The following is a 57,671-nucleotide window of genomic DNA, read 5'->3' as shown; positions in this document are numbered from 1 at the left end:
GGTCCGGGTGAGCGAGGACGACGAGACGCTCGAACTCTCGATTGCCAACGACGGCTGCCCGGTCGACCCGCCGACGAACACTCGCGGGACGGGGCTGCGACATCTTCGCGCGCGCTGCGAGGCGAGGGGGGCGGTGCTGGAGGCAGGCAGCCCGGAGCCCGGGACGTTCCGCGTGCTTGCGCGCTTCCCCGTCTACTCGGACCGGTCAGGAGAGCTGACGTGAGAACGTTGCGCATTCTCATTGCCGAGGACATCGACCTGGTCGCGGAAGCGTTCGAGGTGCTGCTCGGCATCGAGCCGGACTTCGAGATTGTCGGACGAGTGACACGCGGCGACCTTGTCGTCGAGGCGGCCCTGCGGGTGCGGCCCGACGTCGCGCTGCTTGACGTCGACATGCCCGGCCGCACTGGGATCGAGGCCACGGCGGATCTGCGGTCGGCCGGGGTCGACTGCGCGATCCTCCTGCTCACTGCCCTCCCCGGCCACGGTCACGTGCCGAAAGCGCTCAGGGCTGGCGCGGACGGCTATGTAGTCAAGTCGACGACCGGCTCACGCCTCACCGAGGCGATCCGAGCGGTCGCCGCTGGCGGCACGGCGATCGACCCGCAACTCGCGGCAGAAGCGCTGCGCGCGGGAGCCAATCCGCTCACCGAGCGCGAGATCGAGCTGCTTCGGCACGTTGCCGCGGGCCGGCGGACGGCGGCTATCGCGATAGCGATGCACCTCACTCAGGGCACCGTGCGCAACTACCTCTCGAACGCCATGACAAAACTGCACGCGACGACCCGCTCCGAGGCCGTCTCCTCAGCACGAACCGCCGGCTGGCTCTGAGCCACCAGCCCTGCGCTCACGCCTTTTCGCCGCGGGCGCGAGCGGCCATGAACCCCCAGTCGGCACCCGGAAAAACCTGATCGTTCTCCTCGCCCATCGACGGCAGCGGCCGGGAAGCGCTCGGAGCAGACCCGAGAAGGAACTCGCCGACCGACGACTCCTCGAGGTAGTCGAGCCCGAACGCCCGGACCGAAGCCTCGCTGTCGCCGCTGCCCAGACCACACGCCCCGATCGACATCGCTGAGGCAACCAGATACATCGTCTGATACAGCACGCCCACGTGCTTGAGCGAGACGGCGTAGGCAATCGAGCGATATTTCCACTGCAACCGCTGGAACCGCGAGGTGATGGTGAGGAGCACGTCCGGATGCACATCGCCGCCGGCGGAGAGCGAGGCGGCCGCGAGCAGCGCGTCGCGATCAGCGTCGGCGGTGTCGAGCCGACGAAGGCGGTGCACGTCGGGCTCGTAGTGGTAGCTGCCGGGCTCAAGACCTGCGACACGACGCACGGTGAGATACAGCTCGAGTTCGTAGGCAGCGCCTCCGGTGGGGTAGGGGCGGTGAGAAGCCTGGTAGAGCAGGCCCGGCAGAAACGCGCGCGCTGCGGAACAGGAACTCGCCGAGCTCGTCGAGGGTCAGCGGCTGCTCGCCGAACGTCCGGCAGGAGTGTCGCGTCTCCATCGCCATAAGGAGCGACGGATCGCGCTCGAGGACGTCGTCGAAGGACGGCGCGGGCAACTCGACGAGCTGCCCCGCATGGCACTCCCGGACGGCCGACCGGGGCTCGATGCGGCCACGGTGCGGGAAAATTCCGCCGAATGGCTCCGCCGTGCGGCCGAACCGGGACCGGGAGTGAAAGAGCAGGTCGTGGAAGTCCCACTGGCGCAGTACCGGGTCACTATCGCTGGGGAACTCCCCGGATTCGCGCTCCGCCACCTCGAGGACGCGCACGCCCAACATCAACTCCAGAATCTCGCGCACGGTATGGGCCGGCAGGACGGAGGCAAGCCGCCGCTCGAGAGTCTCGACCCGAGAGGCCTGCGCGGTCGCGGCGAGGAGGAGACCCAGACTGTCATCGAGAACGATGATCCGAGCCCCCGCAACCGGCGACTCCACGAGCAGCTCGTCGTTCTGGCGATGGCTGTATGCGAAGCGGCTCGAACGGACGAGGTCACCCGGCTCGAGCGCCACCGGTGCACTCGGCGGCTCGCCCGCCCGCAGGGGCTCGGCGAGCGCTAGAGTCCGGTTCTCGAGTCGGACGGCCGTGAGGACGCATCCGCGGACGGTCTGCGGCAGACGGGCGAACTCGCCGGCGAGTGACTCCTCGTCGAGGATCGAGGTGGCGCCGGACTCGAGGTCGGCGAGGGCTTGGGAGAGAGCCGAGGAGAGCCCCGAGACGCGGGCGACCGGGGTGCCGTGGACGCTCACCGTGAGGCGGCCATCGCCCGCGACGGCGAATGCGACTCCGGGTCGCAGGCCGAGGGACGGTGCGCGGCCACGCACCGGCGCCGCGGGCTCGCTCTGCGTGCGGTCTGCGAGGGGGCCCATCAGATGAAGATTCCGATCGGGTTCAGCTCGTCCTCGGGAGTGGGCGAGTCGAGCCATCCCATCCGCACGGGAACGTCGTACAGCCGTCCCGGCGCATATCGCGGCCAGAAGTGGCGAAGGCCCGGGACGATCACCCGCACCACGGGCAAGCCAATGTCAACGCGGGTCTGGTCCAGCACGAGCATCTCCATTCCGGCCGCCTCGACGATGCGCTGGGCTGTCCGCACGTCGGCCGCGAGATCGCCGGTCGAGCGGTCCTCGTAGTCACCCGAGCGGACGGGCTCGAGGGAGTCGTCCGGCGCGAGGAACGGATTGTCGTCGATCGTGGCGGTCTTCCAGAACTGCACCTGCGCCACGTCATCGAAGCGGTAGTGACCGCTGCCATCCGACGGCATGTCGGCCACCGGCGAGAGGAACTGGTTCATCTCGCTCAACGCGCGTCCCACGGCGATGCCCAGATCGAAGTGGCTGCCGAGGGCGAAGAGGATGTCCTGCGCCGGCTTGTCCGTGCGCCGGCTGACGGCGACGACCGTGGGGATGCCGAGGTCGGTTGTGATGTCGAGTACCCAGGCTTCGCGTCCGAGCCGGCTGTACTGCTCCTGCCACACGGAGATATATGGATCATCGAAGCTGTCGAGGTCGATTCGGCGCTTGCGGAGGCGGTTGTACCACCAGATCGCCGTCGCATCACGCTCCACCAGCTCCATGAAGCCCTGCAACACAGCGTCTTCGAGCGACGAGCCGGCCGCGCAGCCATTGGAGTTCGACGAGGCGTTGAAAGGGCTCGCGGCGGGCTGGTGGGCGCTCGTTTTCGGTTGATAGGCGTAGAACAGCGCGGAGGTGGGAGCGAGGATGTGGCGCTCGCGGGTCAGCGAATACACCGGCGTCCACTCGATTTGTGCATCCGGATCGAGCTGATCGCCCACCCAATGGAAGTGCGAGGGGCGGGCGTTCCAGTCGTCGCGCTCGCGGAACTGCGCCTCGCTGAAGTTGTGCAGCGCGTCCGGATGTAGAGCTCGATCGGGGCCCAGCTCGCTCCAGCGGGCGAGGACCCGCGGCTCGTCTCCGTGGAAGAGGCCGGAGTAGCGTTCGATGGCCTCGCCCAGGGCGCTCGCCTCGGCCTGCGCACGGGACTTGCCTTTGCCGCAGCTGAGACTGCGCAGCCCCGCCCGGAGATCGGCCAGACCCCGCAGAGGGATGGCGAAGTTCTGACCGGCCGTGTAGACGAAGAGGTCTTCGCCGTGTCGCGGCATCTCGGTGAGGTGGCTGACCGGTCCGGTGATCGGACTCACGACGTGCCGATAGCGGGCGATGAAGTCCTCTGGGCTCATTGCGCGATGGCCCCCATCACCCGTGGTCACCGCGGGTCGCGACTCCAGCCGCACGGGCGCGGCCATCCTGTCGGTTTGGAGGGCGCTGTCTCCGCAGACGGCGCACTGCGGGCGCGGGTCAAGTCGGTGACGAACAGAGCGCAGGGTGCCCAGATCCAGAGTCGTGACGTCGCCGGCGCGGCGGGCGTCCTCCTGCGAGACCTCGGTCGGTCGAGCCAGCCGGACGGCCACCGCGTGCGCCGCGAGCGCGAGGGCCGCCGCTGTTCCGGAGACGAGCCCGAGAGCTGTGGGCACCGGATCCCCGCGCAGCACCCCGCGCTGACGGCAGTAGGACTGGGAGAGATTCTTGCTGTGCAGGCGCACGTGCAGGCACTCGAAGCACGCCGTCTCACCCGGAGTGACCATCGGGCCGAACCACGCCGACTCGCCGTATGGGCGCACCGGCATCCACGGCAGATCCCGTCGGAGGGCCTCGCGATTGATGGACCGGAGTTCGGCACGCTGGTAATCGTCGGTGATGACCAGGAGGAAGCTGGCCGACTCCGGTACCTCTCGCAGCTCGCGGTGCCGCTTGTAGTGCAGGCCCGCCCCCCGAAGGGCGGCGTCGATGTCGAGCTCGGTGGCACGACCGAGGGCGAGGACGTCGAGCGTCGCCGCATCCAGACGCCGGACTGCATCGTCGGCGTCGAAGCCCAGCTGCTCGAAGTAGCCGGCGCGCGCGGTGTCGATGGCCGGATCCGCCTCAATGACGTGGCCGGAGTTCAGCAGAGCCTCCACGGCGCGGCTCGCCGCACGCGCGCCGAGCACTGTGCCGAGACGGTCCACGACCTGGGCGCGGCTCAGTGTGCCATCGAGGAGGGGAAGCGCGGCAGAGACGGCCGTGCCGTGCAGTCGCGTGCTGGCGCCGCGCTCCGAGGTGATGAAAACGCCGTCACCGGGGACAGAGGTGATGCTCTCGTCGCGGCGGAAACGCAGGACGGGGTCAGTCATGGTCGGACTCCTTGCGGGGTGAGAAGGGAGCAGGGTTCGAGATCGTGGCGGGGGGCCGACTCGACGAGCGAGGCGAGACGCTGAGGGTCGCGGGTGGCGATGGAGTGCAGGCGACCATCGCTGGTCCTTCCTGGAGAGTGAGACGCCCTGCTCCGCTCGCCGTCTCGACGTGCGGCACAGCGCCCGACCCGGTGGCGCGGGTCTGCTGCTCCGGCGACCGCGGCGACCGGCGAGCGCATCCCGCCGCCAGTCGAGAACTCCGCCTGCGCGCAGGAGGACCGCCCTACCGAGCACGGTCGCGGCAGCAGCGAACATCCCGAGGCCGGATCGACGACAGAGACGGAGCGCTTCGTCACGCGATCGACGACGACGTGGTGATCGGCTCGCAGGGCGATCATCGGCAGGGCAGGCGGGTCACGAGGGCTCCGCGGTCACTGATCGAGCGGTGGGCGCGTGCCTCGAGCCCCTGTTCGGCGGCGGCGCGGAGAAGTCCGGCCGCGCTGGTGCCATCGCGATCCGTGCCGGAGGCGGCGACCAGCTCACCGAGCGGGACGACGCGACCGTGGGCCGCGAGCACGGAGGAAAGACAGGCTGGACCACCACCCGCCTCCTGCGACTGAGGGACGAACGGTGCCCTCATACGGCAACTCCCGCGGCCGCACCTATCCGCACCGGCAGCGCGGTCGGCGTATGGATACTCGGGAGGGTCGCCCAGGTGAGGTCGTCGAACGCGGCGCTCACGCCGAGAGCGGCCAATCGCACGACGACCGCCGCCACCTGCTGCCGCGCCAGAGCCGCACCCAGACAACGGTGCAGGCCGTGACCGAAGGAGAGCGCGGGCGCGCGCTCGCCGGGGAGGAAAGCGAGCGGATCGGGGAAACGCCGCGGGTCGAGTCCGGCCGACGCCTGACAGAGCACGACACGGTCGCCGGGAGAAAGCCGAATGCCCGCGACCTCCGCCTCCGAGCGCACTGCGCGAATGGAGTAGGGCAGCGGCGGGTCCACACGGAGCACCTCGTCGACAAACGGGCCCGCACGCCGGGGGTCGCGCGCGATCTTGGCTGCCCAATCGGGGAATTCGAGCAGGGTCAGGGCCGCCGTGGCGACCGCCGCTGCCACGGTGTCGATGCCGGTCATGTAGAGCAGGACGAGGAGGCCGAGGGCCTCGCGCGCCGTCGCATCCCCAGCCGCGACGGCCACGTGCAGGGAGGCTCCGACCGAGTGCACCGGGAGTGTCGATGCGCTCAGGATGTCCCGGAGCAGCGTGCACACCTGGCTGAAACCTCCCTCGTCGATGGGCGGCGCGGAGGCGGCTCCCTCACCGAGATAGGTGGTGGTGAGGCGAGCGAGCATCGCGTGACTCGCGCGATCAAGCGCATCCCAGAGCGGTCGTGGGGCACCGATCAGAGTCGCAATGACTCGGGTCGGAAGGGGACCGGCGACGGCCGAGACGAGGTCGACCGTGTCACCCGTCGCGGCCGCGTCAACGAGTTCGGCCGCGAGGCCCTCGATCTGCGCACCGAGGGACCGCACGTTCCTCGGGCTGAAATGGGCAAGGAGGATGCTGCGCAGCCGGGCGTGCGCCGCCGGCTCACGAAAGGGAAGGGCCTCGCTGAAGAGATCGACGAAGGACGGTACGGCGTCGCGCACGGCCTCCGGGAACTGCGGAATCGGCATCTGTACCGCGTCGGAGGCAAGAATCGCCCGGATCTCGTCCGGGCCGTAGACAGCGACGAGTCGACCGCGCCGCAGCAGGAGGCCATCGCTGGCTGCCTCCGCGAAGAGAGAGCGGAGGCAGCGACCGCGGGGGCCGCCGGGACCCAGATGGGCAAGCAGTCGGGCCTCTCGATCCGGGGTCATGACGTGCCCTTCTCCGTGCGCAAATGGTGAGCCGATCCACGACCGCGGCGACCCCGTCACAGGGGGTCTCTGTCCCGGCGACGTGCGGGCAGGCGGACGAGCTCGGGGGTGCGGTATCTGCCAGCTTCCACAACCCCCGAGCACCCGCCGATCAGCTAGCGGAGCCGTAGGTGCCGAAGCTCGCCGGGCAGCCCGCGGTGCCGAAGGTGCCGAAGCATCCAGCGCCCGCCGCTGCCTCGAGGTCTTCAGTGCTCACCAGGGTCTCGATCTCGATGTCGTTTAGCGCGATGTTGTCGGGCATGGCTGGTCCTTTCTCGGGTGTGTCGACGCGCAGTCGACAGAGAGGGGTGGCGCCCGGAACGGAGAGAGATTCCCCTGTGTCGGGCCGAGCGAACGTTCCGCCGCCCGTCGTCCGGACACTCACGACGGTAGAAGCCGCCGGTCGTGAGCAGCACAGCTCTCTGTCACCGGCTTCCCAGCAGCGCTGTCAGCGAAAGCGGATGACGGACGTCATGCGCTGAATGCCCCGCGGCGATCAGTCGACGCCCAGCGAGCCGCGAGCCCCATTCGCTAGGTCTCAGGGATCGCCGCGGCACGCGTGCTCGTCGTCGAGAACTCGGCAAGACTCCCCCGCAGCCCACCGCCCGGATAGCCGCGGCGGAGGATCCCGCGACGACGCAGGATCGGCACGAGCTCGTCCAGCATCCGGTGCAACGTGGTCGGATGGAAGTCGCCCGAGAAGGCGAGCCCGTCGTTGTCCGCGTCCTCCCCCAGCTCCTGGATGAAGTCCGCGACCTCCTCCGCGGTGCCCACGAAGCCGCTCCGGTCGGCGATCAGACCGAGCCGGGCCTTCGCGGTGAGGAGTTCGCGCAGCGGAGCATCCGGGCCGGCCTTTCCGTAGAGGCCCGCGATGCTTCCGCGCGACACGTGCTCGCCGAAGACCGACGGGTCTACCGGCCGGTCGAGATCGAGCGCGGTGAGATCGGTCTCGAGATCGCTTGACTGGCCTGCGGCAATGGTCAGCAGCGACTCCTCGTCGGGATGCGCGGAGGAGGCGACGACGCGCTCCGCCTCCTCCCGGCTCGCGACCACGACGGGCTTCATCACAAACAGCACGGTGAGTTCGTCCGGGTTTCGTCCGTGAGCGGCGGCCGCGGCGCGCGCCCGCTCGCGGTAGGCACGGACGGCGGCGGTGTCGAGCGGGGCTAGGGCCAACTGCACATCGGACTGCGCTCCGGCGAAGTCGATACCGCGGGGCGACCCTCCCGGTGACACGATCACCGGCTCCCCGGAGTCGAAGGGCCGCGCGTTCAGCGGTCCGTCGAAGGAGTAGTGGCGGCCACGATGCTGGACGGGGCGCAGGCGGTCGCCGTCAGCGAAACGGCCTGTCGCCTCGTCCTGGACAAGGGCGCCGTCGTCCCAGCTGCGCCAGAGTTCGCGGATCGAGTTCAGCCACTCGTGAGCGCGGTCGTAGGCGCCATCGTGCGGAAGTGGGTCGAGGCCGAAGTGGCGACTGCTCCCCACGTCGGTGACGACGTTCAGCCCGAGCCGGCCCTCGCCGAGATGCTGAAGTGTGGCGAACTGCCGGGCGGCCTGATAGGGGCTGTACGCCATCGGGTTCACGGTGGGAGCGACTCCGAGGTGCCGCGTGGCGTCGAACAGCGAGGGCGCGAGCAGGAGCGGGTCGTGCTTGGGCCCGCCGTACGCACGACGCACCCGCAGGTCGAGGGTGCTCGCGGAGCCGAGTGAGAGCGCGTCCTCGACGATCACGAGGTCGAATCCTGCCTGCTCGAGCTCCTGGGCACCCCGGCGGTAGAGGTCGGACGTCGTCCAGGAGCGGTCCCACTCCCAGGCGGGCTGCCCCCACGCCTGCGGGCCGAAGCCGCGCGAGAGGAACCAGGCGAAGTGCTGCGGGACGCTCACGACGCCTCCGCCAGGACTCGTGGGAGGGTCACGGCGTCGAGGCCATGAGCCAGATCGGCCAGCAAATCCTGCACGTCCTCGATGCCGATGGAGAGACGGAGCAGCCCCGGCCCTATTCCGGCGGCGGCCAGTTGCTCCGCGGGGCGTCCGGTGTGCGTGGTGCTCGCCGGGTGCAGCACCAGTGAGCGGACATCGCCGAGGTGGGTCATCCGCGTGAACACAGCGAGGGCGTCCGAGAAGCGGCGCGCCGCCTCCTCGCCCCCACGGAGCGTGAAGGAGAAGACCGAGCCCTGCCCGAGCGGCAGGATCCGCCGCGCCAGCGCGTGAGACGGGCTGGAGGCGAGTCCGCTGTAGTCGACGCTGGCGACCTCAGGTCGCCGCTCCAGCCAGCGGGCGATGCGCAGGGCACTGCGCGACTGGTGCCGGACTCGGAGCGAGAGTGTCTCGAGGCCCTGCTCGAGCAGGAAGGAGGTGAGCGGTGAGACGGTCGGACCCATCCGGGCGGCGACCACGTCGCGGGCATAGCGCAGGAACGCGCGAGCGGAATCAGGACCGTCTGCGGCAAGGTGCGGGAAGGCCTCGGGGCGGGCTGTCCAGTCGAATCGGCCGGCGTCGACGACGACTCCGGCAATGACGGCGCCATGCCCGGCGAGGAACTTACTCGCCGAATGCACGACCACGTCGGCGCCGTGCTCGATCGGTCGCAGCAGATACGGAGTGGCGAACGTGTTGTCGACGACCAACGGAACCCCGGCTCGGTGCGCGACATCGGCGACGAGACCGATGTCGACCAGGTCGTTGCGCGGATTCGGGATCGGCTCGATGAGCACGGCCCTGGTGCGCTCGGTGATCGCAGCCGCCCAAGCGGAGGAATCACCCGCGTCGGCGACGAATGTCGTCGTGATGCCCAGGCGCGCGAGATTCTCGAGCAAGAGGTTCCGGGTGCCCTCGTAGAGGCTCGCCGCGGCGACGACGTGATCGCCAGTGGAGACGAGTGCCAGCAGCGCGACGGTGATCGCGGCCTGCCCGCTCCCGACGACGAGCGCCTCCACGCCGCCCTCGAGCGCAGCGAGACGCCGCTCCACAGCGTCCGTCGTCGGATTGCCTACCCGGGTGTACGTGTAACCGTCCGCTCCGGCAAACCGCTCACGACCCTCCTCGAACGAGTCGAAGCCGAAGCCAGCGGTGAGGTAAATCGGCGTGCGCCGCGCGTGCAGAGCATCCTCGACCCCCGCCGCGTGCAGCTGCCGGGTTGCGAAGCCCCACTCCTTCGCACTGCCCGCCACGTCCGCCATCGGATCCGCCTCCTCACCACCGACCACCGGCAGTGCAGCCAGAGTGACACGGCAATCACTACGGCGACGCGGTGTTACCCGCTGTGACATCCCGGGCGCTGCCAGGGTCCGGCCCGGCTCACCAGCCCATCGTGCCGGGTGCCCCTTTGAAGGGACCAACCACACGGGAGGTAATCCAGCCGCCATAGAAGTCGCCCGGCTGCGGCTGCACAGCCTCACCGTCGACGCTGCACGAGTCCATCCGCCCGGGATATAACGCAACCCTGTCGCGGAGCGCTTCATAGCCGTGCGCCGGCTCCGGGTAGGTCCAGCCCGCGCCCTCGGCCACCGCTCCCGCAGCACCCCGCACGGTCAGGTAGGCGGCGGCCCCCTTGAACTCGCAATAACTGCGGCCCGGCGCGGGTTCGAGAGCGCCCGGCGCGAACGACGCGACGGGCAGGTAATAGACAGGAGGGTGGCTCGTCTCGAGCACGCGGACGGCCTCGCGCGTCTCGGCGACGACGGCGCCGCCCAGCCGGACGACGACGTGCTCTGAGGTGGTCTCGACCCTCGGTGGTCGTGGGTAGTCCCAGACGGATTCCTGGCCCTCGGTGGGCGGCACACGCTTCATCCCGATCACGCTACGCGTTGGGTGACGGGTGGCCGTCCCCTCCCAGGCGATGCTCTGACCGGCGCCTGGACACCCGTTGATCGACGCCCAGGAGACGCGGGCTCGCCTCGGTCGCGTAACGTCGTCCTTGCGCCGGAATCCCGAGACCGCGCGCAGAAGGATTCCAGCAGTGCTCACCGAATGCATCCACGGCCTCGACATCGCGCTCTGCGATGTCTGCTCCCCCGCCAAGCTCCCCGAGCCCGTCGGCCGCGCCATGCGCGCCCCCGCGCGGGTGCCCGGCACCTCCCGCGCGGCGACCGCCCGTGCTGCGGCTCGCGGCACCGCACAAGAGAAGCCCCTGCCGAAGGTCGACATCGCGGCGCAGCGGATCTACCACGTCACGCACCTCAGCAATCTCGAGGCGATCGTCACCGCCGGCGCAATCCTCGCCGACGAGATGCTCGCCGAGCGCCCGACGGTCGACGTGAGCGCCGACACCACCCGCGAGCACCGTCGAGCCGTGCAAGTGAAAGACGGCAGGAGCGTCGCGGGCTTCGTCCCCTTCTTCCTCTCCCCCGACGCCGCGCTCTGGGCCGATCTTCGCGGTGACCGCGTCGCCCCGCATTGGTCGCCGAGCGCTCAGGAGACGACGGCGTCGCAGTTCGTCGTCCTCGTCGGCTCCCTCGCCTCCGCCTCCGTCCTGAGCGATGGCGACGCCTCGCACGTCCTCACCCGCTTCAGCGAGGGCGACGCCCTCGTGCGCACGTTCGCACGCCTCCTCGTCGACGAGCCGGCGCTGCGCAGTGCCGAGGCTCTCGTGCCCGAGCGCTTCCCCCTCGACGGCATCGCGACCGTCGGCGTCGCCTCCGTCGCCGCCCGGAACCGGGTCAAGGCGCTCTTCGAGGGCATCGATGCCTCGCCTCGGGTTGCGGTGTACCCGCCGTGGTTCCACCCGGTCACCGAGCAGGAGTGACCCGGCGCTAGTCGGCGTCCATCAGGTCGAGGCGTTCAGCGAGGTAGCGGCGGAGCGGCATCAGGCCCTGATCGCCGAGGCGAGGCGCCCAGCGCACCATCACCTCGGAACCGCGCACTGCCAGCGGCTCCTCGCCGGCTTCGAGGGCGGCTACGTCCGTTCCGAGGCGACGCCAGCCGTAGTTGACGATCTCGCCCTCGCGGAACGGACCATCGAACGCGGCGCGGCGAATCTCGCGCCGCTCCTCCTGCGACTCCGACTGGTTGTTGGCGTGCAGCGGAGCAACCGCTCGCGTCACGGAGCCGGTCGCAAAAACCTCGCCCTCGCGACCGAGCAGCACGACGCCGAGGCGCCAGGCGCGGGTGACCGGGACCATCACGGGCTTTCGACGAAAACCCAGGATCGTGCGCGGCGTGCGCAGCTCAGCGAGTGCCTGATCGGCGACTCCGCGGGCATCGAGTTCGGCGGACACATCGTGCAGGAGAGCCGCGAGATCCGCTGCGGCCTGCGCGGCACCGGATCCGGACATCGTTCCTCCTCGGCTCGTTCCGCCAGCCTACGGGTGCCGTCGGCACCGGTCTCTCCGCCCCGCACCGCTACGATCACCAGACAACACCGAGGAGGACGAGCGATGCGCGTCATCATGATGGGCCCGCCCGGCGTGGGCAAGGGCACTCAGGCAGCGGTTCTGGCCAGTGAGCTGGGCGTGCCGGCAATCTCCACAGGAGAACTCTTTCGAGCGCACGTCGCCGATGGCAGTGAGCTGGGCCGGCGCCTGCGCGCGCTCGTCGAGGCTGGCGAATACGTTCCGGACGAGCTGACGAATGCCCTGGTCGCCGAGCGCATCGACGAACCGGATGCTCGCGACGGCTTCATCCTCGACGGCTATCCGCGCACACTCGCCCAGGTTGACGCCCTCGCACAGATGCTCGACGAGCGCGGCACAGGGCTCTCGCGTGTCGTGCTGTTGACGGCCGACCCGGACGTCGTGCTCGCCCGGCTGCACGCGCGCGCGGCCGAGCAGGGCCGCGCAGACGACGACCCGGAGGTGGTGCGGAATCGGATCGAGGTCTACGAGCGCGAGACGGCTCCGCTCGCCGATGTCTACGACGAGCAGGGCCTCCTCGCTCGGATCGACGGCTCGGCCGCGCAGGAGGACGTGGCCGCACGGATCATCGCGGCGTGCCGACCCGACTGAGCCGACCCGCCGCGACGAATGGTCAGATCGCCGAGGCGAGGACCTCGTCGAGCGTGGCCGAGGCCTCCTCGTCCGTGCCCTTCAGGGCGAGCGAGAGTTCAGACACCAGGATCTGACGAGCCTTGAGCAGCATCCGCTTCTCGCCGGCCGAGACGCCACCCGCCTGCTCACGACGCCACAGGTCGCGGACGACCTCGCTGACGCGGTAGACGCTGCCACTCGCCATCTTCTCCTGGTTGGCCTTGAAGCGGCGCGACCAGTTGCTGGCCTCCTCCGCGACATCGCTGCGCAGGACGTCATAGACGGCCTGAACCCCGGCGTCATCGATGATCTCGCGCACGCCCACGAGTTCGGCGTTCTCGACGGGGAGGGTGATCGTGAGCTCGCTGGTGTGCACGTTCATGGTCATGAACGTCTTCTCGACGCCCTTGACCGATCGCTTCTCGAGCCCGGTGATCGTCACCGCTCCGTGGTGCGGGTAGACCAGGGTCTCGCCGACCTCGAATGTCATCATGTCGTGCCTTTCATTGTGGGGCGTGGTGGGAGTGGAGAGGTGGGGAGGCGCAGCGGAGCCGCGACGAGCCATATCGGCAGGAGGGAGACGAGGTGCTCGACCAGCTCCTCGTCGGTGCCATCAAGAGAGCCGGCAAGCCAGGCGCCGACGACGGCCAGCACGCCACCGGCGGCGAAAGTGGCGGTGAGCTCGGCGTCGATGTGTGCCGAAATCTCGGCCCGGGCGAGCACCGCGCGATGCAGGGCGAGGGCCGCGTCGAAGACGGCGTCGTCAGAGGCGACCCGGGCGGAGGCGCGAGAGCGCAGGCGAGCGTGGAACGCGTGGCGGTCGACCAGGCGCTCGATGAGGCGGGAGTATCCACGGCGCAGCGCCTGCGCGCCGGTATGGTCGCCGCCATCGCCCGCGGCGACATCGGCGACCACGAGATCTTCGCGAAGCAGCGCGGAGGCGACCGCGGCCGCATCGTCGAAGTGCGCGTAAAAGGAGCTGCGGCTGATTCCTGCCTCGCGGACGATGTCGCTCACGGCGATGCCCTCGGCCCGCTCTCCTCCGCTCTGCATGACGAGGCGCTCGACCGCGTCGAAGACTCGGGTGCGCGTGCGCCGAGTGCGCGGGTCGGCGGAACCCGGATGTGCCAGGCCTGGAGCAGAAGAATGGTCCGCCGCGTGCACGGAGGCGAGGCGAACGGAAGACATTGTCACTATCATACCACTTCCCGGACAGGTGTTCGAAAAATCAGCTCAGGAGGCGCCGGCTGGCGCGCGATGCGGTCGAGAGCGGCTTGCTCCCTCGGTGAGACGCGGCCGAAGTACCGCTTCAGGACGACAAAGAGCAGGCGGTTCGCGGTGATCGCCGGCCACCACGGCCGGCGCAGCCCGAGGAGGAGGCGGACCTCCGGAGCGAGCGACGCGACCGCCCCCGCGAACAAGAGCGGGCACACCACACCAGCCTCCCCCGGCAGGCGGATGCCACGGAGGAACCCGACGATCTCACGCACTCGCGCGTCCGGCTTGAGCTCGCCCGCGAATCCCACAAGCTGCTCGCGCAGTTCGGCAACGCTCTCGGGTGGATGCTCGACCCCCAGCAGGCGGCCGGAGGCGGCCCACTCGCGGACGTAGGCGTCCGGCCCGCCCAGGATGGGGCCGCCCCATATCTCGTGCGCCCCGAGAAACGCGTCGGTGAAGGCATCGTGCACCCAGAGCAGCAGTCGCGGGTCCTGGGCGGAGTAGTCGCGCTCGCGACCCCCGGCGTCCTCGTAGGAGCCGACGATCCGCCCGTGCACCCCGCACCCGTTGACGATGGGCTTCATCGATCAGCTCCGCGCCGAAGGTCGTGCGGTCGAGTCGATCATCCGCGTCCTGCGTGAGCAGGGCGTGCAGGTCGCCGCACGTACCTACCGAGCCTGGAAACAAGGCCGCGTCGCCGCGAGGACGATCAGCGACGCGCTCGTCGTCGATGCGGTCCGCGACGCGGGCTGGACCGAGGTCACTGACCCGATCACCGGCGAGGTGCGGCGGAAGATGACCCCGGAGGGCCTTGACGGGCGATCGACGCCCTAGCCCGCGGCCCGCGCAGCGCAGCATGGCCTGGGCGGTAGCGATCTTGGAATCGGACCCAACCAACCGGAGCGGTGGCCTCACTTCGGGAGCGCGGAGCCAAACCTTATTGATCTAAGTGAAAAAACGGGCGAGCATCAAACCTACGCGGATGCAGCCCGTTCTTCGAGGGGCGAGCACCAGGCATCGCGTCTATCTGGGGGGAACATGAGGTCATCAAGAAGGCTGTCGACGACGGGGCTACTTGCCGTCGCAGCGCTCGTAGCCGGAGGGACGCTGTTCTCAGATTCAGCCGCATCCGCAGAGGAAGCTGCCAACTCGCCTCTCGCAGCCATCGCGGCGGTCGCGCCCGAGGTTGTCGCACGGGCAGAACCGTCTCACGTAGCGAACACCACTGACGGAAATCGCCTGTCCTTGCCCGCAGGCTCAGTTCTGGCCCCCACCGACGCGAGCGACGGAGTCTTCATCACCGTCGGAGACACTAGTGCGACGGTGACGCTGCCCGCGTCCGAGACCGCCGTCGCTTCGAGCAGCAATGACGCCGGTGTCATTTACGACAACGGAGACAGCTCGTCCACTGTCGTGTTGGCAAATTCGGACAGCTCGGTCACCTTCGTGTCCGTCCTCGACGGATCTCAGGCCCCATCACGCTACAGCTACACCTACAGCAACACCGGCGTACTGAGACAGGCCAATGACGGCGGAGTGACCATCTGGGAAGGCGAAACTATGGTCGGGTACTTCCTAAACCCATGGGCCACCGACGCACGCGGCACCGCTGTCCCGACTCACTACGAAGTCACCGGCAACACGCTGACTCAGGTCGTGGATCACACCAGCGGGTCGTTCGAGTACCCCATCATCGCGGACCCTACTCAGAGCCTCGGCGGCAACTCCTTCTACTCGAACATCACGCTGATCATCGACATGGCTACGGCGAAGAACATCGTCTCTGTCACACCGGCTCCGAACATCGTCTGGAGTCGCTTGCCGCGCAGCACCGGCATCCCGCCCTACGACGCTCTCGTGCCTTCGAGTTACGAGGGCAACAAGTTCCACGACCAGCTCGTCTGCCACTGGGCTAACGCCGGTTACGCCAAGGTGCCGTGGAACCTCGACTCTTGGCGGCACGACGTAGGCTATGCGGCAACCGTTGCAGCCCTCTGCAACCCAAACTAAGGAGAAACAGTGAAGCTGATTGCCGCCATAGCACTAATTTTTCTTGGGGCTGCGCTCGTGGTCTTCGGCGCAGGGCACGAGCTTCAAGCCGGAATCGCCGCGGACCGAGACCAGACCGCTGGCGTGCTGAACCCGGTGATGATCGTGGCGATCGCCGCGGGAGTAGTCGGCGTACTCTCCGGTTTGTTTCTGCTCTACAAGAACTACGAAAGCTGGCGGAATTCGCGCGACGCATAAACCGTGCCAGGCCAGAGGGCGGACTCGCGACAGAAACGGACCGCACCTGCTCGATCCGCTCCCCTGACGATCGCGGACCTCTTACGGTGGTGCTCATGAATGACGCCACAATGGACATCGTCACGGGTATCGCTGTGCCGGCGGCCTCGATCCTCATTTCGACGTGGGTGGCGATTCGGTTAGCGAGGTCGGAACGGAAAGCCGCGGCAGCGGCACGAGTTGAAGAACGGATCGATGCGGCGTTCGCCCGAGCGCTCACTGCTCTCGCCACCCTGAACACGATCAACCTCCGCGCGGAGTCGATCGCAAAACCGATGCGGGAACTTCGTGTCGCCCTCACGCTGCTCGACGCAGCGACGCCGCCGGCCGACAACGATCTTCTGGCGGAGTGGTTCGAGGCCGAACGACTCGCGGGCACCGCACAGGGCGAGGAGTCGAGGCGACTGCTCGACTTGGTTCCGCAACACCTGCAGCCCGACGCGGACGTGGAGAAAGTCGTAGCCGCAGGCGCTCCGGTGAACACCTGGGCCCGAGACTTCGCGAACAATCTGCGTCTCTGGCGCCGGAGGGGCGCCTCCGATGCAGAGCTGCGGAGTCTCATCGACTCTGCGAAAGCGCGGCTGACCGGCGCGAGCTCGGCCTAGATCACACCGTCGCTGGTTGTGTACCGCCGTGGACACGTCCAGGCCCCGGCGGAACGGCGGGCGCATGGCGAAGCCCCGGACCAAGCTCGCGCGTGCCACGCTGATTTCCAACGGCATGGTGTGAGGTGCCCCATTCTTTCTGGACCACCGCGGAATTGGTAGGATTACCGCGTTGACCGAAAGGATTATCGGGATGTGCAGTTCCCGTGGGAAGTGCTCCCCGGAGTTCCGCGCGGAGGCCGTGCGCGAAGTCATCGATAAGTCGCGACCTGTCGCCGATGTTGCCCGGGAGCTCGGACTCGTCCCGCAGAGTCTCACGAATTGGGTGGCAGCACATCGCTGCGCGGATAGCGATAGCGAAGAAGAGCTGACGATACAAGACCGCGCGCGGATCAAATAGCTTGAACGTCGGGCACGTGAACTCGAGGAGGAGAACCTTTTCCTGGGAAAAGCGTCCGTGTTCTTCGCGAAGAAGTCCCGCTGACTACCAAGTTGGAACTGATTCGACGCGAAGAACGCGACCTCACCCCCACGACATCGACCCGCGAAATGTGTCGAATGATCGGCGTGAACCGATCCGGTGACGACGAATGGCGCGACCGGAAAACCTCGAGAACAGCGAAATGGCGAACGGAGATCACCTCTCTCATCCAGACAGCGTTCGACGCGTCAGACGGCACCTACGGCTACCGCCGCATCGCCGCACAGCTGACGCGCTGGGGCCAACCCGCGGCCCACGAAACCGTCCGCCGGCTCATGCGCGCCGCAGGCCTGCAGCCCTGCCAACCCAAGCCCTGGCGGCCCACGACAACGATCCCGCGCGATCCGGCCGACATCCCCGACCTCGTGAAGCGTGACTTCACGGCACAACGACCCGATTGCACGTGGGTCGGTGATATCACCTCTATCCGCACCTGGGAAGGCTGGGTGTACCTCGCGACCATTCTCGACTGCTCTTCGAAGAAAGTCGTCGGATATGCCCTCGCAGACCACATGCGAACCGAACTGGTCACCGAAGCACTCGACATGGCTGCGCGCAATCAACCCGACAGGCTCAGCGACACCATCTTCCACAGCGATCACGGATCCGTCGACACCTCGGCCGAATTCGCACAAGTCGCGAAAAAGCTCAACATCCGTCAGTTGATTGGTCGAACCGGCGTCTGCTAGGACAACGCGTGCGCCGAATCCTTCAACGGCACCCTCAAGAACGAACAATGCAACCGGACCCACTATCCAACGAAAAAGAAAGCGATCCGCGACGTGGCACGATACATTGAATTGGCCTACAATTAACAACGACTTCACTCGGCACTCGACTACCGAACACCGAACGAAGCCGAACAAGCGTGGCGCGACATGAATCTCGCCACAGAGACAACTATTCACATGGTCCAGAAAACGTTGGGCGGCTCACTTCGCGATCGCCGGCGAGCAGATGTACGGGGCGTTCACCGGTGAGTGGTTCAACCTGCTCGGGTGGGTGTGCTGATCGTCGTCGTGGCCGTGGGCCTGACGGTGGTCGGTGTGATAGAGAACGGGAACATCCGGGCGGGGGAGAATTACAAGCCGCGTCCACGCGGCTGACTCTCGGCAGGCTGCGGGCCTACCCCGTCACCCAGCGCGCGGCACCACCCGCCGCCGCCGTGTCGCCGAAGCTCGTCGTCAGCACCCAGCGGACCGTGTTGTCGAGGCGTCCCATCGGGTCCTCGCGGTAGCGGGAGTAGTCGTGCACGCCCGCCATCGCTCCGGTATGCAAGGTCTGCATTAGCAGCGCTCGCACTCCTGCGATCATCGTGGGGAGCCCGCCGTTGACCGCCCAGACCGCGCTGCCAGGACCGAAAAGACCGGCGTCGTCGCCGGTCTCGAGCGCCACAATTTAGTCGGCGCGGGGTCGGGGGCGGCGGCTCATCCGCTCAATGTGCGCCCGGATGCTGGCCCCGCTGGCACGCTCCTGCGAGGTCGCGATCACTCCGCGAGCAGCTCGCGCACGTCGTCCGCCGTCAGCGCCCGAGCGAAGAGCTCGCCCTCGTCGAGCACCGCGGTGCTGAGTCGCCCCTTGCGCTCCTGGAGGCGCACGATCTTCTCCTCGATCGTGTCCTTTGCAACCAGCCGGTAGACGTTGACCCGACGCTGTTGACCGATCCGATGTGCTCGATCGACGGCCTGCGCCTCGGCGGCGGGATTCCACCAGGGGTCGAGGACGAAGACGTGGTCGGCCTCGGTGAGGGTCAAGCCGGTGCCACCCGCCTTGAGACTGATCAGGAAGACCGGCGCCGCCCCCGAGCGAAACTCCTCGATCACCCCGACCCGATCGCGAGTGGAGCCATCGAGCTGAACGAAGGGGATACCGCGCCGCCGCAGCCGCTCCCCCGCCCGCGCGAGATAGGACGTGAAGGTGCTGAACACGAGCGCTCGGCGCCCCTCCGCGAGGACATCGTCCAGCTGTTCCACCAGCACGTCGAGCTTGGCGGAGGGCACGTGCCGGTATGCGGGATCGACCAGCGAAGCGTCGAGCGCGAGCAGGCGCAGGAGTGTGAGCGAGCGGAACACTGTGAACCGCTGGCGGTCGAGATCGTCGACAAGCCCGAGGAGCTTGCGCCGCTCGCGCTGGAGGTAGCTGTCGTAGAGCACGCGGTGGGCGGGAGTAAGCACGACCTCGATCGTCTGCTCCTGCTTCTCGGGCAGTTCCGGGGCGACCGCCTCCTTTGTGCGGCGGAGGAGGAAGGGGCGGATCCGGCGGCGGAGGCGTTCGAGGCGGCGGCGCGCGCCCTCTGTGTGGGGAAGCGTCCGCCCGCCCGAGAGGTCGGGCGAGGCGATGCCGATCGGCGCCTCGGCGTGCAGGATCGGGCGGGTGTACTCCTCGCGGAAGCGTCGGAGCGGAGGCAGCAACCCGGGGGCGACCAGCGCGAGCACGGCCCACAGTTCGTCGAGCGAGTTTTCGAGCGGAGTGCCGGTGAGGGCGATCGTGACGGGTGCGCCGATGCCGCGGGCGGCACGGTGGGTCTGCGAGGCGGGATTCTTGACGAACTGAGCTTCGTCGAGGACCAGCGCCGACCACTCCCGCGCCGCCCAGTGCTCCCCGCCGAGCCGCAGGACCGCATAGCTGGTGAGCACGACATCGGTGTGGGCGGGAATCGCGGCGATCGACTCCTCCCGCGCGCTGCCGACGACGTGCACACGAAGGCCCGGAGCGAAGCGCTCGGCCTCCGTGCGCCAGCCGGGCACGACCGACGTAGGGGCGACCACGAGAAATGGTGCGCTGTTCGTGCCGGTGCGGCGCGCCTCCTCGAGAGTGTGCAGCATCATCGCGAGCGCCTGCACGGTCTTGCCGAGCCCCATATCGTCGGCCAGGATTCCGCCGAGCCCGGAACTCACACGGTGCACCAGCCAGGAGTAGCCCTCGCGCTGGTAGGGACGAAGCCGAACACTCAATCCCTCGGGCGGCGCCACGTCCGACGGGGAGCCGGCAGCCAGGGCGGAGGCGAGCACGTCCCGCCAGGCAGCGGAGGCGATGCTCTCGTCGGCCAGCTCCTCCAGTTCGTCCCAGAGGGCACTCTGGTGCCGGCCGAGGCGCGGCCCCGTCTCCCACTCGTCGAGCTCGTCGGCGCGGGTCAGCAGCTCGCGGAGCCGGTCGAGACCGGGGTGCGCGAGCGAGAGATAGGAGTGGTCAACCAGTCGGATCCGGTCGCCGCCCGCGGCCAGAGCGCGAAAGAGCGGGAGAAACGGCACGGTCGCGTCACCGATCGTCACGACGACGCCGAGGTCGAACCAGTCGGCGCTGTCGGTGTCGACGGCGGTGATGGTGAGCGTGAGCGGCCCGTTCAGAAGGCGGTAGTCGGGAGCGACACCCTCCCGCTCGATGCGCACACCGCCGACGACCTCGATGGCGGGGAGCTGCTCGACCACGAACAGCGCAGCCTCCGCGCCCCGCAGCACAGTGGTCGTACCTGGCTCGGGCGCCAGCGTCGCCCCCGCCTCGGCCAGGACCGACTGCACCCGGCGCAGAACCGCACGCTCGAACGCCACATCGGCCGTGCCGTCGAGTTCACTCGCGCGGTCCGGCATCCGCCGCCAGTGCCAGCCGACCCGGACGACGCGCCGAGGCTCGAAAGACACTGTGCACACGAGGCGGGGCGGCTCCGGCTTATCGAGAACCAGTTCGACCGCCTCCTCCCGCAGCGCAATCCGACTCCGGAGGGCGGGCAGATGCTCGCGGAGAAACTCGGGCACATCCTCGGCGGGCACCACACTCGCCTCCGCATGATCGAGCAACCGCAGCTCCTCGTCGTCGAAGGGCAGAGGCGCCGGCGCGAGGCGGAGAGACGACGGATCGCCGCCCACGACCAGGTACAGACCGTGACGCGCGACCGGCCGCGCCGACTCGAGCGGATGTTCCACCCCGTCGATGCGAAGGACGGGCCGCAGGTGCAGGGCTCCTGAGTCGTCGGACACGCTGACCCCCACCTGCGCGGAACCGCCGAGCCGGATGACGCCCTTCTCGGGCGCGAGCAGCCGGATGCCCGCGTCCTGCGCCTGCTCGAGGAGCCGCCAGAGCAGCGGGCTCTCATAGTCGTCGAGGTGGATCCACTCGGGATCCTGCCCCAGGTGCACCGTGCGGGTCGCGCGGTGGAGGGCGGCGAACTCGGCGAACCAGCGCTGGTGCCCCTGATCGAGAGAGAGCCGGTGGGTCTGGAAATTCAGCGACTTCCACGTGAGGGTCGTGCGATTCCAGGCTCCTCCCCTGCCCTGGACCACGGGGCGGGTCGCGAGACGGTACTCTCGACGCTCCTCGGGGTCGTAGCGCGGAGCCGTGACCCGCTCGCTCGCCGGCGCACGCCACGGATCGTCGGCACGACGCACGAGCCTCCGCAGCTCGAACTGCAAGCCGATCGGCGTGCGCACGGTCGACCTCAGCACGGGGGCCGCGCCGTCGTCGACCGAGCCGCTCAGCTCGCCGACGCGGGCGCGCCAAGAGGATGGGGAGGGCGACTCGGAGGGCATCGCCCCATGCTGTCACGCACCTCCGACACGCTTCTCCAGGCACCCGCCCACACGGCCGCGGCGGGCAGAATCGGAGGATGAGCAGCAGCGACTCCGCGCCCACCGTCCTCACCCTCGGCAGCGACAGCCTTCGTGTCGCGCTGACCACCGCCGGAGCCGAGATGACGTCGCTCCGCGATGCTGAGGGCCGCGAGTACCTGTGGCAAGCGGGGCCCGAGTGGCGCAGGCACGCGCCGGTGCTCTTCCCGATCATCGGACGTCTGCCCGGCGATACCCTGCATCACGACGGGGTCGATCACCGGATGGGGCAGCACGGCTTCGCGCGCGACCGTGTCTTCGACCTCGCGGGCGTCTCGGGCGATGAGGCCGTCTTCCGGCTCCGCAGCGATGACGCGACCCGTGCGGTCTTCCCCTTCGACTGGGCACTGCTGATCGCCTACGCGGTGACCGGATCGACGCTACGAATCACCCAGACGGTCGAGAATCGCGGTGCGACCGCACTCGGCGTCTCGGTCGGCAACCACCCGGCGTTCGCCCTGCCGATTCCGGGCGGCCGCGGCGAGCACCGCATCCGCTTCGCCCAGCCCGAGCCGGAGGGGTACCGCCGCGCCCCCGAGAATCTGCTGGTTGCTCAGCGGCACCCGGCACCGCTCACGAACGGCGTGCTGACGGTCAACGACGCGCATTTCAAAGAGGGAGTGATGATCTTCGACGAGCCGCGACGGCGCTCCCTCCGCCTCGAAGCGGACGGAGCGATCCGCTCGATCGAGGTCGACACCGGCGACTTCGACGTGGTCGGGGTCTGGAAGCCGGTGGGCGCACCCTTCGTCTGTCTCGAGCCATGGAGGAGCATCCCCACCCCGGAGGGCTGGGACGGCGACATCATCGACAAGCCGCGCCAGCTCGTCCTCGCCCCCGGAGAGCAGCGGGCGCTGTCCTTCACCATCTCGCTCGTCTAAACGCTCTCGCGGGACCCGGTCAGAAACGACTCGTCACGACGGGCTGCCCCTCTCGTGCCGAAGCAACCGCTCGCGACGACTCGACGGGTCCCTCGCGTCCGTCACCTCGAACAGACGAGACGACGAAGGGCCTGGTCGCGCGTGCGACCAGGCCCTCCAGAGTGCTGGACTCAGTGGTCCCAGTTCTCGACGCGGTCGGTCGAGCTGGACGAGCCGACGATGTGCACCCGCATGTCGTTGGTGGTGCCGGCACGCCCGGGAGGCGACCCGGAAACGACGACGACGATCTCGCCGGGCTCGGCCAGGCCCTCGCGCAGCAACACTGCGTCGACCTGCGCGAACATCGCGTCGGTGTGGTTCACCCGCGGCGTGACGAACGACTGCACACCCCAGTTCAGCGCCATCCGACGCCGGACGGCGGGCTCCGGCGTGAACCCGATGATCGGGATGCCGTGGCGCAGGCGCGTCATCCGGCGCACTGAGTCGCCGGACTCCGTGAAGACGCAGAGAAACTTTGCCTCGACGAACTCGGCAACCTCGGCGGCGGCCAGGGTGACCGATCCGCCCTGGGTGCGGGGCTTGGATCCGAGCGGAGGGATCCGCTCCAGGCCGTGCTCCTCCGTCGACTCGACGATGCGCGCCATGGTCTGCACGGTGACGACGGGCCACGCGCCGACGCTGGTCTCGCCCGAAAGCATGACCGCGTCCGCGCCGTCGAGGATGGCGTTTGCGACATCCGAGGCCTCGGCGCGGGTGGGGCGCGGGCTCTCGATCATCGACTCGAGCATCTGCGTGGCGACGATGACCGGCTTCGCCCAGCGGCGCGCGAGTTCGACGGCACGCTTCTGCACGATTGGCACGGCCTCCAGGGGAAGCTCGACGCCCAGGTCACCGCGGGCGACCATGATGCCGTCGAAGACGTCGATGATCTCTTGCAGATTGTCGACCGCCTGCGGCTTCTCGATCTTGGCGATCACGGGAGCCTTGCGACCCTCCTCCGCCATGATCTCGTGCACGCGGACGATGTCGCTGGCGTTGCGCACGAAGGAGAGCGCGATGATGTCGGCGCCGAGGCGGATCGCCCAGCGCAGGTCGTCCTCGTCCTTCTGCGAGAGCGCGGGAACATTGACGGCGACGCCGGGCAGGTTGATGCCCTTGTTATTCGAGACGTTGCCGGGCACGACGACCTCGGTGACGACGCGCGGGCCATCAACGGCGGTCACGCGGACCGCGACCTTGCCGTCGTCGATCAAGAGCATGTCGCCCGGGTTCACGTCGTCCGGCAGGCCCTTGAAGGTGGTGCCGGAGAGTTCCTTGGTGCCGAGGACTTCTTCCGTGGTGATCGTGAAGACGTCACCCTCAGCGAGGGCGTACGGGCCGCCCTCGAACTTGCCCAGGCGGATCTTCGGACCCTGCAGGTCGACCAGGACCGCGACCGCGCGACCGGCGTCGTCCGCCGCCTTGCGGACGATGCGGTAGACGGCCTCGTGGACGTCATAGCTGCCGTGACTGAGGTTCATGCGAGCCACGTCCACGCCGGCGTCGATGATCGCACGAATGGTCTCGTACGACGATGTTGCCGGGCCGAGGGTGGCGACGATTTTCGCTCGTCTCATTGAGGGGGTGCTCCGTTGTTCTGCGCCCGGAGGCGCGTGGTTAGCGGGGAGGGTGAGCTGATTTCTGGCGGGGCGAGACTATCGCGTCCGCAGGGCTAGAGCGTGAAGCCGCGGTCGTTCGGGCGGACCGGCGCGGGCAGTTGCGTAGTGCCTTCGAGATAGCGATCGACCTCGGCCGCGACCGAGCGGCCCTCCGCGATCGCCCAGACGATGAGGGATTGCCCGCGACCGGCGTCGCCGGCCACGAAAACTCCGGGGGCGCTCGTCTCGAAGGCCTCTCCTCGCGCGACGTTTCCACGTTCGGTGAAGGGGACCTCGAGTTGGCGACCGAGATGATCCGACTCCGGGCCGGTGAAGCCCAGGGCGAGCAGGACCAAGTCCGCCGGGATCTCGCGCTCGGTGCCGGCCCTGGGGACCCGGCGTCCGTCGAGGTACTCGGTCTCGGCCACGCGCACGGCGCGGACCTCGCCACCCTCGTTCGCGAGGAACTCGACGGTCGAGGCGAGGAACATCCGCTCGCCGCCCTCCTCGTGCGCGCTCGAGACTTCGAAGACCGTGGGGTCCATCGGCCACGGCTGACTCTCCGGGCGCTCCGACGGCGGCTGCTGACCGATCGCCAGGTTCGTCACCGAGGCGGCCTTCTGCCGATGGGCGGTGCCGATGCAGTCGGCCCCCGTGTCGCCTCCGCCAAGAACCACGACGTGCTTACCCTCGGCGGAGATCTGCTCGAAGACCCGATCGCCCGCAATCGCGTGGTTGGACTGCACGAGGTACTCCATCGCGAAGTGCACTCCGTCGAGGTCGCGGCCCGGGATGGCGAGGTCGCGCGGAACGAGCGCGCCCGTGGCGATCACGACCGCGTCATAGCGGGCGCGGAGGTCGTTCCAGGTGATGTCAGCGCCGATGTCGACGCCAGCGCGGAAGCGGGTGCCCTCGGCCTTCATCTGATTCAGACGCAGCTCAAGGTGCTTCTTCTCCATCTTGAAGTCGGGGATGCCATAGCGCAGGAGTCCGCCGATGCGGTCGTCTCGCTCGTAGACCGCGACGGTGTGCCCGGCGCGGGTGAGCTGCTGTGCGGTGGCGAGGCCTGCGGGGCCGGAGCCGACGATTGCGACAGTCTTGCCGGTGAGGCGCTCGGGCGGGTGCGGCTGCACCCAGTCGTTGCCGAAAGCCTGATCAATGATCGAAACCTCGATCTGCTTGATCGTGACGGCCGGCTGGTTGATGCCGAGCACGCAGGACGACTCACACGGCGCCGGACACAGCCGACCCGTGAACTCCGGAAAGTTGTTGGTCGCGTGCAAGCGCTCGATCGCCTGTCGGCCCTCGCCGCGCCACATCAGGTCGTTCCACTCCGGGATGAGGTTCCCGAGCGGACAGCCCTTATGGCAGAACGGGATGCCGCAGTCCATGCAGCGGCCCGCCTGGCGGCGCAGCACGGCGGAGTCGCCCTGCTCGTAGACCTCTTTCCAGTCCATCAGGCGCACAGACACGGGACGCCGCTTGGGCAACTCCCGGTCCTGCACTTTCAGGAATCCCTTGGGATCAGCCACCGGTTACCTCCAGAATCCGTCCCCACACGACATCGCCGTCGGGATCGAGCCCCTCTTCGGCAGCGGATGCGCGCGTCGCGAGCACCGCGGCGAAGTCGCGGGGCAGTACCTTGACGAAACGCGAGACGGTCCCGTCGAAGTCGTCGAGCATCCCCTGGGCCAGGGTCGACTCAGTCTCGGCGACGTGCCGCTGAAGCAGGTCGCGCAGAATCTCCGCATCGGCGCTGCCGAGCTCGGACAGGGTGAGTTCGCCCGAAGCGAGGGCGTCGCGGTTCACCAGCTCTCGCCGCAGTCCGTGGATGTAGGCGGTGCCGCCGGACATGCCGGCGCCGAGGTTGCGCCCGGTCTCGCCGAGAATGACCGCGAGGCCGCCCGTCATGTACTCGAGCGCGTGGTCGCCCACCCCCTCGACCACCGCGGTTGCACCGGAGTTGCGGACCAGAAAGCGCTCGCCGACCATTCCGCGGATAAACATCGTGCCCTGGGTCGCCCCGTAGCCGATGACGTTGCCCGCGATCACGTTGGCGGAGGCGTCGAAGGTGCTTCGACGGTCCGGCCGAACAATGATCTGGCCGCCCGAGAGCCCCTTGCCGACGTAGTCGTTCGAGTCGCCCTCAAGGCGCAGCGTAATACCGGCCGGGAGGAACGCTCCGAGCGACTGACCAGCGGAGCCGCGCAGCGAGACGACGATGGAGTCGGCCGGCAGACCGTTCTCGCCGTAGCGGACGGTGACCTCGTGGCCGAGCATCGTGCCCACCGCGCGCTCGGTGTTTTTGATCACACGCTCAATAGCGACCGTGCCGCGGTGATCGAGCACGTTCGCCGCGAGACGGATCAGCTCGTTGTCGAAGTGCTGCTCGAGCTCGTGCTCCTGCGCGCGGCCGTGTCGACGCGGCTCCTCCGCCGTGAAGACGGGGCCCACCAGGATCGGCGTGAGGTCGAGCCCGCTCGCCTTCCAGTGCTCGATCGCCTGGTCGACGTCGAGCAGCTCGCGGTGCCCGACGATCTCGTCGATGCTCCGGAAGCCGAGCTGCGCGAGGTATTCGCGCACCTCCTGGGCGATGAACTCAAAGAAGTTCACGACGAACTCGGGCTTCCCCGTGAAGCGCTTGCGCAGCTCCGGATTCTGCGTCGCGACGCCGACCGGGCAGGTGTCGAGGTGGCAGACCCGCATCATGATGCAGCCTTCGACGATCAGCGGAGCCGTCGCGAAGCCGAACTCCTCGGCCCCGAGCAGAGCGCCGATGACGACGTCGCGGCCGGTCTTCATTTGGCCGTCGACCTGCACCACCACGCGGTCGCGCATACCGTTGAGCATCAGCGTCTGCTGGGTCTCGGCCAGGCCGAGTTCCCACGGGGTGCCCGCGTGCTTGAGCGAGTTGACCGGGCTGGCGCCGGTGCCGCCGTCGTGCCCCGAGACGAGGATGACGTCGGCGAGGGCCTTCGCGGTGCCGGCGGCGACCGCTCCGATGCCCGATTGGCTGACCAGCTTCGCGTGGATGCGCGCCGAGGGGTTCGCCCGTTTGAGATCGAAGATCAGCTGCTTGAGATCCTCGATCGAGTAGATGTCGTGGTGCGGGGGCGGCGAGATCAGGCCGACGCCGGCGGTCGCGTGCCGGGTGCGCGCGATCCACGGGTAGACCTTGGTCGGTGGCAGCTGACCGCCCTCGCCGGGCTTGGCGCCCTGGGCGAGCTTGATCTGGATGTCGTCGGCGTGAGTCAGGTACATGCTCGTGACGCCGAATCGGCCTGAGGCGACCTGCTTGATCGCGGAGCGACGCTCGGGGTCGAGCAGGCGCTCCGTGTCCTCGCCGCCCTCGCCGGTGTTCGATTTGGCTCCCAGGCGGTTCATTGCGATGGCGAGTGTCTCGTGTGCCTCGGGCGAGATGGAGCCGTAGCTCATCGCTCCCGTCGAGAAGCGCTTGACGATCGCTTCCACCGGCTCGACCTCGTCAATCGGGATCGGGGTGCGCCCCGCGGTGTCGAGCCGGAACATCCCGCGGAGGGTCATCAGCGAGCCGGACTGGTCATCGACCATCTTCGTGTACTCGCGGAACACGTCGTAGCGGCGGTTGCGGGTGGAGTGCTGCAGGCGGAACACGGTGTCCGGGTTGAACAGGTGCGGGGCACCGTCGCGGCGCCACTGGTACTCGCCGCCGACCGCGAGGCGCTCGTGCGCGACGACCGCGCCGTCCTCGGGGTAGGCCGCGCGGTGTCGGGCAGCGTTTTCCTCCGCCACCACGTCGATCCCGATGCCGCCGAGCTTCGAGACGGTCCCTGTAAAGTACTGGTCCACGAAGGCCTGGCTGAGCCCGACGGCCTCGAACGTCTGCGCGCCGGCATAGCTCGACACGGTCGAGATGCCCATCTTGGACATGATCTTCAGCACGCCCTTGCCGAGCGCCTTGATGACGTTCTTGACGGCCTTCTCGGGCGAGAGATCCGAAATCATGCCGCTACTCACCAGCTGCTCGCAGGTCTCCATTGCGAGATACGGGTTGACCGCGGAGGCGCCGTAGCCGATGAGCGTGGCGACGTGGTGCACCTCGCGGACGTCGCCGGCCTCGACCACGAGCCCCACGCGCATCCGATTCTCGGTGCGGATGAGGTGGTGATGCACGGCCGCGAGCATCAGCAGCGACGGGATCGGGGCGAGGTCCTTGGTGGAGTCGCGGTCCGAGAGCACGAGGAACTGCGCCCCGGCGGCGATCGCCTCGTCGGCCTCGTCACACATCGCGTCGATCCGATCCTGCATGGCGCGCGGACCCGCATCGACGCGGTAGAGGCCGCGGATGGTCGTCGTGATGTGGCTGAGCGGACGCGGCGCAATGTGCTGGATCTTGGCCAGCTCGTCATTGTCGATCACCGGGAAGTCGAGGACCACTTGGCGCGCGTGCTCGGCTCCGGCGCTCAGCAGGTTGCGCGACGGCCCAAGCCCCAGGCGGAGCGACGTGACGACCTCCTCCCGGATCGAGTCCAGCGGCGGGTTGGTCACCTGCGCGAAAGCCTGGGTGAAGTAGTCGAAGAGCAGGCGCGGGCGCTTCGAGAGCACCGCGACCGGGGTGTCCGAGCCCATCGCACCGAGCGGCTCCGCCCCGGCCCGCGCCATCGGCAGCAGCAGAAGGCGGACCTCCTCCTCGGTGTAGCCGAAGGTGCGCTGGCGGCGGTTGACTGAGGCGGGCGTGTGCACGATGTGCTCGCGCTCGGGCAGGTCCTTAAGGTTGATCCGGCCCTTCTCGAGCCACTCCTCGAAGGGGCCGGAGGCGGCGAGCTGCCCCTTGATCTCTTCGTCCTCGACGATGCGTCCCTGCTCGGTGTCGACCAGGAACATCCGACCGGGCTGGAGGCGGCCCTTGCGGACCACTGTCGCCGGGTCGATGTCGAGCACGCCGATCTCGCTAGCCAGCACGACGAGTCCGTCGTCGGTGACGACGTAGCGGCCGGGGCGGAGACCATTGCGGTCGAGGGTCGCGCCAACCAGCTCGCCGTCTGTGAAGACGATCGCCGCCGGGCCGTCCCACGGTTCCATCAACATCGAGTGGTACTCGTAGAACGCGCGGCGCTTCGGGTCGAGGGCGGCGTCCTGGTTCTCCCACGCCTCGGGCACCATCATCATCACGGCGTGCGGGAGCGGGCGGCCTGCGAGGTTCAGCAGCTCGACGGTCTCGTCGAACGAGGCGGAGTCGCTCCGGCCGGGCGAGACGATCGGGAACAGCGGCGACAAGTCGCCCAGCTCGCGGCTCTTCAACTGCGACTGGCGGGCGCGCATCCAGTTGCGGTTGCCCTGCACCGTGTTGATTTCGCCGTTGTGCGCGATCATTCGGAACGGCTGCGCGAGCGGCCACGACGGGAACGTGTTCGTGGAGTAGCGCGAGTGCACTAGCGCCAGCTTCGAGGCGAAGCGTTCGTCCGAGAGGTCGGGGTAGAAAGGCTCGAGCTGGAGCGTCGTGACCATGCCCTTATAGACGAGGGTGCGGCTCGAGAGGGACATGAAGTACACCTCGAGTTCGCGTTCGACTCGCTTGCGCAGGCGGAAGGTCAGGCGGTCCAGACGAACGGAGGCGAGAGGAACGCCGCTCTCGTCAGTCAGGTCGCTCGTGATGAACAGCTGCTCGATCGCGGGCATCGCCGCGCGGGCGAGCGTGCCGATCTCGTCCGGCTGCACCGGGACGGAGCGCCAGCCGAGCACCGAGAGGTTTTCCTCCCGGGCGATCTCGGCGATCGTCGCCTTGACCCGCTCGCGCTCGAAGACATCCACGGGCAGGAAGGCGTTGCCGACCGCGTACTGGCCACGCGGCGGCAGCTCGAACGGAGCGACCTCGCGCAGGAATTCATCGGGGATCTGGGTGATGATGCCCGCACCGTCGCCCGTGCCCGCGTCAGAGCCGACGGCTCCGCGGTGCTCGAGGTTGCGCAGCGCGTTCAGAGCGGCGTCGATGATGTCGTGGCCGGCGGTGCCGCGCATGGTGGCGACCATCGCGAGACCGCACGCGTCCTTCTCAGCGGCCGGGTCGTACATTCCCTGCGCCGTCGGTGCGCTGAGGAAGGGCACGACGGGGACCTGGGGCGAGGGCTGGGCGGAGGCCATGGAAACCGTCCTCACGGGGGTGATGGCTGATCGGGACGTCGCTGGCCCGCGGTGGTGGAGAAGAAGGGGCGACCCCCGATCGGGAGGGCCGCGGGTCTGCCTCAGCGCGAGCGTCGCGCGCCATCGGCGGTGCCTGCGCGACAACCTGCCCGCGACAGCGCTCGTGGCTGCGCCGCAGGAGAGCGGTCGTGCGGGTCTCGGGCAAGTGGGCGGCGGTTGCGGAGGCTCCGCGACCTCCGTCAGGTGCGGGAGACCGGCGGCTTCTCGGCGTCGATGCCGGAAGCAGGGGTGGTGGTGTCGGAGTCGGACTCGACGTCCTCGAATTCTATCTCAGCGGGAGCGGGCGTCCACTCGCGACCTGGCCGGTACGCCGACGGTTCGGCACCCGGGTGCTCGCGCTTCTGGATCACGACGATCAGGAGGCCGATCACCACCGCCAGCAGAGCAGCCCACACGTTCGTGCGGATGCCCAGGAAGAACTCGCTCGGGTCGATCCGGATCGACTCGAACCAGACGCGGCCGATGCCGTACCAGATGAGGTAGGCGGCGAAGACGGTCCCCCACTGCAGCGAGAGGCGACGCTCCAGCAGCAGAATGACGGCGATGCCGACGACGTTCCAGACGATCTCGTAGAGGAACGTCGGGTGAAAGAGCGTGCCCACCGCCAGCCCGACGGGGAAGGCGGGGTTGGTCGGCTCGATCTCGAGGCCCCAGGGCAGCGTGGTCGGCAGACCGAACAGCTCGTGGTTGAACCAGTTGCCGAGACGGCCGAGCGCCTGCGCGGCAAGCATGCCGGGCGCGAGGGCGTCGGCGAAGGTCCAGAAGCGGACACCCGTCCAGCGGCAGCCGATGAAGGCCCCGACCGCGCCGCCGATCAGGCCACCGAAGATCGCGTTGCCGCCGTTCCAGATGCGGATGACCTCCCACGGGTCGGCGCCGGCAGAGAAATAATCGCCGGGGTGAGTGAGCACGTGGTACGCCCGGGCGCCGACGATACCGAGCGGCACCGCCCAGATGATGATGTCGAGCACGACCCACGGCTCGGCGCCGCGGCGCTTCAGACGCTGGTTGGTCATGATCGTCGCCACGATGATCCCCGCGAGGATGCACAGTGCGTAAGTGTGGATCGCGAGCGTCCAGTTGCCGATCGTGAGGTCGTACTGACTCCACGCGTCGGGGGGGCTCGGGATGCTCAGCGGTACGGACACCGGTACTCGACCTTTCGACGGAGGGGGGTCCCCGGACACAGCTGAACCGTGCCCCGGCGGGCATCCCGATTGTAGCGGGAGGCGCTCAGCGCTCCGACCGGGTGCCCTCGGCGAGACTGCGAGCCGTCTCAGCGACGGCCTCGACGCCTCCGGAAGCGAGAGCGCGCACCAGAGCGGAACCGACGATTGCGCCGTCAGCGTAGGCGAGGATCTCGGCGACCTGCTCGCCGGTCGAGATGCCGAGACCGACGCACGCGCTCTCGGAGCCGGCGACGCGGAGCCGCTCGACGAGTGTGCGCGCGGCCGAGTCGACGTCGGTGCGCGCTCCCGTGATGCCCATCGTGGAGACGGCGTAGACGAATCCGCGGCTCTGCTCGACCGCTTGCCGCAGACGCGCGTCGGTCGAGGACGGTGCCGCGAGGAACACGCGATCGAGCCCCAGCCGCTCCGAGACCGCAAGCCACTCGGCGCCCTCGTCCGGGATGAGGTCGGGGGTGATGAGGCCGGAACCGCCCGCGTCGGCGAGGTCGGTCGCGAAACGCTCGACCCCGTATTGCAGCACGGGGTTGTAGTAGGTCATCACCAGAACTGGCACATCGACGCGCGCCCGGATCTCGCGGACCGCCTCGAAGCCGTGGCGCAGGCGGAAGCCACCGGCGATGGCGGCCTGGGTCGCCTCCTGGATCACTGGCCCGTCCATCACGGGATCGGAATAGGGCAGGCCCAACTCGATCGCGTCGACACCGTTCTCGGCCATCGCTACCGCGGCATCGATGCTCGTGGGCAGGTCAGGGAAGCCGACGGGCAGGTAGCCGATCAGCGCACCGGCCGCCTCCTGGTTTCGGCGCCGGACGGTCTCGGCGACACTCGGCCCCCGACCGCTCACGACTGCACCGCTCCCTGGTCCATCAGGCCGAAGTAGTGCGCGGCCGTGGTCATGTCTTTGTCGCCGCGACCGGAGAGGTTGACGAGAATGGTCGCCTGAGGCCCCAGCTCACGGCCGAGTTCGAGTGTGCCGGCGAGCGCGTGTGCGGACTCGATGGCCGGGATGATGCCTTCCGTACGGCTGAGCAGCATGAGCGCGTCCATCGCGGCGGAGTCGGTGACGGCGCGGTAGTCGGCACGCCCGATGCTGGCGAGCCAGGCATGCTCGGGGCCGATACCGGGGTAATCCAGGCCGGCCGAAATCGAATGAGACTCGATGGTCTGGCCGTCCTCGTCCTGGAGGAGGAAGCTGCGCGCGCCGTGCAAGACGCCGGGGCGGCCCTTGCTGATGGTCGCCGCGTGGCGCGGAGTGTCGATGCCGTCGCCGCCGGCCTCGAAGCCGACGAGGCGGACCTCGGGGTCGTCGAGGAACGCGTGGAAGATGCCCATCGCGTTCGAGCCGCCGCCGACGCACGCGGTGACGGCCGTGGGCAGGGCGCCGGTGAGCTCGAGGACCTGCTCGCGCGCCTCCTCGCCGATGATCTTTTGGAAGTCGCGCACGAGCGCCGGGAACGGGTGCGGGCCCGCGACCGTGCCGAAGATGTAGTTCGTCGTGCCGACGTTGGTGACCCAGTCGCGCATCGCGTCGTTGATCGCGTCCTTGAGGGTGCGTGAGCCGGTGGTGACGGGGATGACCTCGGCGCCGAGCAGACGCATCCGGGCGACGTTGAGGGCCTGACGCTCGGTGTCGACCTCGCCCATGTAGACAACGCAGTCGAGGCCGAAGAGGGCGGCGGCCGTCGCGGTCGCGACTCCGTGCTGGCCGGCTCCGGTCTCGGCGATGACCCGCGTTTTGCCGATCCGCTTCGTAAGCAGCGCCTGGCCGAGCACGTTGTTGATCTTGTGCGAGCCAGTGTGGTTGAGGTCTTCGCGCTTGAGGATGATCCGCGCGCCGCCGGCGTGCTCCGCGAAGCGCGGCACCTCAGTAATGATCGAGGGACGGCCGGTGTAGCTGCGGTGCAACTCCATCAGCTCGGCCGCGAACTCGGGGTCGACCTTGCTGCGCTCGTACTCGGCGCTCAACTCATCAAGCGCCTCGACGAGGGACTCGGGGACGTAGCGTCCGCCGAACTCGCCGAAATAGGGGCCGAGTTCATCCCGGAGTGCCATGGAGTACCGCCTTACGGGGGGTCAGATAGCCAGGAAACTGGCGAGAGTGGAGACCGGGTCGCCACCGGTGACGAGGGCTTCGCCCACGAGGACGACGTCGGCGCCCGAGCGGCGGTAGTGCGCAACGTCGTCGGCCGTCTTAACCGCCGACTCGGCCACCTTCACCGCACCGGCAGGGATCCGCTCGGAGAGCCGTCCGAAGAGGTCGCGGTCGAGTTCGAAGGTCGTGAGGTTCCGCGCATTCACACCGATGAGTCGCGCACCGAGGTCAACGGCACGCTCGAGTTCGTCGGCCGAGTGGGTCTCGACGAGCGGAGTCATCCCCAGCTCGAGCACGAGGGCGTGCAGCTCGGTGAGCAGGGGCTGCTCGAGCGCGGCGACAATCAGCAGGACGAGGTCGGCCCCGGCGGCGCGCGCCTCGAACACCTGGTAAGGCTCGGCGATGAAGTCCTTCCGCAGGACCGGGATCGAGACTCGCTCCCGGACCGCCTCCAGGTCGGCGAGCGATCCCTTGAAGCGGCGCTCCTCGGTGAGGACGCTGATCGCGCTCGCTCCGCCGCGCTCGTACAGCGCCGCCAGCTCGGCGGGGTCAGGGATATCGGCGAGGGCTCCACGAGAGGGGCTCGCCCGCTTGACCTCGGCGATGATCTTCACGCGCTCGGCGGGAGCGAGGGCAGCCAGCGCGTCAAGCGCGGGCTTGCGGGCGAGAGCTCGGGCCTCCACGACCTCGAGCGGGGCGCTCTCGCGGCGTCGAGCCGCGTCAGCCAGGGCACCGGCAGTCAGATCAGTGAGCATGTCAGACCCGCGCCTTCGGGTTGGCCTTCGCGCCATCGACGCCGTAACCCGCCTTGGCAAGGCCCATTCCTACGAGCAGGCCCACCACGACAAGGCCGGCGGAGAGCCACACGACCAGGGGCACGTCGAACCAGAACGCAATCGTGCCGATCGTGAAGCCGACCAGCATGATGACGACGGCCGTCCACGCTGCGGGCGAGTGGCCGTGGTTGTCGTCGTCGTGCTCGCTGCTCATGGTTCTCCTCCTGGGGGTGCATCGGAACGAGAGCAGTTTAGCCCGCAGCCTCCTGGGGCCCGGCACCACGGCGCTCCGTCGGGGGCGCGATGCCGACGCGTTCGCAACCGAGGTCACAGGGCGGCGAAGGGCCCGCAGGGACGACTCCCGACGCTGTCCACCTCGATTGCGAACGCCAACTCGGCGTCAGCGCGCGGAGGTCGGGTCGTCGCCGCGGGAAAGTTCGTCCCAGGAGATGACCGGGTCGATATCGCCGTCCTCGGTCGAGACTGTCGACGCGCCGTGGCCGTAGCCGTCAGCGGGCTCGAAGCGGGACGCGCCCTTCCTCGCGGAGCCCGGCCAACGACGCACCGTGACCAGTATTCCGACGCCGAGCAGGGCCGTGACTGCGCCGCAGAGCAGCGCGACGACCGGCCAAGCGGTCCAACTCGAGGAGGCGACGAGCGCCGCGACCGAGTGCTCGCCCGCTATCGCCGTCGCATCGGTGACCAGCGAGGCTCCCGCCCGCACCGGATCGGCCAGCGCCGTCGATGCGGCGAGGACCACGGAGCCACCGAGCACCACCTGCAGCACTCCGAGCACGACACGGAAGGCGGGCCCGGCGATGGCCAGAGCAGCCGCGAGAGCCAGGCCGGCGAGGGCGAGGGCCGAGAGCGCGGGAGCGGCGACCGTCCCGGCCACGTCGATCCGCTGGCCGTCGCCCTCGGGCGCCGCGAGAACGAGCGAGAACCACGGCTGGGTCGACGCAGTGAGTTCGAGCGCGGCCAGGAGCACGACCCCGAGGATCGCGGAGTACTTCAGGCGGCGCCCGCTCACTCGTGGACGCCGAGCGTGACTGGCGCGAGCGGATCCACGTCGAAGCAGGAGTGCTCGCCCGTGTGGCAGGCGGCGCCGATCTGCTCCACCTGCACGAGCAGAGTGTCGGCGTCACAGTCGAGCGCGGCTGCACGCACGTACTGCGCGTGGCCGGAGGTGTCGCCCTTCCGCCAGTACTCCTGCCGGGAGCGGGACCAGAAGGTGACCCGGCCCTCGGTGAGAGTGCGTCGGAGAGCCTCGCGGTCCATCCAGCCCAGCATCAGCACCTCGCCGGAGTCGTGCTGCTGGATGATCGCGGGGAGCAGCCCGGCGGCATCGAAGCTCGCACGGTCAAGGACGGCGGCGAGGTCGGCGGGGGTCATCGGACCTCGATCCCGGAGTCGCCAAGCGCTCGCTTGACGTCGCCGATGCTGAGTTCGCGGTTGTGGAAGACGGACGCGGCGAGCACGGCGTCGGCGCCCGCCTCGATCGCGGGGGCAAAGTGCCGGGCGGCGCCGGCGCCTCCGGAGGCGATCACCGGAACGCTACTCAGCTCGCGCACCGCAGCGATCAGCTCCAGGTCGAAGCCCTGCTTGGTGCCATCGGCGTCGATGGAGTTGACCAACAGCTCCCCCGCGCCACGCTCGATCGCCTCGGTCGCCCAGGCGAGGGCGTCGAGGGTGGTCTCGTGGCGACCGCCGTGGGTGGTGACGACAAAGCCGGAGGCCGCGGCGTCGCTCCGCTTGACGTCGAGCGAGAGCACGAGCACCTGCGCGCCGAAGACGTCGGCGATCTCGCCGAGGAGTTCGGGGCGGGCGATCGCGGCCGAGTTGACGCCCACTTTGTCGGCGCCGTGGGCGAGTAGGCGCGAGACATCCTCGGTGCTGCGGACGCCTCCGCCGACCGTGAGCGGGATGAAGACCTGCTCGGCGGTCGCTCGGACCACCTCGTAGGTGGTGGATCGGTCATCCACGGTGGCCGTGACGTCCAGGAAGGTCAACTCGTCGGCGCCCTGCTCGAAGTACAGACGGGCGAGTTCGACGGGGTCGCCGGCATCGCGCAGATTCTGGAAGTTGACGCCCTTGACGACGCGGCCGGCGGCGACGTCGAGGCAGGGGATGACGCGGACGGCGAGACTCATCGCTCCTCCTCGTTACAGGCGTGCGGCGTGGATCGAGGTGACCAGGATCGCGCGAGCGCCGAGGTCGTAGAGGCGGTCCATCACCTGGTTCATGTCGGTGCGCGGAACCATGACGCGCACGGCGACCCATTCTGGATCATGCAGCGGCGAGACGGTCGGCGACTCGAAGCCGGGAGCGAGCGCGGTGGCGCGCTCGAGCAGGGCGACCGGGCAGTCGTAATCGAGCAGCACGTACTGGCGTGCAACGAGCACACCCTGGAGGCGGCGCAGCAGCACCGGAATACCCTCTGGCTCCCCTGCGGCCGAGACGAGCACGGCGGTGGAGTCGAGGATGACCGGGCCGAAAATCTCCAGCCCCGCCTTGCGGAGCGTGGTGCCCGTCTCGACGACGTCGGCGATCACGTCCGCGACGCCGAGCTGGATTGCGGACTCGACCGCGCCGTCGAGGCGGATCAGCGTCACCTCGACGCCGTGCTCGCGGAGGAAGCGTCCGACGAGGCCGGGGTAACTGGTGGCGACACGGAGACCGTGTATCTGCGTGAGTTCGGTGTAGCGGCCTGCCGGACCGGCGAAGCGGAACGTCGAGTTCGCGAAGCCGAGGCTGGCGATCTCGCGCGCCTCGGAGCCGGAATCAATGAGGAGGTCGCGACCCGTCACTCCGACATCGAGGGCGCCGGAGCCGACGTAGGTCGCGATGTCGCGTGGCCGCAGATAGAAGAACTCGACGCCGTTGCGCTCGTCGACGACGTGCAGCTCCTTCGGGTCGCGGCGGCCGGAGTAGCCCGCCTCGGCGAGCATCTGGCCGGCAGTCTCCGACAGGGAGCCCTTGTTGGGGACGGCGACGCGCAGAAGTGCGCTGGCGAGGGTGGTGGTCACAGGACGTCCTTCAGGACTCGACGGTGGTTCGAGGGGCGGCACGGCTCCGCGGAAAGAATGTGGACGCGACGGCGCGGATCGGCGGCGCAGCCCGACGAGCGGGGCAGGACTCACAGATGTCGGTACACGTCGGCCGTCGTCAGGCCCTTGGCGAGCATGAGTACCTGGAGGTGATAGAGCAGCTGCGAGATCTCCTCGGCGGTGCGCTCGTCGCCCTCGTACTCGGCGGCCATCCACACTTCTGCGGCCTCCTCGACGATCTTCTTGCCGATGACGTGCACGCCAGCGTCGAGTTCGCGGACGGTGCCTGATCCTTCGGGACGGCTGGCGGCCTTCTCGCCCAGCTCGGCGAAGAGGTCGTCGAAAGTTTTCACCCTGGAAGTGTATACGGCGGCGAGAACGGCCCAACGCGGGGCACCGCTTGGCGGGGCTGTGTGCGATTCGCAGGAGTGTGTGCCATTCGCAGGCGTAAGTGCGATTCGCAGGAGTGTGTGCCATTCGCAGGGGATGCAGCCGCGGAAAGGCGTTTCGGCTTGTGGAACGGGGAGGACAGCGCGGATCCCCTGCACATCGCACGTGTGCCGACGAGCGGAGGCGTCAGTGCCGGTGCTCGGTCGCGGTGTCGCGCAGGGCTGCGATCGCCGCCTCCGGGTCGTCGGCGCCGAAGACTGCGGAGCCGGCGACGAAGGTGTCGGCCCCCGCCTCCGCCGCGATCTCGATCGTGCCCGGGGCAATGCCTCCGTCGACCTGCAGCCACACGTCGAGTCCGGTGCGGTCGACGATATGGCGGAGCGTGCGCAGTTTGGGCATCGTCTCCGCCAGAAACGACTGCCCGCCGAAGCCCGGCTCGACGGTCATGACGAGGACCTGATCGAACTCGGGCAGCAGATCGAGGTACTCATCCACCATCGTCCCGGGCTTGAGCGCCAAGCCCGCGCGTGCGCCGATCTCGCGAAGACGTCGAGCGAGGGCGACGGCGTCGTGCGCGGCCTCGGCGTGGAAAGTGACCGAGAAGGCGCCGGTCTCGGCGTAGTCGGGGGCCCATCGGTCCGGGTCCTCAATCATCAGATGCACGTCGAGCGGGCGGGGCGAGACGTCCTGGAGGCGCTGCACCATCGTCAGCCCGAAGGTCAGGTTCGGCACGAAATGGTTGTCCATGACGTCGACGTGCACCAGATCCGCCCCGGCGATACGTTGCAGCTCGGCCTCAAAATTCACGAAGTCGGCGGCCAGAATACTGGGACTGATCCGTGCACGCATGCCTCCACCCTAAACGCCCACCCCCGCCCTCCTCCCCGCCGCGAGATGCCTCTTGAGTACGTGACGCCCCGAAGAACATGCACCCCACAGGCATCTCGCGCGGCGCAGTCAGCGGAGGCGGAGGAGCTGGATGAACATCGCGTCGGTGCCATGGCGGTGCGGCCAGAGCTGCACATGAAGCGTGCCGTCCGGGAGCGGGAGCGGAGCGGACGTCACGCCCCGCAGCACCGCGGGGGTGTCGACGAGTTCGAGCGCGTGCCGCTCCTGGGCGAGCGCCAACACTCGTCGCGTCTCCCCCAGGTGCGGCGAGCAGGTGACATACGCAAGGAGTCCGCCGGGCGCCAGCGCCCTGATGGCGGAGTCGAGCAGCTCGCCCTGAAGCGTCGCGAGCTGCTCGACGTCGGAGGCGGCCTTGCGCCACCGCGCCTCCGGTCGACGCCGCAATGCCCCGAGGCCGGTGCAGGGCGCGTCGAGCAGGATGCGGTCGAAGGCGCCCGGCTGCTCGTCGCCGAGCGTGCGTCCGTCGCCGGTGCGCACCTCGACGGAGGGATCGACGGCCACCAGGGCCCTCCGCACCAGACCTGCGCGCCCCGGCACAACCTCGTTGGCGAGCAGCGTCGCTCCCTGAGTACGTGCCTCCGCCGCGAGCAGCGCCGCCTTGCCGCCCGGACCGGCACACAGGTCGAGCCAGCGCTCGCCGGCCTGCGCCGGGCGGGCCCGCGAGAGCGTGAGAGCGGCGAGCTGCGAGCCCTCGTCCTGCACGCGGACACGACCCTCGTGCACGGCGGGGACCGCCTCAGGGTCGCCGCCCGATCCGGTCATGCCGAGTGGAGAGAAACGGTCCGGTTCGGCGTTGGGGACGTCGTCCGCCGAGGCGAGCCCGGGCAGCGCCACCAGGTTCACCCGGGGCGCGGCGTTGTCGGAGTCGAGAAGCGCCTCGAGCTCGTCCGCCGCTCCCTCCGCGGCGAGGGCCCGGCGCAGCGCGCGCACGATCCAGACGGGATGCGAGCTGAGCGCGGCGATCCGGTCATCCCCCGAAGTCGCGGCAACCGAAACCCGCTCGCGCCACTCCTCAGCGCTCGAGCGGGAGACCGTCCGCAGCACTGCGTTCGCGAACGCAACAGCACCGCGGGAGGAACCCGCCGCAACCAGCGCGACGCTCTCGTTCACGGCCGCGTGCGGAGCCACCCGGGTCGCTAGGAGCTGGTGCACGCCCAGGCGCAGCGCGTCGAGCACCGAAGCGTCGATACTCTCAACCGCGCGTGCCGAGGCGAGGGCGATCACCCGGTCGTAGTAGCCGGACATGCGCAGCGTGCCGTAGCAGAGCTCGGTCGCGAGAGCGGCGTCCGCCGGCGAGAGGTCGGCCGCACGAATGCGGGCGGGCAGCACCAAATTCGCGTACGCGTCCGATCCGCTCACCGCGAGCAGCACGTCGTAGGCGACGTGCCGGGCGGGAGCGGCGTCGCGACGCGCACTCACGAGAGCACCGTGCTCTCGCGCAGGCCTCGCGCCCAGTCGACTCCGGGCATCGGCATCTTCCCGGCGGGCTGGACGGTGACGAGTTCCACGACGCCGTCACCCGTGCCGACCAGCGCACGCCGGGAGTCGAGCCGGACGGCCCCCGGTTCGAGCCTGCCCTCGGCGGCGCGGAGGGCAAGCACCTTGAGACGCACGTCCCCGATGGCGGTCGAGGCGCCGGGTTCGGGCGTCACGCCGCGGACCAGAGCGAGGACCTGCGCGGTGGGCAGGCTCCAATCGACCCGGCCGTCAGTGACATCGAGCTTGGGAGCGAATGTGACCTCGCCTGTCTGCGGCGCCGCGACCGCGCTGCCCTCCGCCAGAGCCTCGACCACGCCGAGGGTGAGGTCGGCTCCCCCGCGGGCGAGCACCTCGAGCAGCTCCCCCGCCGTCCGCTCCCCCGCCTCCTCTGCCAGCTCGGCGTAGACGTCGCCGGCATCGAGTTCGGCAACGAGCTGGAACACACTCGCGCCGATCCGCGTCTCACCGGCCATGAGGGCGCGCTGCACCGGAGCGGCCCCGCGCCAGCGCGGCAGAAGCGAGAAGTGCAGGTTGATCCAGCCGAGCCGCGGCACCGCCAGCAGCCGAGCGCGGACGAGGCCACCGTAGGCGACGATCACGCCGAGGTCCGGCGCGAGTTCCGCGATCCGATCGGTCGTCTCCTCGTCGAGGCGGTTCGCGCGAAGGATCGGGATCCCTAACTCCTGAGCGGCAACGGCCACCGACGAAGGGGTCAGCACGCGCTTGCGGCCGGCCGGGGCGTCGGCCCGCGTAATCACGGCGACGACCTCGTGCGCGGACGCGGCGAGGGCACGGAGGGTCGGGACGGCTGCGGCGGGGGTGCCGGCGAAGACGAGGCGCACGGGGTTCTCCAGGAGCGTCAGAGGATGTCGGGATCGTCGAGGCGGACCCGCAGCTTCGGGGCCGGCCGGAAGCGGCCAGGCGTGGTAGGCGGTCGGCGACGCCGCGTCGCATTGCGGATGACGGCGGACCGGAGGCGCGCGGCCACCTCCGCACCGCGAGCGTAGTCGAAGCGCACGATGGCCCGAACCGAGCCGTCCTCGAGGCCGACCGGGCCAAGCACCTCGTGGCGGTCGCTCTCGTCGAGCGCCTCGAGTGCCTCCTCCACGGCGTGCGCGTCACCCGTCACCGTCGCGAGTCGAACAGCGGGCGGAAAACGCAGGGACCGCCGCTCGTACAGCTCCGCACGGAGGTACTCCGCCTGCCGCCAGGTTGCGAGCGCGGTGGCGAGTCGGCCGCCGACTCCGACCAGCAGCACGGGAGCGCCGGGGCGGGCGAGCGCGGCAGCGTTCGACCACGTGCGCAGCGCGTCGTCGGCCACCCGCAGGCTCTCGCGCGCCAGCATCCGCTCGCCATCGAGCAGAAGGATTGCGTGGTATCCGCCCTCGGCTCGCGGCTCCGCGCCGCGGGTCGCGACCACGAGCGCTGGCTCGTCCGGGAGGGTCAGTACCGGTCGCTGGCCGTCGGCGACGATGACTTTGACGCCCGGGAAAGCCCGGCCCAGCTCCTCCGCGGTGCGACCGGCGCCGAGCGAGACGAGGCGCAGGTTCGTGCCCTCGCAGACCGAGCAGGTCCACTCGGCCGCGATCAACCCGCACCAGCCACAGCTTGGGCGCCCGCCCTCAGCGTGCACGGCGAGCGGACCCTGACAGCGGTTGCAGCGTGCGACCGTGCGGCAGCGGGCGCACGCGACGACCGGCGCGTAGCCGGGACGCGCGACCTGCACCAGCACGGGACCGGAGTCGAGCCCCTTCCGCGCTTCGCGCCAGGCCGACGAGGGGATACGCGCGCCGGCGTCATGCTCGTCGGCCGCCCACTGCTGTGCTGTCGGTACCACGTGCGGGCGCCGAGCGGGCCGAGGCTCGACCTCGGCAACGAAGCCGATCTCGACCAGCCGTTCGACCTCGACCGTGCGCGTATTGCCGAGCACAACCAACCCCGCTCCGCTCTGCTCCTGCCGCACGAGGGCGACGTCTCGAGCATGCGCATACGGCGCTAGCGGCTCGGCGAACAGCGGGTCCCCGTCGTCCCAGAGTGCGATCAGACCGAGGACGGCAGAGGGCGCGTAGAGCACCGAGCGGTTGCCGACAACGATCCGGGGGCCGGGATCCAGGCAGCGCACGAAAGCGGCGTAGCGCTCGGCGCCCTTCTGCCGCGCATCGAGCCGCACCACCGCCTCCGCCGGAACGAGGGCGGCGAGGGCGAGTTCGAGCTGCTCCTGGTCGCGGTAATCGGGAACCGCGAGGATCACATCGCGCCCGGCCGCGAGAGCGTCGCGCGCGAGCTCGGCCAGCGTGACGGCCCAGCCGCCCACCCAGGCTTGGGAAGGCAGCTGCACCGGTGTCGGGATGGCCCCGACAGCCAGGCGCGCCCCGTCCACGAGGCCCGCGAAGGCGTCGGCGGCGTACCCCGTCACTCCGCTCGCCTCGAGCGTAGGAGTCGTGGGCGCGGGAGTCGTGGGCGCCGGACCTGCCGCGAGGCGCGCCTTTTCGACCCGCACATGCCGACGCGGGACGGCGAGGCGCAGCACATCGCTCGCTCCGCCTGCGGCGCGGTCGGCGACCCGCCGCGCGAGCGCCCAGACCTCGGGCGTCAGCACGACAAGCGGCGAGACCAGCTCCTCAATCTCGCTGAGCGCGCCGACATGCTCCGACCCCGCTCCCGTCTCGACGACGATGGCGTCGGCGATCCGCCCGCCGGTCCGCAGTGGGACGCGCACGCGGACGCCGGGCCGCACCTCGGCGCGCATCCGCTCCGGCACCGCGTAGTCGAGGAGCCGGTCGAGCTGCGGGAGCGGCGAGTCCAGGAGCACCCGCGCGACACCGTTGCTCGGGACTGTCGCCATGGCCGCCGCTTCGGAGCCCGCTACGAGAGGCCCGCGGCGGAGCGCAGGTCGTCGACGCGGTCGAGACGCTCCCAGGTGAAGTCGGGAAGCTCGCGGCCGAAGTGGCCGTAGGCCGCGGTCTGCGCATAGATCGGGCGGAGCAGGTCGAGCGCGTGGATGATCGCGGCCGGGCGCAGGTCAAAGACCGAGCGGATCGCCGCGGTGATCGTCTCGTCCGAGACAGTGCCGGTGCCGAAGGTCTCGACGTAGAGGCCGACGGGCGCGGCCTTGCCGATCGCGTAGGCAACCTGCACTTCCATTCGGGAGGCAAGACCCGCGGCGACCGCGTTCTTCGCGACCCAGCGCATCGCATAGGCCGCCGAGCGGTCCACCTTCGACGGATCCTTACCCGAGAATGCGCCGCCACCGTGACGGGATGCCCCTCCGTAGGTGTCGACGATGATCTTGCGGCCGGTGAGCCCGGCATCGCCCTGAGGGCCGCCGATCTCGAAGCGGCCGGTCGGGTTGATCAGCAGGCGCACCGCGGAGGAGTCGAGGTCGACGGTCTCGAGGACGGGGCGGATGACGTGTGCCTCGATGTCCGCGTGGATGGTCTCGGTGCTGACGTGCTCGGCGTGCTGGGTTGAGAGCACGACGGTGTCGATGGTCGAGGGGGTGGTGCCGTCGTAGCCAATGGTGACCTGGGTCTTCCCATCCGGCCGGAGGTAGTCGAGCTCGCCCGACTTGCGCACGGCCGCGAGCCGCTCGGCCAGGCGGTGCGAAAGCCAGCTGGGCAGCGGCATGTACTCGGGGGTCTCGTCGGTCGCGTAGCCGAACATTAGACCCTGGTCGCCTGCGCCCTGGCGGTCGAAAGCGTCCTCCCCCGCCTCGGACGAGCGAACCTCGAGCGCCGTATCGACACCCGCGGCGATCTCGGGCGATTGCTGGCCGATCGAGACCGAGACGCCGCACGAGCGGCCGTCGAAACCCTTGTCGGAGGAGTCGTAGCCGATCTCGACGATCGTCTCGCGGACAATCCTTGGAATCTCGACATAGCCGGTGGTCGAGACCTCACCGGCCACATGCACGAGCCCGGTGGTGACCAGCGTCTCGACCGCGACCCGGCTGTGCGGGTCCTCGCGCAACAGGGCGTCGAGGATGCGGTCCGAGATCTGGTCGCAGATCTTGTCCGGGTGGCCCTCGGTGACCGACTCGGAGGTGAACAGGCGGAGGGGACCGGAGATCATGCTTCTCTTCTCATCCCGGCACCGTGCGGGCCGGGGTCGTTCGTGCCGGGGTCGGCGGGACGGGCAGGCGCTCGGCGTCTCGGCGAGCGGGTCGGAGAGGCCTAGCGCGCGACCACGTCGAGGACGCGATCAGCCACCGAGGCCTTGCTGCCGGAAGCCTCGCTCACTATATCGCCGGCTCGATCGAGCACCACGACGGTATTGCTGTCGCTCTGGAAACCCTCGGCCCAGCCGACCCTGTTGACGACGAGCAGGTCGCAACCCTTCCGCGCAATCTTGGCGCGGCCGAGCTCCAGCATCGCTTCGCGATCGGGCTCGGTCTCGGCGGCAAAGCCGACGACGAGCTGTCCCTGTCGCTTGACGGCGGCGATTTCGGCGAGGATGTCTGGATTCTTGATGAGTTCGAGGGTTAGCCGGTCGCCCTGCTCTTCCTTGGTGATCTTCGCGTCGGCGACCGCGGCGGGCCGGTAGTCGGCGACGGCTGCGGCCATGATGACGATGTCGGCGTCCGCAGCCGCAGCGAGGGCCGCCTCCCGCAGCTCGAGCGCCGTGCCCACCTGCTGCACCGACATGCCCTGCGGAGTCTCGATGTCAAGGTTGGCCGCGAGGAGGGTGACCCGCGCCCCGCGTGCGGCCGCGGCTAGCGCCAGCGCGACGCCCTGGCGCCCGCTGGAGCGGTTGCCGACGAAGCGCACCGGGTCCAGCGGCTCGCGGGTGCCACCGGCGGTCACGAGCACCCGCAGGCCGTCGAGGTCACGGCGCGCGCCTGCCGCGCGCGCCTGGATGGCAAGCGCCTCCGCGACGATCGTCTCCGGCTCCTCCATCCGTCCGGGCCCCGAGTCGGCACCGGTGAGGCGGCCGACCGCCGGGCCGATCACGTGCACCCCGCGCGAGCGGAGGGTTGCCATGTTCGCGACGGTCGCGGCGTTCTTCCACATCTCGGTGTGCATCGCCGGAGCGACGACCAGCGGCGCGGTGCTCGCAAGCACCGTGTTGCCGAGCAGGTCGTCGGCGAGCCCCGCGGCGAGCTTGGCGAGGGTATGCGCCGTCGCCGGAGCGATCACGATGAGATCGGCGGCCTGGCCGATCGCGACGTGCCGCACCTCGGCGACCCCCTCGTAGAGATCGGTATGCACGGGATTTCGGGAGATCGCTTCGAGCGTCGGCTTACCGACGAAGCGCAGCGCCGCCTCCGTCGCGACAACGTGCACGTCGTGCTCGGCGAGGACCAGCGCGCGCACGACTCCGACTGCCTTATACGCGGCGATGCCACCGGTGATGCCGACGACGACGGTGAGCCGCCGAGCGGCCTTACGGGAGGAGCGCACCCGAGCCGGATTACTCGGCGAGGGGCTGGGCGACGAGCTTGTCCTCGTTGATCTCGTGCAGCGCGACCGAGAGGGGCTTGTCGTCGATGGTGGAGTCAACCAGCGGGCCGACGTTGTCGAACAGGCTGCCCTCATGAAGGTCGGCGTAGTAGTCGTTGATCTGACGCGCACGCTTGGAGGCGAAGATCACCAGCGCGTACTTGGAGTCGACCTTCGAGAGCAGCTCGTCGATGGGCGGGTCGATGATGCCGAGGTTGTTAGCCATGAGGGTCTCCTTGCGGGGCGCCTAGGGCGCCGATCTGCGGCTCCGAAACGGCCCCACGACTCCGGAGGGCGGGGCCCTGCGGAGTCTGGGAGGTCGACCCGGAAATGGTCGGTGGCCCGGGCTCAGCGACCCGGATCAGCGGGGACGCCATCGGCACGAGGCGACATCAATTCTACGACCTCTCGGGCGGCTTCGGGCACGGTCGTGTTAATGACGGCGACATCGAACTCGTCCTGCGCGGCCAATTCGACCTTCGCCGTGGCCAAACGGCGCTCCTGCTCTTCGGCGCTCTCGGTGCCGCGGCCGACCAGACGGCGCACCAGCTCGTCCCAGCTGGGGGGCAAGAGGAAGACGAGCCGAGCTTCCGGCATCCGCGCACGGACCTGTCGCGCGCCCTGAATATCGATCTCGAGCATGACCTGGCGGCCCTGCTCCAGTGCAGTCTCGATCGGGCCGCGCGGCGTGCCGTAGCGGTACGCGTTGTGGACGACGGCGTACTCGAGGAACTCCCCCGCCTCGACCATCCGGTCGAACTCGGCGTCGTCGACGAAGTAGTAGCTCACCCCGTCGACCTCGCCGGGCCGCGGTGCCCGAGTGGTCGCCGAGACCGAGAGCAGCACGTCGGGGTAGTTCTCGCGGATGTAGGTCGAGACCGTGCCCTTGCCGACTGCGGTCGGACCGGCGAGCACCAGTAGGCGGTTGCGGTCGGAGCGGCGCTGGCGCGACTCACGCTCCTGGAGGAAGGAGCGCAGGCCCTCGACCTGGCGCCGACCGAGACCGCCGAGCCGCTTCGAGTCCGCGATGTGCAACTGCTCCATCACCCGCGGCGTCTTGACCACGCCGAGAGCCGGCACCGCCCGCAGCAGCTCGCTGACCCGCATCCGCCCCTCGATCCCGAGCGGCTCGGCCTGAGCGGCGGCGAGTACCGAACTCGCCGACCGATGGCCGGAGGCGACCGCCTTCTTCACCACAGCGCGTGCGCGGCGGGCGGCGACGGCGGCTTCGGAGGCGGCGCGCCGGTCGACCTCCGGCGGTGATGCTCGGCGGACGGCGGGCACGACCTGCGTGCACAGCTCGTGCGCCGCATCGGATCCGGGAACGGGGCTGACGGCTTCAGCGGACACGGCTCTCCTGGATGTCGGTGGCGCGGCGGTCGATCTCGGCGGCGATCCCCTCGGGACCGGCGCTGAGGACACTGCGCGACTCACTGATGATGGTGCTGACGCTCATCGCCCCGAACAGCCGACGTGCGTCCGCCACGGCAGCGCCCTGGTGGCCAAAGCCCGGTGCGAGCACCGGGAGTGCGGGCCGGAGCGGCTCGCCGGTGCCGATGCCGTAGTCGCCCAGGGCGAGTGTGGCGCCGAGCACCACGCCGATCGAGCCGATCGGCGAGCGCGCGTGTCCCTCGTTCCAGAATGCCACGTCCGCCAGAACGGCGCGCGCCACCGTCGTCCCTACGCGCTCACCGTCCTGAACCACCGCGCGCTGCACGGGGCGCGCCTCCGGATTCGAGGTGGCCGCGAGCACGAAGACGCCCTTGCCCGCCGCTTCCGCCAGAGCGAGCATTCCCTCCAGCGAGCCGAGGCCTTGGTAGGCGGCGGCGGTCATGGCATCGGCCTCGAGCGGCGAGCCGGGGCTCAGCCATGCCTCGGCATAGGCGGTCACGCTGGTTCCGATGTCGCCGCGCTTCGCATCGGCGATCACGAGCAGCCCGGCTGCCCGCGCGTCGGAATGCACCCGTTCGAGGGCGGCGTAGCCGGCGGAGCCGTGGCGCTCGAAGAACGCGACCTGCGGCTTCACGATGCCGACGCGGCCCGCGGCGGCCTCGACGACGGTTCGGCCGAAGCTCTCCAGCCCGGCCGCGTCGTCGGCCAGCCCCCACGCGTCGAGGAGGAACGCGTGCGGGTCGATCCCGACGCAGAGCTGTCCATACGCGGCGAACACCGCCTCCAGGCGTGAGCCGAAGGAGGCGGTGCCCGCCGCGTCGGCGCTCACTCCGTCCGCTCCGCGCGGCGCAGCGCGTAGTCCTGCAGGCTCGTCACCTCGAACGGCTCGTTCGCGGCATCGAGCGAGGCGACGGCGGCCGCGAGCTGCGCGATCGTGGTGAAGAGCGGCTTGTCGGCGGCGACCGCGGCGGCGCGGATCTCGTAGCCGTCGGCGCGGGTCGCTCCTCCGCTGGGAGTGTTGATCACGACGTCCACTTCGTCACGATTGACCAGCTCGACGATCGAGGGAGCGTCGTCCTCGACCGTCTCGCTGTACTTGCGCACGACGCGGGCCTGGATGCCGTTGCGGTTCAGCACCTCCGCAGTGCCCTCGGTCGCGAGGATCTCGAAGCCGAGTTGGCGCAGGCGCAGCGCCGGCAGCACGATCGCCCGCTTGTCGCGGTCGGCGACCGAGATGAACACGGTGCCGCTCGCGGGCATACCGCCGTAGGCCGCCTCCTGACTCTTGGCGAAGGCGCGCGGGAAGTCGCGGTCGATCCCCATCACCTCGCCCGTGGAACGCATCTCGGGACCGAGCAGGGAGTCGACGATCTGGCCCTCCTTGGTGCGGAAACGCTTGAACGGCAAGACGGCCTCCTTGACGGCAATGGGCGAATCCATGGGGACGTCGGAGCCGTCGCGCTCAGGGAGAAGCCCCTCAGCCTTCAACGCCGCGATGCTCTCGCCGACCATCACCCGCGAGGCGGCCTTCGCGAGCGGGATGCCGAGCGCCTTCGAGACGAACGGCACCGTCCGGGAGGCGCGCGGGTTCGCCTCCAGCACGTAGAGCACGCCCTGGCCGATCGCGAACTGCACATTGAGCAGGCCGCGGACGCCGACGCCCTCGGCGATGGCACGTGTCGCCTCGCGCACCTGGTCGATCTGGCGGCGGCCGAGCGTCACCGGAGGCAGAGTGCAGGCCGAGTCGCCGGAGTGGATGCCGGCCTCCTCGATGTGCTCCATTACCCCGCCGATGTAGAGCTGCTCGCCGTCGTAGAGAGCGTCGACGTCGATCTCGATCGCGTCATCGAGGAAGCGGTCGACCAGGAGCGGGTGCGTCTGGTCGATGATGCCCTCGCCGGCCATCCGCTCGAAGTAGTCCTCGAGCTGCGGGGTGCCGTAGACGATCTCCATGCCGCGGCCACCGAGCACGAACGACGGGCGAACCAACACCGGGTAGCCGATCTCGACCGCCACGGCACGGGCGCCGTCGAGGTCCGTGGCCGTGCCATTGCGTGGAGCGAGCAGGCCGGCTTGGTCGAGGATGCGCGAGAAGGCGCCGCGCTCCTCCGCGAGGTCGATGTTCGCGGGAGTGGTGCCGAGAATCGGCACGCCGGCCGCCTCGAGCCCTGCCGCGAGGCCCAGAGCGGTCTGGCCGCCCAACTGCACGACGACGCCGACCAGCTCGCCGGACTGCGACTCCGCGTGGATCACCTCGAGCACGTCCTCGAGCGTCAGCGGCTCGAAGTAGAGGCGGTCGGAGGTGTCGTAGTCGGTCGAGACCGTCTCGGGGTTGCAGTTGATCATGATCGTCTCGAAGCCCGCGGCCGAGAGCGCGAACGAGGCGTGCACGCAGGAGTAGTCGAATTCGACTCCCTGCCCGATGCGGTTGGGGCCGGAGCCGAGGATGACGACCTTGCGGCGGTCGGCGGCGACGACTTCCGTCTCCTCGTCGTAGGAGGAGTAGTGGTACGGCGTGAGCGCGGGGAACTCCCCCGCGCAGGTGTCGACGGTCTTGTAGACGGGGCGGACGTCGAGCGCGTGGCGCGTGTGACGCACCTCGTCCTCCTCGAGGCCGCGGAGTTCGGCGATCTGCGCGTCCGAGAAGCCGTGGTCCTTCGCCAGGCGGAGCAGCCCCGCGTCCAGTCCGTCGCGCTCGCGCACCAGCTCCGCGATCTCGTTGATCAGCACGATCTGGTCGAGGAACCACGGGTCGATCTTCGTCGCCGCGAACGCCTGCTCGACGCTCGCTCCAAGGCGCAGCGCCTGCTGCACCGTCACGATGCGGCCGTCGGTCGGCGTCTTCGCGATCTCCAGCAGCTCGTCCACCGAGCGCTCCTCGCTGCCCCAGTGGAACGACGAGCCGCGCTTTTCCAGCGAGCGGAGCGCCTTCTGGAGCGCCTGCGCGTAGTTGCGGCCGATCGCCATCGCCTCGCCGACCGATTTCATCGTTGTCGTCAGCGTCTTGTCGGCGGCCGGGAACTTCTCGAACGCGAACCGCGGCACCTTGACGACCACGTAGTCCAGCGTCGGTTCGAAGCTCGCCGGGGTCACCTTGGTGATGTCGTTCGGGATCTCGTCGAGGCGGTAGCCGATGGCGAGCTTCGCGGCGATCTTGGCGATCGGGAAGCCGGTCGCCTTCGACGCGAGAGCGGAGGAACGGGAGACCCGCGGATTCATCTCGATCACGATGATCCGGCCGTCGGCGGGGTCGATCGCGAACTGGATGTTGCAGCCGCCGGTGTCCACCCCCACATCGCGGATGATGCGAATGCCGATGTCGCGCAGCTTCTGGTATTCGCGGTCGGTCAGGGTGAGCGCCGGGGCGACCGTGATCGAGTCGCCGGTGTGCACTCCGACCGGATCGACGTTCTCGATCGAGCAGACGACGACCGTATTGTCGGCGGTGTCGCGCATCAGCTCGAGCTCGTACTCCTTCCAGCCGAGGATCGACTCCTCGAGCAGAACCTCGGTGGTGGGGCTCTGGTGCAGGCCGTCGCCCACCATCCGCACCAACTCCTCGCGGGTGTAGGCGAAGCCGGAGCCGAGACCACCCATGGTGAAGGACGGGCGAATGACGAGCGGATAGCCGAGGTCGTCGGCGATGTCTATCGCCTCCTCGACCGTGTGCGCGATGGAGGACTTGGCGACGTCGGCGCCCGCGTCGAGCACCAGCTGTTTGAAGATCTGGCGGTCCTCGCCGCGATTGATCGCCTCGAAGCTCGCGCCGATCAGCTCGACGTCGTACTTCTCGAGAATCCCGAGGTCGTGCAGCTGGATGGCCGCGTTCAGCGCGGTTTGACCGCCCAGGGTCGGCAGGATCGCATCGGGCCGCTCCTTGGCGATAATCGCTTCGATGGCCTTTGGAGTGATCGGCTCCACATAGGTGGCGTCGGCAAAGTCGGGGTCGGTCATGATCGTCGCCGGATTGGAGTTGACGAGGATCACGCGCACCCCCTCAGCGCGCAGCACACGACAGGCCTGGGTGCCCGAGTAGTCGAATTCGACGGCCTGCCCGATGACGATCGGGCCGGAGCCGATGACCAAAACGCTCTGAATGTCTTCCCTGCGCGGCATCAGTTCTGGTCTCCCGTGGTGGTGGTGGCGCCGCCCTGCTCAGCCGTGCGCTGCACGACCATCGCCCGGAAGCGGTCGAAGAGGTAGTTGGAGTCGTGCGGGCCGGCCGCCGCCTCCGGGTGGTACTGCACCGAGAAGGCGGGGATGTCAAGGCACCGCAGCCCCTCCACGACCGAGTCGTTGAGGGAGTAGTGGCTGACCTCGACACGGCCGAAACCCTCGGGCGAATCGAGTTCGCCCTCGAGCGGCGCGTCCACCGCGAAGCCGTGGTTCTGCGAGGTGATCTCGACGCGACCGGTGAGCTTGTCGAGCACGGGCTGGTTGATCCCGCGGTGGCCGAACGGGAGCTTGTAGGTGCCGAAGCCGAGCGCGCGGCCAAGCAGCTGATTACCGAAACAGATCCCGAAGAAGGGCAGGTCGGCGCGCAGCGTGGTGCGCAGGAGTTCCACGTGGCGATCCGAGGCTTCGGGATCGCCAGGGCCGTTCGAGAAGAAGAGTGCGGACGGGTCGAGCGCGAGCACCTGCTCCGCCGTCACCGACTCCGGGAGGACGTGCACGTCGAAACCACGCTCCGAGAGGTACCTGACGGTCGAGGTCTTCACGCCGAGGTCGATCACCGCGACCGAGCCGACGCGCTCGCCGCGGGCGGGGACCGTGTACTGCTGGTCGGTCGACACGGCGGAGGAGAGGTTCAACCCCTGCATCTGCCGGCCGCCGAGGACCAGCGCGAGCTGCTCGTCTTCGCCCAGCGCCACGTCCTCTCCCGAGAACACCCCGGCGCGCATCGACCCGGCCGAGCGGATATGGCGGGTGATCGCTCGGGTGTCGACGCCCGAGATCCCGACGATCCCGTCGGCCTCCAGATCGTCGTCGAGCGAGCGCTGCGCGCGGAAATTGGACACGACGCGGGAGGGATCGCGCACGACGTAGCCGGCGACCCAGATGCGCCGCGACTCCCTGTCCTCGTCATTGGTTCCGGTGTTGCCGATGTGCGGCGCGGTCTGCACGACGATCTGGCCGGCGTAGCTCGGGTCGGTCAGCGTTTCCTGGTAGCCGGTCATGCCGGTCGCGAAGACGATCTCACCCAGGGTGCGGCCTCGGGCGCCGTAGGCCTGACCCCGGAATCGTCGCCCGTCCTCGAGGACGAGGACGGCGGTGGGTTCGGTGCTGAGGCGTGTCGTTGGCACGGACTAAGAGCCCTTCTGGGTCGTGTCGGGGCCGCCATCGGCGGTTCCGGGGCGGGAGGGGGAATCGGGGGCGGCGAGGCGCTGCAGTTCGGTGACCAGGTGCGCGCGGAGGGCCGGCTCGGCCACGCGGAGGTAGCTGTCGACACTCTCGTCGCCGCGCGGGGACCACGAGATGACGAGCAACCCGCCTTCCTCGACCACGCGGTCGATGACGTAGCTGCCCTGGCCGGCTCCACGCAGGAGAGCCGCGGGGATCACGGTCTCGCGCTCGCCGACGGGGGCGATCACGACTCCGCGCTCGTGCAGGCGCAGCGTCGCCCGACCGCGAAAGCCGAGCCCCGGCAGCACGACGCGCTCGAGAGGCTGCTCGAACCGGGTCGTGGCCACATACGGGAGTTCGACGCGCTCGACCTCGGCGCCCAGAGCGGAGGCGAGCACCGGCTCCGGAGCAAGGTCGGCGGAGCGGCGACGCCGAGAGCGCCACGAGAGAAGCATCCCGACGAAGACGAGGACAACGACCACGGCAATGATGATCGTGATCGCGGCCCTATCCACGGGAGGCCTTCGCGGCGGCGGCGACAACGGCGGAGTCGACGAGTTCGCCGTCGAGCACGGTCGGGTAGCCCCGGTGCAGCGTCGCGACGACGCGGCCCGGCAGCTCGCGGCCCAGGTACGGCGAGTTGCCACTGCGGCCGCGCAGGTCGCCGGCCGAGAAGCGGCGGCGAACCTCCGGGTCGTAGAGCACGACGTTCGCGGCGGCACCGACGACGAGGCCCCGGTCGTAGCCGTTCAGCCGGCCAATTCGGGCGGGGGCGGAGGACAGCACGCGCCCGACGTCGGCCCAGCTCATCCGGCCGTCCTCGATGACGGCGGCGTGCACGACGCTCAGCGCGCTCTCGAGGCCGACCATGCCGAACGCGGCGGCGTCCCACTCGCAGTCCTTCGCCTCGACCGGGTGCGGGGCGTGGTCGGTCGCGACGATGTCGATCGTCCCGTCCGCGAGAGCTTCACGCAGCGCGAGCACATCCTCGTCGCGGCGCAGCGGAGGGTTCACCTTGAAGCGAGCGTCGTAGCTCGGGCCGTCCTGCCCGGCGACCGCCTGCTCGGTGAGCAGCAGGTGGTGCGGAGTGACCTCGGCGGTCACGTCGATCCCGCGCGCCTTCGCCCAGCGAATGACGTCGACCGAGCCCGCGGTCGAGACGTGGCAGACGTGCAAGCGCGAGCCAACGTGCTCGGCGAGGAGCACGTCGCGCGCGATGATCGCCTCCTCCGCCACGGCCGGCCAGCCCTGGAGCCCGAGAGCGCTAGACACGGCTCCCTCATTCATCTGCGCGCCGACCGTGAGACGCGGCTCCTGCGCGTGCTGGGCGACCACTCCGTCGAACGCCTTCACGTACTCGAGCGCGCGGCGCATCAGCAGGGCGTCCGAGACGCACTTCCCGTCGTCCGAAAAGACGCGCACCGCCGCGCGGCTGCGGGCCATCGCGCCGAGTTCGGCAAGCGACTCCCCCGCCAGGCCCACGGTGACCGCGCCAATCGGGCGAACCGTCGCGTAACCGGCGTCCTCACCCAGGCTCTGCACCTGCTCCACCACCCCGGCCGTGTCCTGCACCGGCGAGGTGTTCGCCATCGCAAAGACCGCGGTAAAGCCTCCCGCGGCTGCGGCACGGGTGCCCGTGAGAATCGTCTCGCTCTGCTCGAAACCGGGCTCGCGAAGGTGCGTATGCAGGTCGACCAGGCCCGGCAGCGCGAGGAGGCCATCGGCGTCGATCACGCTCGCTCCGCTCGAATCGAGGTCGGCGCCGATCTCGACGATCACGCCCCCGTCGATCAGGAGGTCGGCGGTCGATTCGTCGGCGAGCGTCGCCCCCGAGATCAGGTACCGCTGCGTCAGTGCAGTGCTCTGTGTGGGCGCAGTAATTCGTGTGGGCGCAGTGCCTTGTGTGGGCGCAGTGCTCATCGGTGGACCTCCCGTTCGCCGGACAACAGCAGGTAGAGCGCAGCCATCCGCACGGAGACGCCGTTCGTGACCTGCTCGAGCACCGTCGATCGGCTCGAATCGGCAGCGGCCGACGAGATCTCGACGCCCCTGTTCATGGGCCCCGGGTGCATGACGATGGTATCCGGACCCAGACGGGCCAGCCGCTCGTCGTCGAGCCCCCAGATCCGCGCGTACTCGCGCCCGTTGGGGAAGAAGCCGCTCGACATCCGTTCCAGCTGGATGCGCAAGAGCATCACCACGTCGGGCAGCCCCGCGTCGATCGCCTCGTCGAGATCGAAGCGGATGGTCGCGGGCCAGTCGCGGGTGTCCACCGGCACCAGGGTCGGCGGCGCGACAAGAGTCACTTCGGCGCCGAGGGCCGTCAGCAGCCACACGTTCGAGCGCGCCACCCGCGAGTGCAGGATGTCGCCGACGATCGTGACCGCGACTCCGTCCAGGCTCTTTCCGCGCGAGGCCGCGGCCCCATGCAAGCGGCGGCGAATCGTGAAGGCGTCCAGCAGCGCCTGAGTGGGGTGCTCGTGCGTGCCGTCGCCCGCGTTCAGGATCGACGCGTCGATCCAGCCGCTCGCCGCCAGCACCGCGGGGGCACCGGAGGCGCTGTGGCGGAGGACGACCCCGTCTGCGCCCATCGCCGCGAGTGTCTGCGCCGTATCCTTCAGGCTCTCGCCCTTCGAGACGCTGGAGCCCGTCGCGCTGAAGTTGATCACATCGGCCGAGAGCCGCTTCGCCGCCGCCTCAAACGAGATCCGCGTGCGGGTGGAGTCCTCGAAGAAGAGGTTGACCACCGTCTTCCCGCGCAGGGTCGGCAGCTTCTTGACCTCGCGATTCTGCACGTCCGCCATGTCCTCGGCGATGTCGAGGAGAGCGATGGCGCTCGCGCGGTCGAGGTCGCGGGTCGAAAGTAGGTGCTTCACCGGAGGTCCTCCGCGTCGCTCGACTCGATGGCGACCAGGTCCTCGCCGTCCGTCTCGACCAGGCGCACGTTGATCCGCTCGCTCAGGCTGCTGGGCAGGTTCTTGCCCACGAAGTCGGCGCGGATGGGCAGCTCGCGGTGGCCGCGGTCGACCAGCGCCGCGAGCCGGACGGCCCGCGGGCGGCCGATGTCGCTCAGCGCGTCGAGGGCGGCGCGGATGGTCCGGCCCGAGAAGAGGACATCGTCGACGAGGATCACGGTGCGGCCGTCGATACTCGCCGGGACGGCGGTGCGCGCGGGCGTGCGGACGGGCTGCCGAGAGAGGTCGTCGCGGTACATCGTCACGTCGAGAGACCCGGCAAAGACCAGCTCCGCGCCGGGCTCGATCCGCGCGATCGTCTCGGCGATGCGCTGAGCGAGGGCGACGCCGCGGGTGGGGATGCCGAGGATGACCAGCGACGCAGCGCCCCGGTTCGATTCGAGGATCTCGTGAGCGATGCGCGTGAGCGCACGCGTGATGTCAGCGCCGTTCAGCACGATTCGTGCCGTCACACCGACCTCCTTCCCCGCCTCACAGGACGGCTGTTAAAGGAAAAGCCGTGACGAGTATAGGGCCGCCACGAAGTCGCTCGACACGACCTCCATTGCGGGTCAGGCGGTGGCGCGTGTCTCCACGACAGAGGCGAGCAGCCCGTTGATGAAGCCGGCAGAATCGTCGGTCGAGAGCGCCGTCGCCGCTCCCACCGCCTCCGAGATGGCGACGCCGTCGGGCACCTCGTCGTTGTGCAGAATCTCCCACACACCGATGCGCAGGATCGCCCGGTCGACGAGCGGCATGCGCGCGAGGGTCCACCCCTTCGAGAGCTGCGCGATCAACCCGTCAATCTCGTCGGCATGGTCGATGACGCCATCGACGATCTCGCGCGCATACAGCCAGGACGCTTCACGCGCCGGCTCGTTCACCGCGCGCTCCGCCTCGGCCCGCAGAGATTCTGAGAAAGGGATCTGCCGGACGTCGGCGTTGTAGAGGATGTCGAGGGCACGCTTACGCGCCTTCGTGCGAGCACTCACGGACGGCCCGGCTCAGCTGACGCGGCCGAGGTAGTCACCCGTGCGAGTGTCGACCTTGACCTTCGTGCCCTGCTCGAGAAAGAGCGGGACCTGGATCTGGTAGCCGGTCTCGACGGTCGCCGGCTTGGTGCCGCCGGTCGAGCGGTCGCCCTGGAGACCCGGCTCCGTATAGGTGATCTCGAGCACCACGGAGGCGGGCAGGTCGATGTACAGCGGGTCACCGTCGTGCAGCGCAAGCGTCACGTTCTGGTTCTCGAGCATGAAGTTCGCCGCGTCGCCGACGACCGCCTCGGGGACCGTGACCTGGTCGTAGTCGGAGGTGTCCATGAACACGAAGTCCGCGCCATCGCGGTAGAGGTACTGGAAGTCGCGTCGGTCGACGTTCGCCGTGTCGATCTTCGCTCCCGCGTTGAACGTCTTATCGACGACCTTTCCGGTGAGCACGTTCTTCATCTTGGTACGGACGAAGGCGCCGCCCTTGCCCGGCTTCACATGCTGGAAGTCGATGACGTTCCAGAGCTGGCCGTCGATGTTGAGGACGGTGCCGTTCTTGATGTCGGTGGTAGAGGCCATGCGAAGGGGGATCCGTTTCGGTGGAAGTCTGCGCCGGCGAGCCCGGTCCGCGGGCGCGGCGATATCGGCCGGTCCGGCTGACCCGTTGAGTGTAGTCGAAGAGCCCCCTTCCGAGAGGAGGTTCTGACCTCCACGAACCACGCGATCGTCCGGTGGTCCGCCCCAAGGGGGGCGCCATTTTAGGCAGCCCTGTCTGTGCGCGACTAGCGTCGACGAGCCTTCCTCGGTGCGCTCCTCGGCCGATCCGACCCGTCTGGGCCCCTCAGCGGAGCGGGAGTAGGGCGCCGGCTCCCGCTCGTGCGTCGAGTGTCGGTCTCACTGCCGGGTGCGGGAGGAGTCGCTGTGGCAGATCTGGGTGCGATCGAGGCGCAGGCGAGTTCCCGCGCTACTCAACGACCTGCTCGCGAACATTCACCAACACCGACCGTCCCGACCTCTCACCCCTTCCAGCGACAATCTGCCATGTCCGAGAGATTGAAGCCTATTCAAAACGCTTGACCGATGAGATGCTGATGCGCGTGGCATAACAGGAGATGGCGGTTCTTCTGCGAGGATTGGTTTACGATAAAAACCCTCGAGAAGAACCGCCACGGATGTATCATACGACAGGTTTCACGACGACGGAAATAACGGAACTCTGCGCGCT

At 69.2% G+C, this 57,671-nt stretch carries 55 protein-coding genes and 1 pseudogene (1 of these 56 running past the window's edge); 11 read left to right on the top strand and 45 right to left on the bottom strand.

The annotated features are described in order from the left end of the window. Both B0H03_RS14020 and B0H03_RS14015 read left to right on the top strand, forming a co-directional pair. A protein-coding gene (locus B0H03_RS14020; RefSeq protein WP_104264215.1) for a sensor histidine kinase crosses the window boundary here: on the top strand, positions 1-223 show its 3' end. Its footprint begins 938 nt before the window's first position; 223 of the gene's 1,161 nt are visible here — the last part of the coding sequence; its start codon lies beyond the left edge, outside the window; its stop codon occupies positions 221-223. Further along, entirely contained in the window at positions 220-831 is a 612-nt protein-coding gene (locus B0H03_RS14015; RefSeq protein WP_104264214.1) for a response regulator, read from the top strand. Before B0H03_RS14020 ends, B0H03_RS14015 begins: the two co-directional genes overlap by 4 nt. A gap of 16 nt (positions 832-847) precedes the next feature. Here the strand turns inward: B0H03_RS14015 and B0H03_RS14010 are convergent, their stop codons facing one another. The 9 genes from B0H03_RS14010 to B0H03_RS13965 form a co-directional block, all read right to left on the bottom strand. Then, positions 848-1,339, bottom strand: a complete 492-nt coding sequence (locus B0H03_RS14010; protein WP_241560384.1) for a SagB family peptide dehydrogenase — start codon at positions 1,337-1,339, stop codon at positions 848-850. Then, positions 1,317-2,378 (bottom strand): hypothetical protein, encoded by a 1,062-nt coding sequence (locus tag B0H03_RS14005; RefSeq protein WP_104354259.1) that lies wholly within the window; start codon positions 2,376-2,378, stop codon positions 1,317-1,319. Before B0H03_RS14005 ends, B0H03_RS14010 begins: the two co-directional genes overlap by 23 nt. Beyond that, positions 2,378-4,699 carry a TOMM precursor leader peptide-binding protein gene (locus B0H03_RS14000; protein WP_104264212.1) on the bottom strand — a complete coding sequence of 774 codons (2,322 nt, stop codon included), beginning with the start codon at positions 4,697-4,699 and terminating at the stop codon, positions 2,378-2,380. Before B0H03_RS14000 ends, B0H03_RS14005 begins: the two co-directional genes overlap by 1 nt. 394 nt (positions 4,700-5,093) lie before the next feature. Continuing rightward, the gene (locus B0H03_RS13990) at positions 5,094-5,339 is read right to left on the bottom strand and encodes a cysteine peptidase family C39 domain-containing protein (protein ID WP_104264210.1); all 246 of its coding nucleotides are present in this window, start codon (positions 5,337-5,339) and stop codon (positions 5,094-5,096) included. Beyond that, the gene (locus tag B0H03_RS13985) at positions 5,336-6,559 is read right to left on the bottom strand and encodes a cytochrome P450 (protein ID WP_104264209.1); all 1,224 of its coding nucleotides are present in this window, start codon (positions 6,557-6,559) and stop codon (positions 5,336-5,338) included. Before B0H03_RS13985 ends, B0H03_RS13990 begins: the two co-directional genes overlap by 4 nt. Positions 6,560-6,710: 151 nt before the next feature. Next, on the bottom strand, positions 6,711-6,860 hold the full coding sequence (locus B0H03_RS13980) for a thiocillin family RiPP (protein ID WP_109714907.1): 150 nt from the start codon (positions 6,858-6,860) through the stop codon (positions 6,711-6,713). 269 nt (positions 6,861-7,129) lie between these two features. After that, complete coding sequence (locus B0H03_RS13975) at positions 7,130-8,482, bottom strand: NtaA/DmoA family FMN-dependent monooxygenase (protein ID WP_104354258.1); 1,353 nt, start codon at positions 8,480-8,482, stop codon at positions 7,130-7,132. Beyond that, complete coding sequence (locus tag B0H03_RS13970) at positions 8,479-9,777, bottom strand: O-acetylhomoserine aminocarboxypropyltransferase/cysteine synthase family protein (RefSeq protein ID WP_104354257.1); 1,299 nt, start codon at positions 9,775-9,777, stop codon at positions 8,479-8,481. Before B0H03_RS13970 ends, B0H03_RS13975 begins: the two co-directional genes overlap by 4 nt. A 118-nt stretch (positions 9,778-9,895) precedes the next feature. Beyond that, complete coding sequence (locus tag B0H03_RS13965) at positions 9,896-10,387, bottom strand: DUF427 domain-containing protein (RefSeq protein WP_104354261.1); 492 nt, start codon at positions 10,385-10,387, stop codon at positions 9,896-9,898. Positions 10,388-10,556: 169 nt separating this feature from the next. Between B0H03_RS13965 and B0H03_RS13960 the strand changes: the two genes are divergently transcribed. After that, the gene (locus B0H03_RS13960) at positions 10,557-11,342 is read left to right on the top strand and encodes a DarT ssDNA thymidine ADP-ribosyltransferase family protein (RefSeq protein WP_104264206.1); all 786 of its coding nucleotides are present in this window, start codon (positions 10,557-10,559) and stop codon (positions 11,340-11,342) included. Positions 11,343-11,349: 7 nt separating this feature from the next. Here the strand turns inward: B0H03_RS13960 and B0H03_RS13955 are convergent, their stop codons facing one another. Next, positions 11,350-11,871 (bottom strand): hypothetical protein, encoded by a 522-nt coding sequence (locus B0H03_RS13955; RefSeq protein ID WP_104354256.1) that lies wholly within the window; start codon positions 11,869-11,871, stop codon positions 11,350-11,352. A 102-nt stretch (positions 11,872-11,973) separates the two neighbouring features. Here B0H03_RS13955 and B0H03_RS13950 point away from each other — a divergent pair, with 102 nt between their 5' ends. Continuing rightward, positions 11,974-12,540, top strand: a complete 567-nt coding sequence (locus tag B0H03_RS13950; RefSeq protein WP_104354255.1) for an adenylate kinase — start codon at positions 11,974-11,976, stop codon at positions 12,538-12,540. 22 nt (positions 12,541-12,562) lie between these two features. Here the strand turns inward: B0H03_RS13950 and B0H03_RS13945 are convergent, their stop codons facing one another. From B0H03_RS13945 to B0H03_RS13935, 3 genes are read right to left on the bottom strand one after another with little or no spacing between them, the layout of a single operon-like run. Continuing rightward, positions 12,563-13,051 carry a CarD family transcriptional regulator gene (locus B0H03_RS13945; RefSeq protein ID WP_068207950.1) on the bottom strand — a complete coding sequence of 163 codons (489 nt, stop codon included), beginning with the start codon at positions 13,049-13,051 and terminating at the stop codon, positions 12,563-12,565. After that, positions 13,051-13,749, bottom strand: a complete 699-nt coding sequence (locus B0H03_RS13940; protein WP_104264203.1) for a TetR/AcrR family transcriptional regulator — start codon at positions 13,747-13,749, stop codon at positions 13,051-13,053. Before B0H03_RS13940 ends, B0H03_RS13945 begins: the two co-directional genes overlap by 1 nt. Before the next feature lie 8 nt (positions 13,750-13,757). Next, positions 13,758-14,363, bottom strand: coding sequence for an oxygenase MpaB family protein (locus B0H03_RS13935; protein ID WP_104264202.1), 606 nt, complete (start codon positions 14,361-14,363; stop codon positions 13,758-13,760). Here B0H03_RS13935 and B0H03_RS13930 point away from each other — a divergent pair. From B0H03_RS13930 to B0H03_RS13905, 6 genes and pseudogenes are all read left to right on the top strand, one after another. After that, a pseudogene (locus B0H03_RS13930) lies at positions 14,338-14,601 on the top strand (IS3-like element ISPfr13 family transposase); the annotation flags it as partial. The gene B0H03_RS13935 and the pseudogene B0H03_RS13930 sit on opposite strands and share 26 nt — an antisense overlap. 423 nt (positions 14,602-15,024) lie before the next feature. Beyond that, positions 15,025-15,789, top strand: a complete 765-nt coding sequence (locus B0H03_RS13925; RefSeq protein ID WP_104264201.1) for a DUF2599 domain-containing protein — start codon at positions 15,025-15,027, stop codon at positions 15,787-15,789. A 9-nt stretch (positions 15,790-15,798) separates the two neighbouring features. Continuing rightward, entirely contained in the window at positions 15,799-16,026 is a 228-nt protein-coding gene (locus B0H03_RS13920; RefSeq protein WP_104264200.1) for a hypothetical protein, read from the top strand. Positions 16,027-16,121: 95 nt separating this feature from the next. After that, positions 16,122-16,670, top strand: coding sequence for a hypothetical protein (locus B0H03_RS13915; RefSeq protein WP_127843900.1), 549 nt, complete (start codon positions 16,122-16,124; stop codon positions 16,668-16,670). A 193-nt stretch (positions 16,671-16,863) separates the two neighbouring features. Next, positions 16,864-17,070, top strand: a complete 207-nt coding sequence (locus tag B0H03_RS17535) for a transposase (protein ID WP_104264198.1) — start codon at positions 16,864-16,866, stop codon at positions 17,068-17,070. 92 nt (positions 17,071-17,162) lie between these two features. Beyond that, positions 17,163-17,840, top strand: a complete 678-nt coding sequence (locus B0H03_RS13905; protein WP_127843899.1) for an IS3 family transposase — start codon at positions 17,163-17,165, stop codon at positions 17,838-17,840. Positions 17,841-18,276: 436 nt separating this feature from the next. On the opposite strand, the gene B0H03_RS13900 is transcribed toward B0H03_RS13905, so the two are convergent. Both B0H03_RS13900 and B0H03_RS13895 read right to left on the bottom strand, forming a co-directional pair. Beyond that, entirely contained in the window at positions 18,277-18,546 is a 270-nt protein-coding gene (locus tag B0H03_RS13900; protein ID WP_241560383.1) for an oxygenase MpaB family protein, read from the bottom strand. A gap of 92 nt (positions 18,547-18,638) precedes the next feature. Beyond that, positions 18,639-21,674, bottom strand: a complete 3,036-nt coding sequence (locus B0H03_RS13895; RefSeq protein WP_104264195.1) for a DEAD/DEAH box helicase — start codon at positions 21,672-21,674, stop codon at positions 18,639-18,641. Positions 21,675-21,751: 77 nt separating this feature from the next. Here B0H03_RS13895 and B0H03_RS13890 point away from each other — a divergent pair, with 77 nt between their 5' ends. Next, positions 21,752-22,633: an aldose 1-epimerase family protein gene (locus tag B0H03_RS13890; protein WP_160487392.1), complete on the top strand. Its 882-nt coding sequence runs from the start codon at positions 21,752-21,754 to the stop codon at positions 22,631-22,633. Between the two features lie 170 nt (positions 22,634-22,803). On the opposite strand, the gene pyk is transcribed toward B0H03_RS13890, so the two are convergent. The 30 genes from pyk to efp form a co-directional block, all read right to left on the bottom strand. Then, on the bottom strand, positions 22,804-24,249 hold the full coding sequence (pyk, locus tag B0H03_RS13885) for a pyruvate kinase (RefSeq protein WP_104264193.1): 1,446 nt from the start codon (positions 24,247-24,249) through the stop codon (positions 22,804-22,806). Positions 24,250-24,344: 95 nt separating this feature from the next. Then, positions 24,345-25,802 (bottom strand): glutamate synthase subunit beta, encoded by a 1,458-nt coding sequence (locus B0H03_RS13880; RefSeq protein ID WP_104264192.1) that lies wholly within the window; start codon positions 25,800-25,802, stop codon positions 24,345-24,347. Next, the gene (gene gltB / locus B0H03_RS13875; protein ID WP_104264191.1) at positions 25,795-30,390 is read right to left on the bottom strand and encodes a glutamate synthase large subunit; all 4,596 of its coding nucleotides are present in this window, start codon (positions 30,388-30,390) and stop codon (positions 25,795-25,797) included. Before gltB ends, B0H03_RS13880 begins: the two co-directional genes overlap by 8 nt. Positions 30,391-30,629: 239 nt before the next feature. Then, a complete protein-coding gene (lgt, locus tag B0H03_RS13870) occupies positions 30,630-31,598 on the bottom strand; it encodes a prolipoprotein diacylglyceryl transferase (protein ID WP_258061914.1) in 969 nt (322 codons plus the stop codon). An 85-nt stretch (positions 31,599-31,683) separates the two neighbouring features. Then, positions 31,684-32,484 (bottom strand): tryptophan synthase subunit alpha, encoded by an 801-nt coding sequence (gene trpA, locus B0H03_RS13865; RefSeq protein ID WP_104264190.1) that lies wholly within the window; start codon positions 32,482-32,484, stop codon positions 31,684-31,686. Then, positions 32,481-33,692, bottom strand: a complete 1,212-nt coding sequence (gene trpB, locus B0H03_RS13860; protein WP_104264189.1) for a tryptophan synthase subunit beta — start codon at positions 33,690-33,692, stop codon at positions 32,481-32,483. The genes trpA and trpB overlap by 4 nt, the downstream gene beginning before the upstream one ends. A 21-nt stretch (positions 33,693-33,713) precedes the next feature. Beyond that, positions 33,714-34,487: an indole-3-glycerol phosphate synthase TrpC gene (trpC, locus tag B0H03_RS13855; protein WP_104264188.1), complete on the bottom strand. Its 774-nt coding sequence runs from the start codon at positions 34,485-34,487 to the stop codon at positions 33,714-33,716. Position 34,488: 1 nt separating this feature from the next. Continuing rightward, positions 34,489-34,722 carry a DUF6704 family protein gene (locus B0H03_RS13850; protein ID WP_104264187.1) on the bottom strand — a complete coding sequence of 78 codons (234 nt, stop codon included), beginning with the start codon at positions 34,720-34,722 and terminating at the stop codon, positions 34,489-34,491. A 186-nt stretch (positions 34,723-34,908) separates the two neighbouring features. Next, complete coding sequence (locus B0H03_RS13845; RefSeq protein WP_160487391.1) at positions 34,909-35,538, bottom strand: Trp biosynthesis-associated membrane protein; 630 nt, start codon at positions 35,536-35,538, stop codon at positions 34,909-34,911. Then, positions 35,535-35,900, bottom strand: coding sequence for a phosphoribosyl-AMP cyclohydrolase (hisI, locus tag B0H03_RS13840; protein WP_104264185.1), 366 nt, complete (start codon positions 35,898-35,900; stop codon positions 35,535-35,537). Before hisI ends, B0H03_RS13845 begins: the two co-directional genes overlap by 4 nt. Further along, positions 35,897-36,658, bottom strand: a complete 762-nt coding sequence (hisF, locus tag B0H03_RS13835; protein WP_104264184.1) for an imidazole glycerol phosphate synthase subunit HisF — start codon at positions 36,656-36,658, stop codon at positions 35,897-35,899. Before hisF ends, hisI begins: the two co-directional genes overlap by 4 nt. A 12-nt stretch (positions 36,659-36,670) precedes the next feature. Beyond that, the gene (hisG, locus tag B0H03_RS13830) at positions 36,671-37,534 is read right to left on the bottom strand and encodes an ATP phosphoribosyltransferase (protein ID WP_104264183.1); all 864 of its coding nucleotides are present in this window, start codon (positions 37,532-37,534) and stop codon (positions 36,671-36,673) included. 110 nt (positions 37,535-37,644) lie between these two features. Further along, positions 37,645-37,908 carry a phosphoribosyl-ATP diphosphatase gene (locus B0H03_RS13825; protein WP_104264182.1) on the bottom strand — a complete coding sequence of 88 codons (264 nt, stop codon included), beginning with the start codon at positions 37,906-37,908 and terminating at the stop codon, positions 37,645-37,647. Positions 37,909-38,131: 223 nt separating this feature from the next. After that, positions 38,132-38,794: a ribulose-phosphate 3-epimerase gene (gene rpe, locus B0H03_RS13820; protein WP_104354253.1), complete on the bottom strand. Its 663-nt coding sequence runs from the start codon at positions 38,792-38,794 to the stop codon at positions 38,132-38,134. Between the two features lie 108 nt (positions 38,795-38,902). Next, entirely contained in the window at positions 38,903-40,273 is a 1,371-nt protein-coding gene (locus B0H03_RS13815; protein ID WP_104264178.1) for an RsmB/NOP family class I SAM-dependent RNA methyltransferase, read from the bottom strand. Further along, a complete protein-coding gene (gene fmt / locus B0H03_RS13810; RefSeq protein ID WP_104264177.1) occupies positions 40,270-41,175 on the bottom strand; it encodes a methionyl-tRNA formyltransferase in 906 nt (301 codons plus the stop codon). The genes B0H03_RS13815 and fmt overlap by 4 nt, the downstream gene beginning before the upstream one ends. 17 nt (positions 41,176-41,192) lie before the next feature. Further along, a complete protein-coding gene (locus tag B0H03_RS13805; protein WP_104264176.1) occupies positions 41,193-43,178 on the bottom strand; it encodes a primosomal protein N' family DNA-binding protein in 1,986 nt (661 codons plus the stop codon). 20 nt (positions 43,179-43,198) lie between these two features. Continuing rightward, positions 43,199-44,404 carry a methionine adenosyltransferase gene (metK, locus tag B0H03_RS13800; RefSeq protein WP_104264175.1) on the bottom strand — a complete coding sequence of 402 codons (1,206 nt, stop codon included), beginning with the start codon at positions 44,402-44,404 and terminating at the stop codon, positions 43,199-43,201. 101 nt (positions 44,405-44,505) lie between these two features. Continuing rightward, entirely contained in the window at positions 44,506-45,732 is a 1,227-nt protein-coding gene (gene coaBC / locus B0H03_RS13795) for a bifunctional phosphopantothenoylcysteine decarboxylase/phosphopantothenate--cysteine ligase CoaBC (protein ID WP_104264174.1), read from the bottom strand. Positions 45,733-45,742: 10 nt separating this feature from the next. Beyond that, positions 45,743-45,997: a DNA-directed RNA polymerase subunit omega gene (gene rpoZ / locus B0H03_RS13790; protein ID WP_055791825.1), complete on the bottom strand. Its 255-nt coding sequence runs from the start codon at positions 45,995-45,997 to the stop codon at positions 45,743-45,745. Between the two features lie 122 nt (positions 45,998-46,119). Beyond that, positions 46,120-47,055: a guanylate kinase gene (gene gmk, locus B0H03_RS13785; RefSeq protein WP_241560494.1), complete on the bottom strand. Its 936-nt coding sequence runs from the start codon at positions 47,053-47,055 to the stop codon at positions 46,120-46,122. Positions 47,056-47,110: 55 nt separating this feature from the next. Further along, a complete protein-coding gene (gene pyrF / locus B0H03_RS13780; RefSeq protein WP_164860183.1) occupies positions 47,111-47,992 on the bottom strand; it encodes an orotidine-5'-phosphate decarboxylase in 882 nt (293 codons plus the stop codon). Next, positions 47,989-51,279 (bottom strand): carbamoyl-phosphate synthase large subunit, encoded by a 3,291-nt coding sequence (carB, locus tag B0H03_RS13775; protein ID WP_104264173.1) that lies wholly within the window; start codon positions 51,277-51,279, stop codon positions 47,989-47,991. Before carB ends, pyrF begins: the two co-directional genes overlap by 4 nt. Then, positions 51,279-52,466, bottom strand: coding sequence for a glutamine-hydrolyzing carbamoyl-phosphate synthase small subunit (gene carA, locus B0H03_RS13770; RefSeq protein ID WP_104264172.1), 1,188 nt, complete (start codon positions 52,464-52,466; stop codon positions 51,279-51,281). The genes carB and carA overlap by 1 nt, the downstream gene beginning before the upstream one ends. 3 nt (positions 52,467-52,469) lie before the next feature. Next, the gene (locus B0H03_RS13765; RefSeq protein WP_109714905.1) at positions 52,470-53,021 is read right to left on the bottom strand and encodes a PH-like domain-containing protein; all 552 of its coding nucleotides are present in this window, start codon (positions 53,019-53,021) and stop codon (positions 52,470-52,472) included. Next, a complete protein-coding gene (locus B0H03_RS13760) occupies positions 53,014-54,360 on the bottom strand; it encodes a dihydroorotase (protein ID WP_104264171.1) in 1,347 nt (448 codons plus the stop codon). The genes B0H03_RS13765 and B0H03_RS13760 overlap by 8 nt, the downstream gene beginning before the upstream one ends. 62 nt (positions 54,361-54,422) lie before the next feature. Next, positions 54,423-55,382, bottom strand: coding sequence for an aspartate carbamoyltransferase catalytic subunit (locus tag B0H03_RS13755; protein ID WP_104354250.1), 960 nt, complete (start codon positions 55,380-55,382; stop codon positions 54,423-54,425). Beyond that, the gene (gene pyrR, locus B0H03_RS13750; protein WP_104354249.1) at positions 55,379-55,933 is read right to left on the bottom strand and encodes a bifunctional pyr operon transcriptional regulator/uracil phosphoribosyltransferase PyrR; all 555 of its coding nucleotides are present in this window, start codon (positions 55,931-55,933) and stop codon (positions 55,379-55,381) included. Before pyrR ends, B0H03_RS13755 begins: the two co-directional genes overlap by 4 nt. Positions 55,934-56,032: 99 nt before the next feature. After that, complete coding sequence (nusB, locus tag B0H03_RS13745) at positions 56,033-56,452, bottom strand: transcription antitermination factor NusB (RefSeq protein WP_104264167.1); 420 nt, start codon at positions 56,450-56,452, stop codon at positions 56,033-56,035. Between the two features lie 12 nt (positions 56,453-56,464). Continuing rightward, positions 56,465-57,025, bottom strand: coding sequence for an elongation factor P (gene efp, locus B0H03_RS13740; protein ID WP_104264166.1), 561 nt, complete (start codon positions 57,023-57,025; stop codon positions 56,465-56,467). Positions 57,026-57,671: the final 646 nt, after the last annotated feature.

It is taken from the genome of Rathayibacter iranicus NCPPB 2253 = VKM Ac-1602 (assembly GCF_003149025.1).
Taxonomy (GTDB): domain Bacteria; phylum Actinomycetota; class Actinomycetes; order Actinomycetales; family Microbacteriaceae; genus Rathayibacter; species Rathayibacter iranicus.
This window is presented reverse-complemented; position numbering and strand designations above follow the sequence as displayed.

Coding starts and splice junctions, on each gene's coding strand:
- B0H03_RS14005 (WP_104354259.1), bottom strand. CDS start 2,378: ATGGGCCCCCTCGCAGACCGCACGCAGAGCGAGCCCGCGGCGCCGGTG.
- B0H03_RS14000 (WP_104264212.1), bottom strand. CDS start 4,699: ATGACTGACCCCGTCCTGCGTTTCCGCCGCGACGAGAGCATCACCTCT.
- B0H03_RS13990 (WP_104264210.1), bottom strand. CDS start 5,339: ATGAGGGCACCGTTCGTCCCTCAGTCGCAGGAGGCGGGTGGTGGTCCA.
- B0H03_RS13985 (WP_104264209.1), bottom strand. CDS start 6,559: ATGACCCCGGATCGAGAGGCCCGACTGCTTGCCCATCTGGGTCCCGGC.
- B0H03_RS13980 (WP_109714907.1), bottom strand. CDS start 6,860: ATGCCCGACAACATCGCGCTAAACGACATCGAGATCGAGACCCTGGTG.
- B0H03_RS13970 (WP_104354257.1), bottom strand. CDS start 9,777: ATGGCGGACGTGGCGGGCAGTGCGAAGGAGTGGGGCTTCGCAACCCGG.
- B0H03_RS13965 (WP_104354261.1), bottom strand. CDS start 10,387: ATGAAGCGTGTGCCGCCCACCGAGGGCCAGGAATCCGTCTGGGACTAC.
- B0H03_RS13955 (WP_104354256.1), bottom strand. CDS start 11,871: ATGTCCGGATCCGGTGCCGCGCAGGCCGCAGCGGATCTCGCGGCTCTC.
- B0H03_RS13950 (WP_104354255.1), top strand. CDS start 11,974: ATGCGCGTCATCATGATGGGCCCGCCCGGCGTGGGCAAGGGCACTCAG.
- B0H03_RS13945 (WP_068207950.1), bottom strand. CDS start 13,051: ATGACATTCGAGGTCGGCGAGACCCTGGTCTACCCGCACCACGGAGCG.
- B0H03_RS13940 (WP_104264203.1), bottom strand. CDS start 13,749: ATGTCTTCCGTTCGCCTCGCCTCCGTGCACGCGGCGGACCATTCTTCT.
- B0H03_RS13935 (WP_104264202.1), bottom strand. CDS start 14,363: ATGAAGCCCATCGTCAACGGGTGCGGGGTGCACGGGCGGATCGTCGGC.
- B0H03_RS13915 (WP_127843900.1), top strand. CDS start 16,122: ATGAATGACGCCACAATGGACATCGTCACGGGTATCGCTGTGCCGGCG.
- B0H03_RS17535 (WP_104264198.1), top strand. CDS start 16,864: ATGTGCAGTTCCCGTGGGAAGTGCTCCCCGGAGTTCCGCGCGGAGGCC.
- B0H03_RS13895 (WP_104264195.1), bottom strand. CDS start 21,674: ATGCCCTCCGAGTCGCCCTCCCCATCCTCTTGGCGCGCCCGCGTCGGC.
- B0H03_RS13890 (WP_160487392.1), top strand. CDS start 21,752: ATGAGCAGCAGCGACTCCGCGCCCACCGTCCTCACCCTCGGCAGCGAC.
- pyk (WP_104264193.1), bottom strand. CDS start 24,249: ATGAGACGAGCGAAAATCGTCGCCACCCTCGGCCCGGCAACATCGTCG.
- gltB (WP_104264191.1), bottom strand. CDS start 30,390: ATGGCCTCCGCCCAGCCCTCGCCCCAGGTCCCCGTCGTGCCCTTCCTC.
- trpB (WP_104264189.1), bottom strand. CDS start 33,692: ATGGCACTCCGGGATGAACTCGGCCCCTATTTCGGCGAGTTCGGCGGA.
- trpC (WP_104264188.1), bottom strand. CDS start 34,487: ATGCTCACTGATCTGACTGCCGGTGCCCTGGCTGACGCGGCTCGACGC.
- B0H03_RS13850 (WP_104264187.1), bottom strand. CDS start 34,722: ATGAGCAGCGAGCACGACGACGACAACCACGGCCACTCGCCCGCAGCG.
- hisI (WP_104264185.1), bottom strand. CDS start 35,900: ATGACCCCCGCCGACCTCGCCGCCGTCCTTGACCGTGCGAGCTTCGAT.
- hisF (WP_104264184.1), bottom strand. CDS start 36,658: ATGAGTCTCGCCGTCCGCGTCATCCCCTGCCTCGACGTCGCCGCCGGC.
- rpe (WP_104354253.1), bottom strand. CDS start 38,794: ATGCGTGCACGGATCAGTCCCAGTATTCTGGCCGCCGACTTCGTGAAT.
- B0H03_RS13805 (WP_104264176.1), bottom strand. CDS start 43,178: ATGGCGACAGTCCCGAGCAACGGTGTCGCGCGGGTGCTCCTGGACTCG.
- metK (WP_104264175.1), bottom strand. CDS start 44,404: ATGATCTCCGGTCCCCTCCGCCTGTTCACCTCCGAGTCGGTCACCGAG.
- rpoZ (WP_055791825.1), bottom strand. CDS start 45,997: ATGGCTAACAACCTCGGCATCATCGACCCGCCCATCGACGAGCTGCTC.
- carB (WP_104264173.1), bottom strand. CDS start 51,279: ATGCCGCGCAGGGAAGACATTCAGAGCGTTTTGGTCATCGGCTCCGGC.
- efp (WP_104264166.1), bottom strand. CDS start 57,025: ATGGCCTCTACCACCGACATCAAGAACGGCACCGTCCTCAACATCGAC.